The sequence below is a fragment of the Pseudomonas sp. Eth.TT006 genome, assembly GCF_054456575.1.
The window spans coordinates 284,642-337,931 of record NZ_JBTJEN010000006.1 but is presented as its reverse complement, the minus strand read 5'-3'; the positions used below and the strand labels follow the sequence as shown (position 1 = coordinate 337,931).

Here is a 53,290-nt window from a genome sequence, read left to right as displayed (position 1 = left end):
CCACATTTGGTTTTGGGTTTATCCCAATAACAGGGTGCCGCTGGCGACCAGCGTCGCATTCCCGCCAATCTTCACCCGCTCCCCTTCCAGCCGACAAAACAGCTCCCCACCCCGCGCCGAACGCTGGCAGGCGGTCAGGCTCGATTTGCCCAGACGTTTGGACCAATACGGAATCAGGCTGCAATGGGTCGAACCGGTCACCGGGTCTTCATTGATGCCAATCGCCGGGGCAAAGTAGCGCGAGACAAAATCATGCTGATTGCCGCGTGCCGTGACGATCGCGCCGAGCCACGGCAGCTTGGCCAGCGCGACCATGTCCGGCTTGCAGTCAAGCACCGCCTGCTCCGACTCCAGCACCACGAACAATTCGTTGGAACCCAGCACATCCACCGCTTCAACGCCCAGCGCGCGCTCGACATCCAGCGTCACGCCGATCTCTGACGGGACGATCGACGGGAAGTCCAGCCACAGGCGATCGCCCTCGCGGCTGACGCTCAACGGTCCGGACTTGCAGATAAAGTCCAGACGCTCGGCATTCTCTTTATGGATTTCGAACAACACATAGGCGCTGGCCAGCGTCGCATGGCCGCACAGCGGTACTTCGGTGGTCGGGGTGAACCAGCGGATATGCCACACCGCACCTTCGCGCACCACGAAGGCGGTTTCCGCGAGATTGTGTTCGGCGGCGATCTTCTGCATCAGCTCGTCCGCGAGCCACGCATCCAGCCGATAGACCATCGCCGGATTACCACTGAACGGCCGATCACTGAACGCGTCGACTTGATAAAACTCCAGCTGCATAACCTTCTCCCTAAGACAGTCGGCAGAGCATGCAGCCACGCTGTAATCAGCGCCAGTGACAGAACCGGCGAATTTTCTTCATACAGCGGTGTGCGTCATGCGCGACCGATGTCGGCGAATCTGGCCTGAGTGTGTTCGGCCAGCACTGCCGGCGCCAGTTCGACTTCCAGCCCGCGCCGGCCGGCACTGACATAAATAGTGGAAAAGCCCTGGGCGGAATTATCGATGAAGGTGCGCAGGCGCTTCTTCTGCCCGAGCGGGCTGATGCCGCCCAACAGATAACCAGTGGAGCGCTGCGCAGCTGCCGGGTCGGCCATCTCGACCTTCTTCACCCCTGCTGCGTGCGCCAGCCCCTTGAGATCGAGGCTTCCGACGACCGGCACCACGGCCACCAGCAATTCGCCTTTTTCACTGGCGGCGAGCAGCGTCTTGAACACCTGCGCCGGCTCCAGCGCCAGTTTTTCCGCCGCCTCCAGCCCGTAGGACGCGGCCTTGGGGTCATGTTCGTAACTGTGCACGCGATGTTCGGCACGAACTTTTTTCAACAAGTCCAACGCAGGGGTCATGGCAGCTCCAGGCTCGGCATCGACAGAAAATTCCTGCGCCGGATTCTAGGTCATCACAGCGTAAAAGGCTCTAGCGCAAGCCCCGTTTTCCGCGCTCTGCCGGCGAACCGCCGAGCCATCACCGCAGTCCTGCGCAGGATCATTCAGCCGGTTGATAGTTTAATTGTGACCAATGGTTCACTTTCGACCTTTGACAGGTTTGTTTCTTGTCTATATTTTTTCGAATCTGAATAATGCAAGAATCACCGTCACCGCAGCACCCTGCAGCAGACCGGGAACAGGATGGGGATCCTGCCTCGGGGAAAATCGCGCTTTGCCCTGTCGGCAAACGCGCCAGACAACAACAAAAATCGAGGTTTTCATGACAACTGCTTTACAGCAACCATCGCTCTCGAGCCAATGCATGGCCGAGTTTCTGGGGACTGCGTTACTGATCTTTTTCGGCACCGGTTGTGTCGCCGCGCTCAAAGTCGCGGGCGCCAGCTTCGGCCTGTGGGAAATCAGCATCATCTGGGGCGTCGGCGTGAGCATGGCGATCTACTTGACCGCCGGAGTGTCGGGCGCGCATCTGAACCCCGCCGTGAGCATCGCCCTGAGCATTTTCGCTGACTTCGAAAAGCGCAAACTGCCCTTCTACATTCTGTCGCAGATCGCCGGCGCATTCTGCGGCGCGCTGTTGGTTTACACGCTGTACAGCAACCTGTTCTTCGATTACGAACAAACCCACCACATGGTGCGCGGCACGGCGGCGAGCCTTGAGCTGGCGTCGGTGTTCTCGACCTTCCCTAACCCGGTGCTGTCCACCGCCCAGGCGTTTTTGGTCGAGGTGATCATCACTGCGATTCTGATGGGCGTGATCATGTCCCTGACCGATGACAACAACGGTCTGCCAAAAGGCCCACTGGCGCCGCTGCTGATCGGTCTGCTGATCGCGGTGATCGGCAGTTCGATGGGCCCGCTGACCGGATTTGCGATGAACCCGGCCCGTGACTTCGGTCCGAAACTGATGACTTTCTTCGCTGGCTGGGGTGAAATTTCCTTCACTGGCGGCCGCGATATTCCGTACTTCCTGATTCCGATTTTTGCACCGATTGTCGGTGCCTGCCTCGGCGCTGCCGGGTATCGCGGGCTCATTGCCCGTCACCTGACCGGCGCCACACCTGCTACAAAGGATGCAGAACCGGCCATTGACGGCAAACCAAGAACTTCTTGAAACAGTCGGCGCGGGTTCCTGCCCTTTTCGAACCCGCGCCACGGCCCACTCTCCCTTATTTCGTCCAAGGCAATCGACATGACCGACATTCAGAACAAGAACTACATCATTGCCCTCGATCAGGGTACGACCAGCTCCCGCGCGATCATTTTCGATCGCGACGCGAACGTGGTCTGCACCGCCCAGCGCGAATTTGCCCAGCATTACCCGCAAGCCGGTTGGGTCGAACACGACCCGATGGAAATCTTCGCCACCCAGAGCGCGGTGATGGTCGAAGCACTGGCCCAGGCTGGCCTGCACCACGACCAGGTCGCCGCGATCGGCATCACCAACCAGCGTGAAACCACCGTGGTCTGGGACAAGACCACTGGCCGTCCGGTGTACAACGCCATCGTCTGGCAGTGCCGCCGCAGCACCGAAATCTGCCAGCAGCTCAAGCGCGATGGCCACGAAGACTACATCCGCGACAACACTGGTCTGGTCACCGACCCGTACTTCTCCGGCACCAAACTGAAGTGGATCCTCGATAACGTCGAAGGCAGCCGCGAGCGTGCACGCAACGGCGAACTGCTGTTCGGCACCGTCGATAGCTGGCTGATCTGGAAATTCACCGGCGGCAAGGTGCACGTCACCGACTACACCAACGCCTCGCGCACCATGCTCTTCAACATCCACTCGCTGGAGTGGGATTCGAAGATGCTGGAAATCCTCGACATCCCGCGCGAGATGCTGCCGCAAGTCAAAGCCTCTTCGGAAATCTACGGCCGCACCAAGAGCGGCATCGCCATCGGCGGTATCGCCGGTGACCAGCAAGCGGCGCTGTTCGGCCAGATGTGCGTCGAGCCGGGTCAGGCGAAAAACACCTACGGCACCGGTTGCTTCCTGCTGATGAACACCGGCGACAAAGCAGTGAAATCGCAACACGGCATGCTCACCACCATCGCTTGCGGCCCGCGCGGCGAAGTGGCTTACGCGCTGGAAGGCGCGGTGTTCAACGGCGGTTCGACCGTGCAATGGCTGCGTGACGAACTGAAGATCGTCAACGACGCCCACGACACCGAATACTTTGCCAATAAAGTGAAGGACAGCAACGGCGTGTACCTGGTACCAGCCTTCACCGGTCTGGGCGCTCCATACTGGGACCCGTATGCCCGTGGCGCATTGTTCGGCCTGACCCGCGGTGTACGCGTGGATCACATCATCCGTGCCGCACTGGAATCCATCGCCTACCAGACCCGCGACGTCCTCGACGCCATGCAACAGGACTCCGGCGAACGCCTCAAAGCCCTGCGCGTAGACGGTGGCGCGGTGGCGAACAACTTCCTCATGCAATTCCAGGCCGACATCCTCGGCACTCAGGTCGAGCGCCCGCAGATGCGCGAAACCACGGCACTCGGCGCGGCGTATCTGGCCGGCCTGGCCTGCGGTTTCTGGGGCAGCCTGGACGAGTTGCGCGGCAAAGCGGTGATCGAGCGCGAGTTCGAGCCAAGCCTGGACGAAGCGGCAAAAGAGAAGCTGTATAAAGGCTGGAAAAAAGCCGTCAGCCGTACCCGTGACTGGGAACGTGAGGACGCTGAATAAGCCAGTCTGAGGACTGGTAACGGCATGTAACTGGTCGGGAGGAGATTCCTGCGGCATCATGGGCAAATTTTGCACGGCAGCCCAAAGGAAGCCCCATGAATCTGCCTCCCCGTCAGCAGCAAATCCTCGAGCTGGTCCGCGAACGCGGTTATGTCAGCATCGAGGAAATGGCCACGCTGTTCGTTGTTACCCCGCAAACCATCCGCCGCGACATCAATCAGCTCGCGGAAGCCAATCTGTTGCGTCGCTACCATGGCGGCGCAGCTTACGATTCCAGCGTCGAAAACACCGCTTATGCGATGCGCGCCGACCAGATGCGCGATGAAAAACAACGCATCGGTGAAGCCATCGCCGCGCAGATCCCCGATCATGCCTCGCTGTTCATCAACATCGGCACCACTACCGAATCGATCGCCCGCGCCCTGCTCAACCACAATCACCTGAAGATCATCACCAACAACCTGCACGTCGCCTCGATGCTCAGTGCCAAGGATGATTTCGATGTGCTGCTGACCGGTGGCAATGTGCGCCGTGACGGCGGTGTGGTCGGTCAGGCGAGTGTGGACTTCATCAATCAGTTCAAGGTCGACTTTGCCCTGGTGGGCATCAGTGGCATCGACGAAGACGGCAGCCTGCTCGACTTCGACTATCAGGAAGTACGCGTCTCCCAGGCGATCATTGCCAACGCACGGCAGGTGATCCTGGCGGCGGACTCCAGCAAGTTCGGGCGCAATGCGATGATTCGTCTGGGTCCGATCAGTCTGATCGATTGCCTGGTCACGGATCAGCAACCGGTGCCGGCGCTGGCGCAGCTGCTGAGTCAGCACAAGATTCGTCTGGAAGTCGTTTAACCCCCTCAAGATCAAAAGATCGCAGCCTTCGGCAGCTCCTACAGGAAACACATTCCACTGTCGGAGCTGCCGAAGGCTGCGATCTTTTGCTTTTAATGTTCGGATATTTTCCTTTCCCCGCCCTTCGATGAGTTTTTTCAATCGAACGCGACTGGCTGTGCGCGTCTTTATCGGCTACCATTTTCGCAAATGAACATTTATGTTCGATTTCCAAGACAGAAAATCAAAAGAGCCCGAGGCCAGCCGATGTCCACCTCTACCTTGCGTACGCCCCCTGTTGCCGAGATCTACGATGTTGCCGTGATTGGTGGCGGGATCAATGGCGTGGGGATTGCAGCGGATGCCGCCGGTCGCGGTCTCTCGGTGTTCCTTTGCGAAAAGGATGACCTGGCCAGCCACACCTCGTCGGCCAGCAGCAAGCTGATCCACGGTGGCCTGCGCTACCTCGAACATTACGAATTCCGTCTGGTGCGTGAAGCGCTGGCCGAGCGTGAAGTGCTGCTGGCCAAGGCACCGCACATCGTCAAGCCGATGCGTTTCGTGCTGCCGCACCGCCCGCACTTGCGTCCGGCGTGGATGATCCGCGCGGGTCTGTTCCTGTACGACAACCTCGGCAAACGCGAAAAACTGCCGGGTTCGAAAAGCCTGAAGTTCGGCGCTGACAGCGCGCTGAAAAGCGAAATCACCAAGGGCTTCGAATACTCCGATTGCTGGGTCGACGATGCCCGCCTGGTGGTGCTGAACGCCATGGCCGCGCGGGAAAAAGGTGCCCACGTGCACACCCAGACCCGTTGCGTCAGCGCTCGTCGCAGCAAAGGTCTGTGGCACCTGAACCTGGAGCGTGCCGACGGCAGCCTGTTTTCGATCACCGCCAAAGCGCTGGTGAACGCCGCTGGCCCGTGGGTCGCCAAGTTCATCCGCGACGACCTGAAGATGGAATCGCCGTACGGCATCCGCCTGATTCAGGGCAGCCACATCATCGTGCCCAAACTGTACGAAGGTGAGCACGCACACATTCTGCAAAACGAAGATCAGCGCATCGTCTTCACCATTCCGTACCTGAACCAATTCACCCTGATCGGCACCACCGACCGCGAGTACACCGGTGACCCGGCGAAAGTGGCGATCACCGACGGCGAAACCGATTACCTGTTGAAAGTGGTCAATGCTCACTTCAAAAAGCAGCTCAGCCGCGACGACATCCAGCACAGCTACTCGGGCGTGCGTCCGCTGTGCAATGACGAATCCGACAACCCGTCCGCGGTGACCCGCGATTACACCCTGGCGTTGTCCGGTGGCGGCGAAGAAGCACCGCTGTTGTCGGTGTTCGGCGGCAAGCTGACCACCTACCGCAAACTCGCCGAGTCGGCGATGGCGCAACTGCTGCCGTTCTTCACCCAGATGCGCCCGAGCTGGACGGCCACGGCCACCCTGCCGGGCGGCGAAGACATGACCACGCCGCAGGCCTTGAGTGCGCAGATTCGCGACAAGTTCGACTTCGTACCAAGCGAGATCGCCCGTCGTTGGTCCACCACCTACGGCAGCCGCACCTGGCGCATGCTTGAAGGGGTGGAAACCCTGGCGGACATGGGCGAACACCTCGGCGGCGGGCTTTATACCCGTGAAGTCGACTATCTGTGCAGCGAGGAATGGGCCACCACCGCCCACGACATCCTGTGGCGTCGCAGCAAACTGGGCCTGTTCACCACCCCGGCCGAACAGGAAAAACTGGCGGCGTACCTGGGCACGGTCGAGCAGAATCGCAAGATTGAAGCGGCCTGATCTGAACTTTGTTTAAACGAGAAGCCCCTGAATTGAGCGATTCAGGGGCTTTTTGTTATGTGGATTTTGTTGAACCTGATTGGGGCAGTTAAATCTTTTCCCCCTCACCCCAGCCCTCTCCCCCAACGGGGAGAGGGGGAAGGGAGCCGATCTTCGTGAGTTTCAAAGCTTGAGTTCGACTCGATATCTCACGTCGGCGTAACTCGACCATCCACCACAGTCAGTCCCCTCTCCCTAGGGGCGGTCCGACGTTTCGGGAGGGTTAGGGTGAGGGGCTTTTGATCGTTCGGATTTCCGAACGCGACTTCACGGTCAATTCGGTAAACCGGATCAGAACCGCCAAAAAACACCGTCACAATAGTTTAATAACGTTATAAAACAGCCAGTTAACCTTCCATGACTGGTCTGGCACGACTCATGCTCTACACTCTCTCGACGAATGCCTGCCGTGCCAACACTTCAGGAGCCGTCAGGCATTCGAAGCACAAAAGGGCCGACAAACTGGCTCCATAAAAAAAACAATTCGAGGAAAATTTGATGCGCATCGTTCCCCATATCCTGGGCGCAGCCATTGCGGCCGCTCTGATCAGCACGCCAGTTTTCGCCGCCGAACTCACCGGCACCCTGAAGAAAATCAACGATTCCGGCAGCATCACGCTCGCGCACCGCGACAGCTCCATCCCGTTTTCCTACATCGCGGATGCTTCCGGCAAACCCGTGGGCTACTCCCACGACATTCAGCTGGCCATCGTTGAAGCCCTGAAAAAAGACCTGAACAAGCCAGACCTGCAGGTCAAGTACAACCTGGTGACCTCGCAAACCCGTATCCCGCTGATCCAGAACGGCACCGCGGATATCGAGTGCGGCTCGACCACCAACAACGCCGAGCGCGCCCAGCAAGTCGCCTTCACCACCAACATCTTCGAAATCGGCACCCGTCTGCTGGTCAAGAAAGACAAGGATGGCAACCCGTCCTACAAGGACTTCGCCGACCTCAAAGGCAAAAACGTCGTGACCACCGCCGGCACCACGTCCGAGCGCATCATCAAAGCGATGAACGCCGACAAGCAGATGGGCATGAACATCATCTCCGCCAAGGACCACGGCGAATCCTTCAACATGCTGGAAAGCGGCCGCGCCGTTGCCTTCATGATGGACGACGCCCTGCTGGCCGGCGAAGAAGCCAAGGCCAAGAAGCCGGACGACTGGGTCATTACCGGCACTCCGCAGTCCTTCGAAGCCTACGCCTGCATGGTTCGTAAAGACGATCCGGCGTTCAAGAAGGCAGTCGATGACGCCATCGTCGGCCTGTTCAAGTCCGGCGAGATCAACAAGATCTACGACAAGTGGTTCACCCAGCCGATCCCGCCTAAAAACCTCAACCTGAATTTCAAGATGAGCGAGCAGGTCAAGAAGCTGATCGAGAACCCGAGCGACAAGCCGGCGCCTGAAGTCAAAAGCTGATTGCTGACTAATCTTGTCACCTGAGGGAGCCACCCTCCCTCTGGTGTCTGTTACTACCTGCTGGCTGTACTGTGGAACACTCGACCTGGCTTTCCGAGCCGATCGCGTGTGCCCGGCGTTCAACGTCGGAAGGGAAAGGATTTTCCCCAAGCGGGTGCTTGTACATCGATCGATTTCGGGGGAGACCCTAATGAATTACAACTGGGACTGGGGCGTGTTCTTCAAGTCCACCGGCGTGGGCAGCGAGACCTATCTCGACTGGTTCATTTCCGGTCTGGGCTGGACCATTGCCATCGCCGTCGTCGCGTGGATCATCGCCTTGCTGCTGGGCTCGATTCTGGGGGTCATGCGCACCGTGCCGAGCCGCCTCGTATCGGGCATCGCCACCTGCTACGTGGAGCTGTTCCGCAACGTGCCGCTGCTGGTTCAGCTGTTCATCTGGTACTTCCTGGTGCCCGACCTGCTGCCGCAGAACCTGCAGGACTGGTACAAGCAGGATCTGAACCCGACCACCTCGGCTTACCTGAGCGTCGTCGTGTGCCTGGGCCTGTTCACCGCCGCCCGTGTCTGTGAACAAGTGCGCACCGGCATCCAGGCGCTGCCACGTGGCCAGGAATCCGCCGCGCGCGCCATGGGCTTCAAGCTGCCGCAGATCTACTGGAACGTGCTGCTGCCCCAGGCCTACCGGATCATCATTCCGCCGCTGACCTCGGAATTCCTCAACGTCTTCAAGAACTCCTCCGTGGCGTCCCTGATCGGCCTGATGGAACTGCTGGCGCAAACCAAACAGACCGCCGAATTTTCGGCCAACCTGTTTGAAGCGTTCACCCTGGCCACGCTGATCTACTTCACCCTGAACATGAGCCTGATGCTGCTGATGCGCCTGGTCGAGAAGAAAGTCGCAGTGCCCGGCCTGATCTCCGTGGGGGGTAAATAATGGAATTCGATTTCAGCGGCATCATCCCCGCCATTCCGGGTCTGTGGAACGGCATGGTCATGACCCTGCAGTTGATGGTCATGGGCGTGATCGGCGGCATTGTGCTCGGCACGATCCTCGCGCTGATGCGCCTGTCGTCCAGCAAACTGCTGTCGCGCGTGGCCGGCGCCTATGTGAACTACTTCCGCTCGATCCCGCTGCTGCTGGTGATCACCTGGTTCTACCTGGCGGTACCGTTCGTGCTGCGCTGGATCACCGGCGAAGACACCCCGATCGGTGCGTTCACCTCCTGCGTCGTGGCCTTCATGATGTTCGAAGCCGCGTACTTCTGTGAGATCGTCCGGGCCGGCGTGCAGTCGATCCCCAAAGGCCAGATGGCCGCCGCGCAGGCGATGGGCATGACCTATGGCCAGACCATGCGTCTGATCATCCTGCCCCAGGCGTTCCGCAAGATGACCCCGTTGCTGCTGCAACAGTCGATCATCCTGTTCCAGGACACCTCGCTGGTCTACACCGTGGGCCTGGTGGACTTCCTCAACTCCGCGCGCTCCAGCGGCGACATCATCGGTCGGTCCAACGAGTTCCTGATCTTCGCCGGTGTCGTCTACTTCATCATCAGCTTTTCCGCCTCGCTGCTGGTCAAGCGTCTGCAAAAAAGGTTCGCCGTATGATCTCTATCAAGAACATCAACAAGTGGTATGGGGACTTCCAGGTGCTGACTGATTGCAGCACCGAGGTCAAGAAAGGCGAAGTGATCGTGGTCTGCGGCCCGTCGGGTTCGGGCAAGTCGACCCTGATCAAGTGCGTCAACGCGCTGGAGCCGTTCCAGAAAGGCGACATCGTCGTCGACGGCACCTCGATCGCCGACTCGAAAACCAACCTGCCGAAACTGCGCTCGCGCGTCGGCATGGTGTTCCAGCATTTCGAGTTGTTCCCGCACCTGACCATCACCGAGAACCTGACCATCGCGCAGATCAAGGTGCTCGGTCGCAGCAAGGAAGAAGCGACCAAAAAAGGTCTGCAACTGCTGGAGCGCGTCGGTCTGTCGGCGCACGCCCACAAGCATCCGGGACAACTGTCCGGCGGTCAGCAACAGCGTGTGGCGATTGCCCGTGCGCTGGCGATGGACCCGATTGTCATGCTGTTCGACGAACCGACCTCGGCGCTCGACCCGGAAATGGTCAACGAAGTGCTCGACGTGATGGTGCAACTGGCGCAGGAAGGCATGACCATGATGTGCGTGACCCACGAAATGGGCTTCGCCCGCAAAGTGGCCGACCGTGTGATTTTCATGGACGCCGGCAAGATCATCGAAGACTGCCCGAAAGAGGAGTTCTTCGGCGACATCAGCGCCCGCTCCGAACGCGCGCAGCACTTCCTCGAGAAAATCCTGCAGCACTAAAAGCAATGCACTGAACTCTGTGACGGGGGCGCTTTGTGGCGAGGGGATTTATCCCCGATGGGCTGCGAAGCGGCCCCTGCATTCCAAAGTCAAACCGCATGCAATGGTTTGACGACTGCTACGCAGCCGATCGGGGATAAATCCCCTCGCCACAGAGTCCACCTCCAAACCAGCGGGAATCCACCAACAAGTGTTGTGGTTGACCCAAGGCAACTGTGATGAAATGCGACCCCAATCTCTATCGCGCAGCGCCGCCATCACTTGCCGTGAAGCCTCGTCTGATTCGCCATCTGTTCCTGCCGCCGCTGATCATCGTGCTGATGATCGGTCTGGGTTACGCCGGCTTCTGGACCAGTGAACACTTCGGCATCCGCAGCCTCAGTGAAAGCGGCCAGCGCCAGCTGGAACTGCATGCGCGCACGGTCGAAAGCGAGCTCAGCAAGTACACCTACCTGCCCAGCCTGCTGGAACTGGAAACCAGTGTCCCGCAACTGCTGGCCGACCCGACCCCGGAGCACCGGCAAACGGTCAACGCTTACCTTGAAGGCCTGAACCGGCGCAGCCGCAGCCGGGCCATTTACGTGATGGACACCACCGGCCGTGTAATGGCCACCAGCAACTGGCGCGACGTCGACAGCTACCTCGGTGAAGACCTGTCCTTTCGCGCCTATTTCCAGAACGCAGTGCGCGGCGAGCCCGGGCGTTTCTACGGCATCGGCAGCACCAGCGGCGAACCCGGATACTACCTCGCGCATGGTCTGGAAGAGCACGGCAAGATCATCGGCGTCGCCGTGGTCAAGGCGCGGCTCGAAGCGCTGGAAGAGCGCTGGCAACGGGCACGTCTGGAGGCCTTCGTCAGCGACGAAAACGGCATCATCATCCTCTCCAGCGATCCGGCGCGACGCCTGAAATCGGTGGTACCGCTGAGTGACGAAACCAAAGAAAAACTCGCGCGCAGCCTGCAGTATTACTGGTTCCCGCTCAACGAGCTGCAGCCGCTGGCCCGCGAAACCCTGGCCGAGGGTGTGGAGAAACTGACCTTCCCCGCCAACAGCGAATTGAGCGCCGCCGACGACGACAGCATCAGCTACCTGGCGCAGACCCGACCGCTGAACGACACCCCATGGAACTTCACCCTGCTTACACCGTTGCAGGACTTGCGGCGAGAGGCGATCAACCAAGGGATTCTGGTCTCGGTGGCCTTCGGCCTGGTGGCGTTTCTGCTGATCGCCTGGAATGAGCGGCGCAAGGTCATCGCCACCCGCCTCGCCGCCCGCGAAGCCTTGCAGGAAGCCAACAATCAGCTGGAACGGCGGATTACCGAACGCACCAGCGACCTGCGCGCCAGCAACGAACGCCTCAAAAGCCAGATCCGCGAACGGCGCCAGGCCGAAGAGACCCTGCGCCGCGCTCAGGACGAACTGGTGCAGGCCGGCAAACTCGCAGCCATCGGCCAGATGTCCACCAGCATCGCCCACGAGTTGAACCAGCCACTGGCGGCGATGCGCACGTTGTCCGGCAACACCATTCGTTTCCTTGAACGCGGTCAGCTGGATGTGGCCAGCACCAACCTCAAGACCATCAACGAGCTGATCGACCGCATGGGCCGGATCACCGCCAGCCTGCGCTCGTTCGCCCGCCGTGGTGACGACAAGGGTCAGGCCAGTCTCGGCAAAGCGGTCGACGCGGCGCTGCAGGTGCTCGGTGCGCGGCTGGACAGCATCGCGCTGCAGCTGCATCGGCAGTTCATCGACGTGCAGGTGCAGATCGACCAGACCCGCCTCGAACAGATTCTGGTCAACCTGATCGGCAACGCCCTCGACGCCATGCAGGCGCAACCGCAGCCGGAACTGTGGCTGGAGGGCGAAGAGTACAACGGCAAATATCGCCTGCGGGTGCGCGACAACGGCCACGGTGTCGACGCCGAGACACGCAAGCATCTGTTCGAGCCGTTCTTCACCACCAAACCCGGCGAACAGGGCCTGGGCCTCGGCCTGACCCTGTCCGCCAGCCTCGCGGCCGCCACCGGCGGGCACCTGGGTGTCGAACACCCGGCCAGCGGTGGCACCACCTTCGTCCTCAGTTTACCGTTGGTAAGCCCTACTCCTGCCGAGCCAATATGAACCACGACCTTAGTGTGCTGATCGTCGAAGACGACCCCCATGTGCTGCTCGGTTGCCAGCAGGCGCTGACGCTGGAAGACATTCCGTGCATCGGCGTCGGCAGTGCCGAAGAAGCGCTGGAGCAGGTCGGCGACGACTTCGCCGGGATCGTCATCAGTGACATTCGTCTGCCGGGCATCGATGGTCTGGAACTGCTGACCCGCCTCAAGCAGCGCGACCGCAGTCTGCCGGTGGTGCTGATCACCGGCCACGGCGACATCTCCATGGCCGTCGGTGCCATGCAGAAAGGCGCCTACGACTTCATGGAGAAACCGTTCTCGCCGGAGCGTCTGGTGGACGTCGCGCGGCGTGCGCTGGAGCAACGCAGCCTTGCCCGCGAAGTATCGTCGTTGCGTCGGCAACTGGCCGAGCGCGATTCACTCGAAGGGCGGATCATTGGTCGTTCGCCCGCGATGCAGAACCTGCGTGAGCTGATCGCCAACGTCGCCGATACTTCCGCCAACGTGCTGATCGAAGGCGAAACCGGCACCGGCAAGGAACTGGTTGCGCGCTGCCTGCATGACTTCAGCCGTCGCCACAGCAAACAGTTTGTCGCGTTGAACTGCGGCGGCCTGCCGGAAAATCTGTTCGAAAGCGAAATCTTCGGCCACGAGGCCAACGCCTTCACCGGCGCCGGCAAACGCCGTATCGGCAAGATTGAACACGCCGACGGCGGCACGCTGTTCCTCGACGAAGTGGAAAGCATGCCGCTGCCGATGCAGATCAAACTGCTGCGGGTGTTGCAGGAACGCACCCTCGAACGCCTCGGCTCGAACCAGAGCGTGGCGGTGGATTGCCGGGTGATCGCGGCGACCAAGTCCGACCTCGACGAAGCGAGCAAGGCCGGCGAATTCCGCAGCGATTTGTACTACCGCCTCAACGTGGTGACCCTGGAATTGCCGCCCCTGCGCGAGCGGCGCGAAGACATCCTGCAACTGTTCGAACACTTCACCCAGCAATCGGCGCTGCGCTTTGATCGGGTGCTGCCGGAGCTGGACAACCAGACCCTGTCGAACCTGATGAGCCACGACTGGCCGGGCAACGTGCGCGAACTGCGCAACGTCGCCGAACGCTTCGCCCTCGGCCTGCCGGCGTTCAAGAAATCCGGCGCCGGCAGCGCGGGCCAGGGTCTGGCCTTCGCCGAAGCAGTGGAAGCGTTCGAGCGCAACCTGCTCAACGACGCCCTGCAGCGCAGCGGCGGCAACCTGACCCAGGCCAGCCTGGAACTGGGCATGGCCAAGACCACGCTGTTCGACAAAGTGAAAAAGTACGGGCTGAGCCACTGATGGATCTGCTTCTCAAAGCGGCACTCGGTGCGGCAGTGGTGCTGATCCTCGCCGCGCTGTCGAAAACCCGCAACTATTACATCGCCGGGCTGGTGCCGCTGTTTCCGACCTTCGCCCTGATCGCTCACTACATCGTCGGCAAGGGCCGCTCGCTCGATGATCTGAAGGCGACCATCGTCTTTGGCATGTGGTCGATCATTCCGTACTTCATCTATCTGGCCACGCTGTACGTGATGCTCGACCGCATGCGTCTGGAGGCTTCGCTCGCCGTGGCGGTGGTCGCGTGGCTGATCGCCGCGACCGTGCTTGTCACGCTCTGGGTGCGCCTGCACGCCTGAGCCAGTCGCTGGCCCGCCCCTTGCATTTACCCCGCAAAGCCCCGCCCGGCTGGCCTTCATGAATGATGAGGCCGGTGTCTGGCAGGGTCTGCCAAGGGTGAATAGCGACCTTGAACATTCTCGATCTCGACCACAGCCTGACTGCCCAGGCACCGATTGCGCACCTGCTCGACACTGGCCGCGCCAGACGCCTCGACCTGCTCGACCTCGGCCCGAAACTGCGGCTCTGGTCCAGTGAGCGCACCTGGCGGCGTTTCGCCGAACGCTTGCAGCAACGGCCCCGCCACAGCGGTTCGGCGCCGGAAATCTTCTTCGTCGGCTCCGGCGATTATCACCACCTGACCCCGGCGTTTCTCAGCGACCTGCCTGAGCCGGTCAGCCTGATCCACTTCGACAACCATCCTGACTGGGTGCGCTTCGCGCCGCGTCGGCATTGCGGTTCGTGGGTCAATCAGGCACTGAAGCTGCCGAATATCCGCCGCATCGTGACCCTCGGGCCGTGCAGCGATGACCTGCAGAATCCGCAGCTCAAGGGCGGCAACCTCGCGGCCCTGCGGCGTGGGGTGCTGCAGCTGTTTCCGTGGCAGCACCCGCCCTCCAGAGTCTGGGGCCGGGTCGGGGATGGCGCCGGGCATGCGCAGCAGGAAAACATGCTGCACTGGCGCAACTTGTCCGAACTGGACTGGGCACTGTTCCTCGACAATATGATCGCCAGCCTGCCGACCGAGGCGGTGTGGATCACCATCGACAAAGACGTGCTCGCCAGTGAAGACGCCGCGACCAACTGGGATCAGGGCGGCATGCGCCTGAGCCATATGCTCCAGGCGCTGCGGGCCCTGGCGGCGAGCAAACGCATCATCGGCATCGACATCTGCGGCGAATACGCGCGCCCGGCCTTCAGCAACGTGTTCAAACGCTGGGAAGCGAAAACCGACCAGCCACCGGCCGAGCGCTGGAACGACGCCGATATCTTGCGCAATGCGGCGACCAATCAAGCCTTGATCGAGCTGTTCGAGGAGCTGTTTCCATGACCTTCACCGTGATTGTGCTGGTGGCCCTGTCGATTGTTCTCGATGTGATCGGCCAGCTGTGTTTCAAACTCGGCCTGGACCGTTTGCCGGAACTGGAGGGTGGTTTTCGCCTGCAGCTGTTCTGGGGTCAGGTGTTCAACGCGCCGCTGTTGTGGGCCGGGATTGGCGCCTATGCAGTCGAGTTTTTCGTCTGGCTCGGCGCCCTGTCGCGGGCGCCGCTGAGCCTGCTGTTTCCCGCGGCAGCGCTGGCCTACTGCGGGGTAGTACTGGCGGGCAAACTGGTGCTCGGTGAAACTGTCAGCCGACGGCGCTGGCTGGGCACCCTGGTGATCACGGCGGGCGTGATGCTCGTGTGTGTCGGCCATGCGTGAAGCGCCATTGGTTCTACCGAGGAACGAAGCCATGCACTGGCTGCACGGCCGTCTGGGCACCGTGGTGCTGTGGGCGTTGTTGATCATCCTGGAAAGTGGCGGGCAGATCGCGAGCAAGGTCGGCGGCGATCAACTGGGGCAGATGAACTTCACCTCGCAATGGCTGCAGGACATCGTCATGACCCCCGGCGTGTGGGTGGCGATTGCCTGCTACATCGGCGCGTTTTTTGTCTGGATGCTGATCCTGCGCCGCAGCAGCCTGTCACTGGCGTTCCCACTGAGCTCGCTGGTGTTTGTCGGCGTGCTGCTGGGCTCGTGGCTGGGCCTGGGCGAGCAGATCAGCCTGCTGCACTGGGTTGGCGTCGCAATCATCATGGCCGGGATCGCCCTCCTCGCCGAAGGCGAAGAACACTGAAATCCCCATGTAGGAGCTGCCGCAGGCTGCGATCTTTTGATCTTGAAAGCAAAGATCGCAGCCTGCGGCAGCTCCTACACAAGCGAACACCGAAAATCCCTGTAGGAGCTGCCGAAGGCTGCGATCTCTTGATCTTGAAAAGCAAAGATCGCAGCCTGCGGCAGCTCCTACACAAGCAAACACTGAAAATCCCTGTAGGAGCTGCCGAAGGCTGCGATCTTTTGATCTTGAAAAGCAAAAGATCGCAGCCTGCGGCAGCTCCTGCACAAAGCAGTCAGGCGTCGGGCTTTTGGTGGTTCAGCAGAAAGCCCAGACCATGCGCCAGCGGAATATCCTTCACCCCCGCCTCCTGCTGCTGCCGGGCGATCTGCCGGTGAAAGGCCTTGACCTGCGTCCAGTGCATTTTCGGTCGGTAGTGATGCTCGGCGTGGTAGCCATTGTTCATCCACAACAGGTTATACAGCGGGCTGTAGGCACTCACGCCCCAGGCAATCGGCAGGTCCGGGTTGCCGCCAAAATGTTCGTAGTAACCGTTGAGCGATGACAACGCTTGCCCCAGATACCAGAACGGCAGCAACACCAGCACCGCTTGCCAGTCGTACACCGCCAGCAGCAGATAAAACGCCACTGTCAGATAGATTTCCACCTGCACCCAACGCGCATCCTGCGGCCGTTTACGGCGCATTTCCACGTAGATCGGCTTGGGATCGTCGCGAAAAAAACTCAGGAAGGTGTAGGTCCAGGGGTTCTCCGGCCGACCGTTTTCCCCACGCAGGTAAATCGACAGCGGATCAATCGTCTTGCCATCCGCCCCCGGCCGGTCCGAGTTGCCACGGTGATGCCAGTTGTGGATATCGCGATAGAGGGTTTGCGAAAAACCGATGGTCAGCGACAACAGCAGATCGAACGCCCGATTCAGCCACGCCGGGGTGAAATAGGCGTTGTGGATCTGGTTGTGGGAAATGCTGTTGATGCTCCACGACAGGCTGATCGCATAGCCCAGCGCCAGCGGCACAAAGGCCCACCACGACAGCTGATGAAAGGCGGACACCAGCCACAGGACAAAGGCGAAATGCGCGACGCCCAAAGCGATGGGGATCAGGTCCCATAACGAATGGGCCAACAAACGGTAAGCGGGGCGAGCCATGAAGAACATCCTGCAGGAAGGGATTCGACATGGCTGTCTGCAAAGCGCAGACCAATTCGCCCGGACGCGGAATCAGTCGAACTTGTAGGCGATGGCCGCCTGCACTTCGCCCTGATTGCTGTCGCCCACCGCTTTGACGATGCTGCTGTCGGCCGCCGAGCGGGTCAGGTGAATCCAGCTCGCGCTGGTGAGCAGCGACCAATGCGGGGCCAACGGGAATTCGAAGCTCTGGGTCAGCGTCAGGTTCTGCAGACCACCGCCGGCGTTATACGCGCGAAAACCCGAGGCTTGGGCTTCCTTGTCGCTGACGCCAAAGAAGGTCTGCGTGCCCTGGGCATCGGCGAAATGCGCGGTCAGGTTGCTGCTGCCGATCACTCCGCCGCCCAGTGGATAGCCGATCTCGCCGCCGACCCGACCGAACACCCCACCCTGGCCACTGCCACCGCCGACAGCCTGACCCACCGAGGCAAATATCCGCCAGAAATCGGCCGGCGCGTACTGCACGAAACCGCCGGCCTCGGCCATGTCCGGCACATCGCGCAGGCCGCGCAATTCGCCGTTGGCGGTGCGCCCCGAGAGGTAATTCAGATACGGCCCGGCGCTGAAACCGTTGCTTTTCAACGCGCTCCAGGTCAGGCCGTCGTCGGTACTGAGGCTGACATCACCCCAGTCCAGATCGAGGTACGGGATCGGCCGGGGTTCATAGCGGCTGCCGGTCGGATCATGGGGCTGATACCCCAGCCCCAGGCCCGCTTCGCCCGTAATGCCATCGGCCACGGCGGCCCCGGAAAAGCAGGCCAGTGCGCTCAATAACGCCAGTGTCTTCCTCTGCATGAGGCGATTCCTTTTGCTGAACTTGCGCGCATCTATCGCCGGATTTCGTCCCTGGCACAAGCACTCATGTTGTTTGTAGCAAGCTACAAAAATTGTAGCTTCACTCTGCGAAAACCCCGTGTCGCCCCCGCCATTACGGGGCTTGGGCCATTTGGCACAGTCCCTGCTCCCACCCTTGCCAGGCGCAGACCGCGCACCCTGACAACGGCCTCGACCCAACAGGTACCGCAGATGATTGACTGGCATATCGTGTGTGATTTCGACGGGACGATCACCCGTACCGACGTCATCGACAGCATCCTTGAACGCTTCGCCGACCCGAGCTGGGAAGCCATCGAAAACGAATGGCTGCAGGGCAGGATCGGTTCCCGCGAATGCCTCAGCCGCCAGCTGGCGCTGATCCAGGCCACACCGTCGCAATTGCTCGAATTCTTCGACAGCATCGAGATCGATCCCGACTTCCCCGACTTCGTCGACCACGTGATCGGCCTCGGCGCTTCGCTGGAAGTGGTCAGCGACGGCATCGAGCAAGGCATCGCGCGGATCCTGGCGCGCAACTACGTGACGCTGCTGCCGATCCTCGCCAACCGCCTGCGGCAGATCGACCACGACAAGTGGCGCATCGATTTCCCCTACGCCAGCGACGCCTGCCGCGCCGCGTCCGGCAACTGCAAATGCAAGTCCACGCCGAGCAGCAAACGCGTGCTGGTGATCGGTGACGGCCAGTCCGACATGTGCGTGGCGGCCACCGCCGACTTCGTCTTCGCCAAGGATCGCTTGGCCGAGCATTGCGAACGCAACGGCATCGCCTACGCGCGTTTCGACAGTTTCGCCGAACTGCCGCAATTGCTGGCGCGCCTGCCGCAGGCCGCGGCCGCCAACGCCGTGAATTTCAGCACCGACTCCCCTTCTGAAGCACAGGAAACCCTGCACCATGTCTGATATCCGCATTGCGACCGCCGAAGACCAGATCCTTCTGGAAAAAGAAGCCAAGTACTGTTCCTACGGCGACACTGTTCACTACATCGAACCGCCGCGCATCTTCAGTCGCTGCGAAGGCTCCTACGTCTGGGACACCGAAGACCAGGCCTACCTCGACCTGCAGATGTGGTACTCGGCGGTCAACTTCGGTTACGCCAACCCGCGCCTGAACAACGCGCTGAAACAACAGATCGACACCCTGCCGCAGATCGCCAGCCAGTACCTGCACAAGGGCAAAATCGAGCTCTCGGAAATGATCGCGGTCGATGCCAAGAACAAGTTCGGCCTCGACGGCCGCGTGCACTTCAACGTCGGCGGTTCGCAGTCGATCGAGGACTCGCTGAAAGTGGTGCGCAACGCCACCCATGGCAAAAGCCTGATGTTCGCCTTCGAGGGCGGTTACCACGGGCGCACCCTCGGCGCCTCGTCGATCACTTCCAGCTACCGCTACCGCCGCCGCTACGGGCACTTCGGCGAGCGTGCGCAATTTATCCCGTTCCCGTATCACTTCCGTGGCCCGAAAGGCATGACCAAAGAAGAGTACGGCAGCCACTGCGTGCAGCAATTCGCGCGGTTGTTCGAGACCGAATACAACGGCGTCTGGGACCCGAAGGTCGGCCAGAGCGAATACGCCGCGTTCTACGTCGAGCCGATCCAGGGCACCGGCGGCTACGTGATTCCGCCGATGAACTTCTACAGCGAACTCAAGCATGTGCTGGATCAGCACGGGATCCTGATGGTGGTCGACGAAATCCAGATGGGCTTCTACCGCACCGGCAAGCTGTGGTCGATCGAACACTTCGACGTCAAACCCGACGTGATCGTCTTCGGCAAGGCGCTGACCAACGGCCTCAATCCGCTGGGCGGCATCTGGGCCCGTGAAGAGCTGATCAACCCGAAAGTCTTCCCGCCGGGCTCGACCCACTCGACCTTCGCCTCCAACCCGCTGGGCACTGCGGTAGGTCTGGAAATGTTCAAGATGACCAACGAAATCGACTACGGCGCGATGGTCATGGCCAAGGGCAAATACTTCCTCGAAGGCCTGCAAGACCTGAAAAAACGCTACCCGATCATCGGCGATGTCGACGGTCTGGGCCTGGCACTGCGCTGCGAGATCTGCACCGAGGACGGCTTCACCCCGGACAAGGCCACCCTCGACTTCATGGTCGAAGAAGGCATGAAGGGCGACATCGAAATTGACGGTCGCCGTCTCGGTCTGATCCTCGATGTCGGCGGCTACTACAAGAACGTCATTACCCTCGCGCCGTCGCTGGAAATCAGCTATCCGGAAATCGACCTCGGCCTGGCCCTGCTCGACCGCTTGCTGCACCGGGCGATGAAACGATGATCGACATAGAGATCGACATGGGCGAAGGCAACGCCGGTTTCGTTCTCGGCAACGGCGAGGTCGCGGTGTTGTTGATCCACGGCCTCACCGGCACCCCGACGGAATTGCGTCGGGTGGCCGTGGGCCTGGCGAAAGCCGGGCACACCGTCTACGTGCCGACCCTGGCCGGGCACTGCGGCGGCAATGCCGACCTGCAGGCCACCGGCTGGCGCGACTGGTATGAAAGCGCACGCAACACCTTCGTCGGCGTGCGCCGCAAACATCGCACGGTCTACGTCGGTGGCTTGTCCATGGGTGCGGTGCTGTCGATGTACCTGGCCGCCGAGCATCCGGGGCAGATCGAAGGCTTGCTGCTGTACTCGACCACCCTGCGTTACGACGGCTGGAGCATCAACAAACTGGCGTTCCTCACCCCGCTGCTGATGAAAATCCCGTTCGGCGTGCACCTGTGCAGTTTCGAAGAGAAGCCGCCCTACGGCATCAAGAACGAGCGCCTGCGGGCCATCGTCGAACGCCAGATGAAAGAAGGCCAGAGCAGTCAGGCCGGGCTGTTGACCATGGAAGGCGTCACCGTGCGCGAACTGCACCGACTCAATGCCGTGGTGAAGAAAAGCATGCCGTCGATCACCACACCGGCACTGGTGTTGCACTCCATCGAGGACGACATCACCAGCCGCTGGAACGCCGATTACGTCGAACGCAATCTCGGCGGGCCAGTGACCAAAGTGCTGCTCGACGACTGCTATCACATGATCACCGTGGACTTGCAGTACCGCCGTGTCGTCGAGCTGAGTGCCGACTTCATCCAGCGCGGCGTCCTGCCCGCGCTCGCCGAACCGACAATCGTGCCACTGCAAGCCCGACAACTGGCCTGAGCCGTTGCGGTCCGACTCGCCGACACAAGGAACCGACGTGATCACCGCTCAAGCCTTTGCAAGCATCGAAGCGATCGACCGCTGCGCCTGGAATGACTGCTTCGCCGATGAGCTGGAAGACTGGGACTATTACCGCGCCGTGGAACGCGCGGGAATTGACGGTTTTCACTGGCGTTATCTGACCCTGCAGGAAGACGGTCGAGTGCTCGCCGCGGCCGTGGCGTTCACCACCGCCTACTCGCTGGACACCACGTTGCAGGGCGCGGGCAAACGCGTCAGCCAATGGCTGCGTCGGCGCCGGCCGGGGCTGTTCGACATTCACCTGTACGCCCTCGGCTCACCGGTGGCCGAGAAATGCCATGTCGGCACTGCCTCGCACGTCGAGCTGGCGCAGCGTCCGGCGTTGCTCGCGCAACTGCTGACGCTGGCGCAACAGGACGCCGAGCAGCTCGATATCGGCCTGTTCGCCATCAAGGACGCCTCGCATCGCGATCAACAATGGCTGGATGTCTGCAACCAGGCCGGTTTGCAAAGCATGCCCGGCCTGCCCGGCGCCGAACTGCCGATCACCTTCGCCTCGGTGGATGCGTACCTCGGCAGCCTCGGCAAATCCACGCGCAAGGACCTGCGCCGCACCTTGCGCAGCCAGGGTCCGCGCACCGAGTGGCGACGCTCGGTGCACGACTTGCTGCCACGCATGATGGAACTGTACGAAGCCACCCTCGCCCGCAGCGATCTGGCCTTCGAATGCCTGCCCGCCGCGTACTTTCGCGAAGTGCTGGCCCACCTCGACGAGCGCGCGGCATGCGTGCTCTATTGGCTCGACGACGAACTGGTGGCGTTCAATCTGCTGCTGCTCGACGGGCAGCGGATGGTCGACAAGTTTTTCGCCCACGATCTGGCGCGCACCCGCGAATACAATCTTTACACCCGTAGCTGGCTGTTCAATGTCGACTACTGTATTGAACACCGACTGGCGATCTACGCGTGCGGGCAGGCCGGTTATGCCAGTAAGCTGCGCCTGGGTTGCGCGTTTGTCGGCAACACGCTGTTTTTCCGCCATCGCAACCCGCTGTTCGACCACCTGTTGCGTCTGGTGAAACGCTTCGTTCGCCCGGATCGCTCCGACCCGGCCATGGCTGCTGCAATAAGCGAAATCCAATGATCAAAGACCGCCGCACCCCGCCTCGATCTTTCGCCCTGTCCGGCTGGAGCCTGCAACGCAAACTGGTGCTGGCGTTCTGGCTGGTCAGCGTGATCCCGACCATGATCGCCGCTGAACTGGCGGCCACCACGCTGTCGCAGATTTTCGACAGCAACGTGCGCATCTGGCTGCAGGAATCCTCGAAGATCGTCGAGGACGAGATCAGTGAAATCCTCCGTGACAACGCCCGGGCCGCGCAGTTGTTCATGCGCCACACGCGCGCGCCGCTCGACCGCCATTCCGCCCGACAAGACAGACTGACCGCCGACATCGCCGACTCGATGGGCATCGATGTCGTGGCGCTGATCCGCAACAGCGACAACAAAATGGTATTCAGCACCGCCGCCGACGATATCGTCAGCCAGATCAGCACGGCACCCAAGGCGGTGCTGCAAACCCTGCAAGTCGGCGGCGTGGCTACCGGTACGGTGATCTCGACGTTCGAAACCGATCAGGACGGCGTCGACTACAAAATGATCGTCGGCACGTATCTGGACAACAGTTTCCTGACCAGCGTCGCCGATGTGCATTCGCTGGACCTGCGCCTGTACCTGGCCAAGGGCGATGATTTCTCCGAGATTTTCTCCACCCAGCGCTTCCAGGATCATCCCCTGCAACTGCCGGAAGACATCGAGCAGATCCTGCGTAAAACCAAAGGCCCGTACGAACAGTTCACCAATAACTACAGCGGAATCTACCGGCCGATCTTCAACGAAAACGGCCAGTTGCAGGGGGTGATCTTCAGCGGTCTGCTGCGCCATACCAGCCTCGTCGGCCTGGTCAACCAGAGCAATCTGTTCATCCTGATTTTCCTCCTCAGCTCGGCAGCCTCGCTGGCGGTCGGCTGGCTGGTGTCGCAGCGCCTGACCAAGCCGTTGCGCGGTCTGTCCCGAGGCGTGCAGGCGGTGATCGCTGGCGATTATCACCAGCGCCTGAACGTGAATGGCGGCGACGAACTGGCGGAACTGAGCAGCACCTTCAACCACATGAGCCAGCGGCTGGAGGAGTTGCAGCATCTCGAGTCGCAACTGCGCCGCCGTGACCGCTTGCACGCGCTGGGCGAAGTGGCCATGGGCCTGGCCCATGAAATCCGTAACCCGCTGGGTATCATCAAGACCGCTACGCAACTGCTGCACCGCCGCGCGGATCTGCCGGAAACCGACAAGCGACATCTGGAATACGTGGTCAAGGAAGTCAGCCGGATCAACGACCTGATCACTGAATTCCTCGACTTCGCCAAACCCAGCGCACCGATCCGTGCCACCCAGTCAGCACGGGCGCTGGTGGATGAACTGGCCGGGTTCTGCGAGCCGGAACTGGGCAGCCATAACATCGATCTGCACATTGAAGATCAGGCGCCGGGGGCAACGATCTATGCCGATGCCAAACAGCTGAAACAGGCTGGCCTGAACCTGATCGTCAACGCCATTGATGCCATGCCCGACGGTGGTCGCCTGACTCTGAGCATCGCCAGCGCCGGAACATTCACCCTTATCAGCATCGCGGATACCGGTCAGGGGATTGAGGCGGACATGCTCGAACGCATCTTCACCCCGTTCGTCACCACCAAGGCCTCGGGCACCGGCCTGGGTCTGGCGAAGGTGTTTTCGGTCATGGAAAACCACAACGGCCGGGTCGAATGCGTCAGCGAAAAAGATGCCGGCGCCACCTTCAGCCTGTACATTCCGGCCAATGGCGAGGACTTCGACGAGAGCGACGATGACGCATAACATTCTGGTGGTGGACGACGAACCGAAACTCTGCGACCTGCTGGCCTCGGCCCTCGGGCAGAACGGCATCAGCGTGTTCACCGCCGGCAATGGCCTGCACGCGCTCAAGCTGCTGGAGAGCGAAGACATCGACCTGCTGATCAGTGACTGGCGCATGCCCGGCATGGGCGGCGCGCAGTTATTGGCGGAAGTCAAAACCCGCTATCCGCAGATGCCGGTGATCGTCATGACTGCCTACAGCACGGTGAAAAACGCCGTGGAATCGATGCGCAATGGCGCGTTCGATTACATCGCCAAGCCGTTCGACATCGACGAACTGGACATCACCGTCAGCAAGGCCCTGCAGTTTCGCGACATCCTCAAAGACAACCAGCGCATGCGCGCCGAACTCGACGAGCATCGGCAGATCGACAGCCTGATCGGCGACAGCCCAAGCTTTCGCAGCGTGCTGCAAGCGGTGGATTCGGTACGCGAAAGCAGCGCCACCGTGCTGCTCAGCGGCGAGAGCGGCACCGGCAAGGAAATGGTCGCCCGGGCCATCCACAAACACGGCAATCGCGCCGACAAGCCATTCGTGGCAGTGAACTGCGCGGCGATTCCCGAAGGGTTGCTGGAAAGCGAGATGTTCGGCCACCGCAAAGGCGCGTTCACCGGTGCTGTGGCCGATCGTATCGGACGCTTTCAGCAGGCCGACAAAGGCACCCTGTTTCTCGATGAAATCGGCGAAATGCCGCTGGCATTGCAGGCGAAGATTTTGCGTGCCCTGCAGGAACGAGTGATCGAACCGGTGGGCGATACCAAGGAGCGCAAAGTCGACGTGCGGGTGATCGCCGCCACCAATAAAAACCTGCTGCAAGCGGTGGCCGACAAGGAGTTTCGCGAGGACCTCTACTACCGCCTCAACGTGTTCCCGATTCCGCTGCCGGCGCTGCGCGAACGGGTCGAGGACATCGCGCCGCTGGCCCGGCATTTCGCCCACACCCTGGGCGCCGCTGCCGGCAAACGCATCAGCCGTTTCAGCGCGCAGGCCTTGCAGGCGATGACTCGCTATTCCTGGCCGGGCAATATTCGTGAACTGCAGAACTGCGTAGAGCGCGCGACCATCGTCGCCTCCGCCAACATCATCGAAGAGCAGGATCTGCCAGCCTACTTGTTCGCCGCCCAAGCCTCCGACAACAGTGGCTCGCTGACCGAGATCAACGGCGTGCCGGCGGATCTGGAGGCGGCGCTGGCGGAAGTCGAGAAAGCCTACATTCTTGCCGCCCTGCAGCAGAGCAACGGCGTCCAGGCAGCCGCGGCGCAGTTGATCGGGATCTCCGAGCGCAGCTTCTGGTATCGGCTGAAGAAGCTCGGGATCCACGTCGACAAGATCGTTCGTTGAGGCCGGGCGTCAGCTGACAGTGCCGCCCTTGGCTTCACTGATGATCTGCCGGATCGCGCCGACAAACGTCTCCACCGGCTGCCCGCCCGTGACCGCGTACTGACCGTTGAACACCACGGTCGGCACCGAGCTCACGCCACGTTGCAGCCAGACTTGCTCTTCTTCACGCACCTCATTGGCGAACTCGTCAGAGGCCAGAATCGCCGCCGCGCGCTGGCGATTCAGACCGACGCTTTCAGCAATCTGGATCAATTGAGCATGATCGGACGGGTTGCCGCCGTCGGTGAAATACGCCTTCAATAGCGCCTCTTTCAACGGCAACTGCAACCCCTCAAGCCCGGCCCAGTGCAGCAAGCGGTGGGCATCGAAGGTGTTGTAGATGCGGCTGTTGCCATCGGTGGGAAAGGCAAACCCGACCTCGGCGCCACGGGCGCGAATCGCTTCGCGGTTCTTCTGCGACTGCTCGGGGGTTGAGCCATATTTCTGCTGGATGTGCTCGCTGATGTTCTGTCCTTGCGCGCCCATTTTCGGGTTCAGTTCGAATGGCTGGAACTGGATCTCGGCCTGTACTTCGTTGCGAAGGACCTCCAGCGCCTGCAGCAGGCCATACAGACCGACGGCGCACCACGGGCAGGACACGTCGCTGACAAAATCGATTTTCAAAGCGGAACTCATCACACACCTCGCGAGCGGGAATCGTGCGGAAAAGTTTTCACCATACACCGTCAGGTGCCGAAGGTGTCGGTCCGTCTGTTGGCGAGGAACAGCCCCTACCGCTCGTCCAAAACAGTCGTCTACCTGTTAGTTCTGACAGTGGCGTCCCTTGTCTTTTTGCCGCTCAATGGATTCACACGCGCGCCGTCCACGGCGGGTTACGCGCCTCATTCGGTCGGAGATCGCCATGACTGCCCCGTTCATCTACACCCGTGAACAACTGGCTGCGATTCAAGCAGAAAGCCCCCAGCAACGAGTCGATCCGTTTGCCGAGATCAAATCAGCCGGTTTAATTACGGTAAAGGGGATACTCAAACTGTTTGCCGTCCTGATACCGGGCTGGCACCCGGTTGATTTTCCTCAGGCCCTGTTTGGCGTCAGCGCTGAAGAAACGGCAGGCACCGGGCAGGGCTGGAGGGTGCTGATTCCCTCCTACCTGATGATGGAAAGGGGCGATACCGTAAGCGTGTACATGGGCAAACGCCTTGAGCCGGGCGAGGCACCCGATCCAACCGAGCGTGGCACATTGATCACGACGATAATCGTCTCTGCCGACCATGATAATCAGAACATCCTCGGCATACTGCCCAGAACAGTTATCGACAGACCCGGTGTCCATTCGATGTGGTACACCATCGAGCGGGTCAGCGGCACGATATCCGAGCTGTCAGACAAAATTATCGTGTGGTTCAAACCGACCTTTCCTGACAGCCTTGATCCCACCGGCAAACTCCCCGACCGCGTGCCCCTGGAAGCACCGGATTTTCCAGCGTTGATCGACAAGAATATGATCGAATCCGACGTTGACTTCACCATTACGGCCTGGCCGAACATGAGTCGGGGAGACGAAATCGAGCTGACCGTTGGTAATCAGGTCGTCTATTACGTCATCACTCCCGAGCAGATCGGCAAAGACATTCTGATGACAGTAAGTTCCGCCGTTCTCAAGCTCATCGGGCACGCCGATCCATTGCTGGTGAGTTACAGGATCATTGACCAGGTGCATAACGTCAGTCTGACCTCGAAGGTCGGCGTGGGCATCCTGGACCCTGATAAAACTTATCTGGAAGCCCTGACTGTCCGATTGACTGTGGACGATGTGCTTGCTTTGGACGACCTTGGGGGCGCCCCCATGAAGGCTGACATACCGGTGCCGCGCTCACAGGCCATCGTCGGCGACAAGGTAAAGCTCTACCTTGAGGATGGGGCCAGCGGGTATCGCGAAGTCTTTGGTCCCCTCGATTACAAGGCAGGCGTGGTGACGTTCGACGTGCCCTTCGCAACAGTGAAAAAACTGGCGCCGACGGTTCTCACCTTGAAATATGAGCGCATCCGGACCACCTCTGGCAGCGTGGTTCGCACGCCGTCCTATCCCTATTCACCAAGATTGATCGGCGAACGATATCGCGCCCCTGCGCCCATTGCGCCACAAGCCCGTGGTGCGGTATTTCCCGCAGAGCTCGAAAGCGCGGAGATCTATGCCGGCCCCGGTATCGACGGCATAGTCATCGGTAATCGGGTGACGCTCACCTGCCTGAGCACCAGCGCTGGCGGCACAACTCGTTTGCAGACCTATGAGCGTTTCGTCACGCGTTCGATGGATATCCCCGGGACGGGCATCGTGGTGCCGTTCGTTATTGAAACGCGGCATTTCAGCACGTACCCCAATGGCTCCATCATTATCTACTACGAGGTCACCGGTGATGGGCACGATCAGCCTTTGCTTTCCTTTACCAGCTACTTTCGTATCGGTCGCGCTTCGGACACGCTGGTGGTGGTCGAAGTCGGCAAATCCTCTTCTGGCATACTTGACCCCAAGGACATCCCTTTCGGTACGCCCGCCATTTGTCGCGCCGCCGCTCACACACAGATTGGCGATACCGTGCACCTGGAAGTCTGGTCTCTGGGTACCGATCTGGATCCGCAGGATCGCCCGGTGTTTTTCGATTCATTGCCGGTCGGCGCAAGCAATGTCGGCAAGGACATCGAATTTCGCCTGACATTGGAGCTCGTCCAGTCGCTGCTCAATCGCATTATCGTCGTCGACTGGTACATCGAACGTCCACGCGAGCTACCCCTTACCGCACCGGAACTGATTTTACGCATCGGCGCCAAGGCACTTCTGTTACCTGCACCCAAGCTGGTAGAGGCATCGGTGGACAACAAGATCGATCCGATCAAGACCAAAAATGGCGCCACCGTGAAAGTCAGTTACCTCGGCATGGATCCCTCGCATCGAGTGACTCTGAACGTAAAGGGCCGTGAGGGTTTTGGTAGTCCGGTCCTGGAGTCGCGGCCGGGCAGCGCCAGCGGTACCTTACTGTTTACGCTGCCGCCGACGGCTGTGCCTGCCAACATCAACGGTTTCATCTCCTTACACTATGTAGTGACGCAGGAAGGTATCCAGGATCAAAGCTCCGATGTTGCCCGGTATGACGTAACGTCCATTGCCAACCCGGAAATCAACTACCCGCGCATGAGCATTGCCGAAGCACCGGATCACAAAGTGCTCAACCTCAACCATTTCGCAGGGAACGCTCGCTGGACACTGATCCCTTGGCTGTTCATCGCCGCAGGTACCCGCATGCGGGTGGCCCTGAGTGGGCAGAAACAAGACGGCAGCGAATTCGTGATCATGCTGTTTGACGGGGTAATCACTGCCAATCACGTCAGTAGCGGATTGAGCGGCGTGATCGATCGCGCTCAACTCAAGCTATTCAAGGACGGTACGCAGATATTCGGCTTGTCGGTGGCCAGGTTCAGCGATAAAGGCGGCGCTGACACCTTTTTCCCGATGCTGGAACTCACCATCAAGACCGAAATGCTCGCTCGCCCGGCAATCACCCAGTTGATCGACAATCAGGGCAACATCACCGGCCAGGTCAGAAACGGCGGAACCTGTGACGATCCCACTCCGCAACTGGTCGGCACAGCGTCCCCGGGCAGCAAGGTGCTCCTGTTCAATGGGCAGACGCCGCTGGGTTCGGCCACGACAGATCAGAACGGCATCTGGAGCCTGGTGGTCAATGTCGGGCACGGTTGGAGTAACCTGATCGCAAAAACCGCAGACGGGCAGCAGTCGTCTTCGTCCTGGACGGTGAGGGTTCAGCCAGACCTGTACTCCCTTACCAGCTTCAACGTCGGCAACTTCAATGGTTGGATCCCAGGCGCAGGCGCACAAAGCGGACGCTGGCTGGGGACGGCCCCTCACTGCCTTTTCTATATCGATACTCCGGCAAAAATAGATAACAGCGGGTACCTCTTCGTCCGACGCTTCAACCTGATCATCGGCGCTCAGTACGAGTTTACCTGCGCGATTTACAATACGGCGGTGAATGGCTACGACGTGGACCCGAAAATCGCTTTGGTGGTCGATCACATGCTGCACACGTCACACATCACCGTTTACAAATTCACTGGCTGGAATACCCTGGGAGGCAGGTTTACCGCTACGGCAGAGTCCGCCAATTTCTACATCCACAACGCTGAGCCCGGCGACATAGGTAATGACTTCTTCATCGAGAACCTGTTTGTTCAGCAAGTGACCAACTGAAGCCCCGGCCCTCATGCCGGTAGAAAAAATCCCGCCGGGCTGAACACCACGGCGGGATTTTTTTCATGTGACTGCGCACACCTTCAGAGCAGATTTCCCGCCGCCCCCGGCTCGATCTGCGCCCAGTGCGAAGTGTCTTCACGGTGCTGCTGCAGGTACGGCAGCACCGCCGCCAGCAACGGCGCCTTGAACGCCTCCTGAAAACGATGGGCCAGCCCCGGAATCAGTTTCAACTGACTGCCGCGAATGTGCGCGGCCAGGTGCACACCGTGCATCACTGGCAACAGCGGATCGGCGGTGCCATGCACCACCAGCGTCGGCACGCGCAATTGATTGAGCAAGGCCACCCGGCTCGGCTCGGCAAGGATCGCCATGATCTGGCGTTTTACGCCTTCAGGGTTGAACGCGCGGTCGTAGGCAATCGCCGCTTGATGCAGCAACGCCTCGCGGTCATCGGTGACCGACGGGCTGCCCAGTGCCGCCAACAGGTCTGCCTGTTGCTCCAGCGTCACCTCGCGATTCGGCGCACCGCGGCGCGCCAGCAGTTGCACCAGCGCCGCGCTCGGCGCCGGCAAGCCCTCGGCACCGGAGCTGGTCATGATCAGCGTCAGGCTCTCGACCCGTTGTGGCGCCATCGCCGCCAGATGCTGGGCAATCATCCCGCCCATGCTCGCGCCGAGAACGTGAAACTGGTCGATGTGCAACGCATCCATCAGGCCCAGTGCATCGTCGGCCATGTCGGTCAGCGAATACGGCGCCGACACCGGCAAACCCAGCTTGTAGCGCAGCACTTCAAACGTCAGGTTGGCCTCGGCCGGTGCCTGGCGCCAGGTCGACAGGCCGACATCGCGATTGTCATAGCGAATCACCCGAAAGCCTTGCTGACACAGCGCAACCACCACTTCGTCCGGCCAGTGGATCAACTGCCCGCCCAGGCCCATGACCAGCAACAGCGCCGGATCCGACGGCCGCCCGATGCTTTGGTAGGCGATGCTCACTTGTTGCAGATCGACATGCTCGGTCGGCACGTTCACATCACACCGCGCAGCGGCGAACACTGGCACAGCGAATAAAAACGCGACCAGAACGGCCGCGCGCGAAAAAAATCCCTTGCTCATGAAAAACACCGAAACGCAGAACCCCAGTAGAGCGCGAGTCTGATGAAGTTTGTGCAAGCGCGCTGCCACAGTTCGATGACAGTTTGATGAAGAGTGCCGAGCGGTCATCGGCAGCCCACTTCAGAGCAATATCCCGCTACCACCTGGCCCTGCGATCTGCGTCTTCTAATGGCTTGAAACCGGCCTTTGCGGCCCTTTCAAGCTGTTCTGGAGACCCGTCGCCATGCTCGACATCCCGCCACCCGCCATCACCGACTTCGGCCCGTTTCACCCGCTGCCGTTAAACCTCAACGAGAACCTCTATCTGCAGGCGACGTCCCGTTGGCAGGAGTGTCGCCGTCAATGGCGTCAGCTCATGGCCAGCCACTCACCGTCGATATCCGTCGAATGGTGGGACGCGCGCGCGCCCTACTCTGCGTTATCGCGTCGGGAACTGGCACTGGCACTGTATCGACAGCACTTCGAAGCCGCGTGCCAGATCGCCTGCGCCGAAGCCACGATCACGGTTGAACAACTGCGCACGCTCTCGGCGATCAGCGACCCGCCGGACGATGTATCGTCGGGACTGCACGTCACCCGGCCCTCGTTCAGTGACGGACGCCAGCCCTGGCCGGGAACATTGAAAATCCGGCTGACGGTCGATCAGACGGCCCGTCACGTGTTGTACGTGCCGGGTCGCCCACAGGCATTGATGCTGTTCAATAGCCTCGCCGAGCTTGGCAAATGGCTGTTCGACCAGCGCCAGTCTGCGTCCGCACCGCCCGCTAGCGCGATCGTTCTCGACTACATCCCGTTGAGTGGCGACCCATTGCGGCAGAACTGGCTGGCGTTGCTCAATCAGACCTTGAGCGCGGGTGACCATCCGCCTGAATTTGCGCTCGCAACGTTATTCGCCGAAACGCCGACACGGCCGGCGGAAGAAGCGCAGACCGAGGCTGATCCTGCACCATTCGCTTTACTGGACCCCGATATTCCTCGGCCGCTGCGCTCGGCAGCGCTTGCCCGTGAGCATGCTGCGCTCGACGCTCTGCTGGGCAAAGAAGTCAGCGTGGCAAAGGATCATCCGCTGCGGTTGACCCTGAAACGGCAGTTCGAGGCACTGAGTCTTGCCGAACAGGCCAGTCAGACTGCGGCGCAAGCGCTGTTTGAGTCGGCGCGGCCACAGCAGATGCTCGAGTTGCTCCACAGCAGCAACATGCATTACCACACACTGCACCAGGCCCGCCGCGATGGCCTGCGCGCCGAAGCCGACCTGCAACGCACGCTCAATCAGCTCGGCGCAAGCGATCACCGCCGGCTGATGACCGTACTCGACGCTACGGATCAGAAAGCCCGAGCCTCGGAGGTGATGGTTGCGCGGGTCACCCTGTCGGTTACCGAAGGGGGAAACAGCTACAGCGAAGAGCTGGCCGGCGTGCTGGTGATCGCACCCCCTGGCGACGAAAACGCTGCAATGGACGAGGGTCTGTTGCTCTATTGGCCTGGCCAGTCTGGCGGGCTGCAGCATTTCACTTCGCGCCGGGCGCTGGAGGCCTCGTTGTTCAAGCGCACAGCCGGTGACCGGCATGCCGCCATTCACCTCACGCCACTGAGCGGTGATCCGTTGACCTGGGCTCTGCAACAGCAGCTCTACTCCTGTGCACAGCAGGCCGTGCAGATTATCCGTGAGCACCTTGACCCCGGCGAGCGCGATGCCGCACTGCAGAGGTTGCAGGCACTGAGCATTACGCTATTGACGGTGCCCGTGGTGGCCGCCCGCGAACTGGCTTATGCCCAACGTCAGGAACAGGAACGAGCCGCTGAACTGGCCAGCGCGCTGCCGGCATGGTTGCGTCAACTGGACGTCAGTCAACGGCCGCGTTTGCAGGCACTGATCGAGCAATACCTCGACGCCACCCAGCGTGCCCACAATCTGTTGCAGCGCGATCTGCCGTCCCGCGAAGCCTTTGCCCGCCAACGCATCGACGAACGCTTGCGCCTCGACTTCTCGCTGCACGAAAACACCCGCGTCGAACTGGAATTGCCCGACTCCACGTCCTGGAAAAAAGTCGTGATGGAGGGAGCCGCGCCCGGCACGCCGCAACGCAATGTGCTGATTCCCGGACCGGTCCGCCGCACGATGACCTTGGTGGAACTGGCCCTGAGCAACATCGACCAGGCCCTGTGGTGGCGTCTCTCCTTTCTGCGCCTCAACATCAGCTCCGACGTCGAGGCTGATCGTCAGGCGCTGAGCAGCGGCCTGACTATGGCCTACCTGCGGCGCCTGGTCACTGAGCTGGATGTGGCCGGACGTTATGAACAACGATTGCGCGAAACTTTTCTCGGGTCACCCTCAGCGTCGGCCTTTGCCACGGCATGGCGCCGTGAATGCCTGACCGAGCCGTGGCGACTGATGCTCAAGCTGCAAGGCGAGTTTGCACTGCTGCAAGGCCAGATCGACGCTCAGGGCAAACAGGTGCTGGACTTCGTCACGGATGCCTCGACCGCAGCAGCCTACGCACAGGATGGAAAAAATATCGTGCTGCTGCCGGCCCACCTCACGGTCGGTGGAGAAGACACAGCCGGGCAAGGCCCCAGCACGTTGGCCGGGGTGACATTGATCGTCGAACAGACCCAGGGGCTGACACTGCTCTATCTGCCGGATAACCCGGAGGGCGATGGCCTGCGCCAGTTCGATTCGCTGGAGCAGGCGCGGCGTAACCTGTTCAATCGCTGCATCAAAAACAGCATGGTCGACTATCTGGCCGGGCGCACCGTGAGCGGCGGTTTCGCCAGTCACGTCAGTCGGATCAACGAAGCTCAGCGGCGCAACTTCGACGCGCTGATCGGGATCGGAATGAAATGGCCGGCGACCACCTCACTGTCCGCGCATTTGCTCAATGTGCATATGGGGCGTCTGCTCGAGGCGCATCGTGACAGCTCACGTTCCAACGATGCGCTGTTTCTGGAGCAGCAGGCATTGCAGTCCGGTGCGGTATTCAATTACATCAAGATGGCCCTCGGCTTATTGCCGTTTGTGGGCACGGCACTTGGCGTTTATGACGCGTGGAGCAGTGCCAACCGCGCCGTTGCCGCATTCTTGCGCGGTGAAGTCGGTCAGGGGCTGGCCGAAGTCGAGGCCGTGTTGCTGGCGTTGATCGATGCGGCCATGGACGTGCTGCCAGTGGTCGCAACAGGCCCCGACAGCCTGCGCACCCTGGCTCGCGCAGTTACCCGTCGTCGCCATCTTGTCGCCGCAGCCAGTACATCGGGCGCACTGCGCCCGCTGCCACGGCGACAGGCGCGCCGGGCCGCCGAGCAGTTCAAGGGTTACGAATATGAACACCAGATCTCTCTGGCAGACGTGCAACCGGGTACCCAAGGGGTTTATCGACAGGTGTACCGGCATGCCGATGGTGATTTCATCCTCAGTCAGGGCCGTGTCTATCGCGTTCAATTGAGCGACACGCACCGCGGCTGGCGCCTTGCCGGCACGCGCGCGCGGTTACAAGATGCCGATCGCCCTCGATGAGTCCGGCCAATGGAATACCCATTACGCCGTCCATGGAACACTGATGGACGGCGGAGGGGCCGGCGGAGGGGCGGCGCTCGGACATCTGGCCAATGGCATGGACCCGCTCTGGCCCGAAGCCATTCGCCGCTGGCTGCCACGCTGGTGGACCGACCGGCACCTGCGCCGCCAACTGACGCTCAGTCACACCGTCGACCACGACATGGCCCGCCTGCAGACGCAAACGACGGCCACCAATGCCAGCCTGGAACGCTACAACGCGACCACTCTCCAACAGCGTCAGCCGTTGCGTGATGCGCTGGATCGAGCGTGCCTGGCGGACATCGAACTGGCCGAAAACAGCTATCAAAACCTCGAGCAATTGCTGCCATTGAGTCACGGTCAGAAGCGACGGCAAATCAAATACATGCAGAGCCAGAGCGCCAGCGTGGTGACCGACCGCGCTCTGTACCGGGTTCATTTCACCAAGGATCGCTTGCTCGAATACCTCCACCGCATCGACCAATTGCTCAAGCTCTCCGACGCCACCCCCGCCACCGATACCCGCCGCCATCTGGATTTGATGAGGCAGCGCAAAACCCTGCGCAGCACGTTCCTCACCGAGTTCGCGCGGGCGTACTCACAGCTCGAACAGGTCAACCTCTGGCATCCGCGCATGACCGATCAAACCCACAGAGCGCGAATCGCCGCGGATGTCGCCTCGGTGAACAGCACCTTCAGTCCGGCCAACCAGCGTTATCTCAATGCCGCGCACCGGCTGGAACTGATCACCCATCCCGACGCGATAGACGACGCCACCTGGGGCTACTTCCACGTACAAATGAAAAAGGCCCGCACGGAAATCGGCCGGGCGATGTTCACCCAACACAACCTGACGAGCGTTAAAGCCAACCCGACTCAGCGGGTCCGGGTGCTGGAGGACTGCCTGACGATCTACACGCAATTCCGTCGCGGCCTCAACGCCTGGACGCTGGGCTATCCGCAACATCTGGACTTCGAGCACGTCGCTCCGTTTCTCGACCATCTGGCCAGGCTCGAAGAACACGCCCGTTACGCCTTGCGCAATCGGACCGTGTCCCCGGCAGGCCAACCGGCCAGCGATAAACGGCTTTTCGAAACGGATGACAACCGCCTGTTGGTCGGGGTCGAGCAAACGGACCCGGTCACTCGCCAGAAGCGCTTTACCATCGAAGGCGCTGACGGCCACACCGAGACCTGGCTACCGCGCAGCAGTGGCAAATACCACTTGGCTGAACCTGCGGCACCGCTGCAAACCGCGACGACAACGCCCTTGCCGCCGCTGCTGGCGGAGGCGCGCAAACGTCTGGACGCGGGACCCGCCTATCAGAACAAGATCGAGGGCTATGCGCGTCAGGACATGCTTCCCGTCGACCTGGAACACATGATGCTCAGCGAGGCGAGCGAACTGTCAGTGCGGGCGACCACACTCGAAGGACTCTCCCCGCGCGAGCCATTGATCCGCCAGTTGCACGATCAGGCCAGTGAGCTGAAACGACTCGGGCGCCGCTTGCGCATCGAACAAACCTTGAACAGCCAGACACCGAGCGAAGGCTATCTGGACTATCTGCTGGCGCAAGAAGTGGTGGAGATCCGCAAGGAGACCGGGCTGCGCGATCTCGGCAAGCGCGCGGATGGCACCAGGGATCTTCTCCAGGAATATGAAGTGCGCGACCTGACCCGACAGCCGCCACAAACACTGTGGTACGCGCATTTCCATTACCGTTCGGCGAAAGCGCCATTCACCGACTTCGTCAAAGCCCACCTGAAACTGCCGGCGCAGCGCAATCTCGGTCTGCAATGGCAACAGACCCAGGCCCGCAGTGGCATTGAAGTCGAATCGATCTGGCGCGGAGACATTGGCCGGCCCATGGCGCTCAAGCACTTTTCCACAGCAGGATGACAACCTGCCAAACATGAGACAGACTCAACACCGTTGTCCTGATCACAAATTTTGTTCATGGAGCCAGCGGTGCTTGAGATCCGTCACCTGAAAACCCTGCATGCCCTGCGCGAAGCCGACAGCCTGGTGGATGCGGCCGACCGCCTGCACCTGACCCAGTCGGCCCTGTCCCACCAGTTCAAGGAACTGGAAGAGCGTCTGGGCATGCCGCTGTTTGTGCGCAAGACCAAACCGGTGCGCTTCACCAGCGCCGGTTTGCGCCTGCTGCAATTGGCGGATGCGACCCTGCCGCTGCTGCGTGCCGCCGAACGTGACATCAGCCGTCTGGCCGGTGGCACTGCCGGGCGCCTGCACATGGCCATCGAGTGCCACAGTTGTTTTCAGTGGCTGATGCCGACCATCGACCAGTTCCGCGACGCCTGGCCGGAAGTCGAACTCGACCTCGCCTCGGGCTTCGCCTTCGCCCCGCTACCAGCGTTGGCCCGGGGTGACCTGGACCTGGTGGTGACGTCCGATCCACTGGACATCGCCGGCATCACCTATGTGCCGCTGTTCACCTACGAGGCGATGCTGGCGGTGGCCAACCAGCATCCGCTGGCGAGCAAAGCGTACATCGTTCCCGAAGACCTGCTCAGCGAAACCCTGATCACCTACCCGGTGGAACGCGACCGGCTGGACATCTTCACCCGCTTCCTCGAACCGGCCGACATCGAACCGGCGCAGGTGCGCACCTCGGAGCTGTCGGTGATGATGATGCAACTGGTCGCCAGCGGCCGTGGCGTGTGCGGCATGCCGCACTGGGCGTTGCATGAGTACAGCTCACGCGGCTATGTGAAGGCCAAGCGCCTGGGTGAGAAAGGCCTGTTTGCCACGCTGTACGCGGCGATCCGCGCGGACATGCTGGATGCGCCGTACATGCGCGACTTCCTGCTGACGGCCAAGGACACGTCGTTCTCGACGCTGGATGGGGTCAGTGCGGTGCGCTAAAGCGCAGAGTTTCGCTTGCCCACAACGTGACCACCCGTCTGCTCGGCACGCCCACCTGTCAGATCTGACAGGTGACATAGTTTTTCTTCAGCGTTCTGATGGTGCCTGCGCAAGTCGATCAGGCAACCACCGCCGAGGAAAAGAAGATGGACAACTCCAGCAACTCGCCCCAAGACAATACAGTCCTTAAGCTGTACCCCATGACCATCCCGGGCTTGATAACTGAGGTATTGCCTGCTGGTAAATATCACGGCGGTATTTCGCGGACCCTCTATTCGGAGACTACCCCGCTAGCCATGGTGATTGATCCGTACCTCGTTAGAAATGCTCTGGCCGTAGGTGATTCGGTCGTGCTTTGGGTCAACGACGAAGAGACGTCCGCGATCAAGATCATCAAAAGTGGTGAAGAAAACCAGCCCATAGATATGAAGCTGCCATGGGGCTGGATGATAGATGGCCTGAACACCTTGTTTTACCGAGTGAAGCGAGTCAGCGGGAACTACGAGGACTCAACACCCGTGCTGAACCTTTTGTTCCATACCCCAGTCACCGGGATCACGGTCAGTCATCCGGGCAGCATCGATGCAACACAATCCGCCACGTTTACCATCACCCGCAGCTACCCGCGTGAATATGACAATATGACCCTGACGATCGGTCGCTGGCGCAAGACCATCGCGGATATCCATCAAACCAACCCGATCACTTACACCCTGACTCCCGCCGAACGTCAGGAGATTGGCGAAGGCTCGCATACGGTGAGTGCCACAATTGTCGATCAACTGAAAAACATCAGTGTTTCGCCGACCAGTTCCATTGTCCTCAAGAAGGAATGGGAAGATCACTACACCTCACTGGCCGTAGAAGAAGAGTTTAACGGCTGGATTCGCTACACAGGGGCGCGCTCCGGCAGAATCCGCCCGCACTTCATGAACAATCAATGGGTCACCGCATTTTTTAACTTCACCGATCAGGGCCCCGCAACAGGCTTCGCCGGAGCGGTGCTGTATCGGGACTTTGTCTGCATACCCGGGCAATACCGGTTCACCTTCGAGGGCACGCATATTGCCGACAGTCCCGGACCAGGGTTGGTCAACCCGATCCTGTGCGCAGATACAGGCATGGCACAGTGGCCGGGTGATCGCCGTATAGTGCCAAAAAACGGAATCTGGTACCTGTTTCTGAACGCCTTCACCCTCACTCAAAAGCAGACCGTGCGTCTGTACGTCAGCAATTTCCAGGACGGTAGCAACGGCAACGATTTCGGCATACGAAACATCCGCGTTGAGCGGGTGAGTACTGACGGCGGCATCATGAGCGCGTCCGCATCCGAGTCGGAGTCGGAATTGCAGATATATGAAGGGCCTGTGCCTAAGTTCGATTACCCTGATTGATCAGTCGGACAGGGGCGGCTCGACATTCTCGCCGCTGTCCCGTTACTCCGTGAGATCCCGCCACATATGAATCTTGTCGAAGTAGTCCTCGCCGACCCGCACCGCCAGCGGCTCCAGGCCAAACTGGCTAAAACCACAACGCTGGTAGAGGTTGAACGCCGCGTCATTGCCAGCGGTGACAGTCAGTTGCATGACTTTCAGCGCCGGGCGGGTTTGCGCTTCGGCGATAGCGGCCTGGACCAATTGCTGGCCCAGGCCGTGCTGGCGAAAACCGGCTGACACGTACATGCCAAACAGGGTCGACTTGTGCCGGGCCTTTTCTCGCGGCTCCAATGCCAAGCCGACGATGCCGGCCAATGTGCCGGCCTCGAATGCACCGAGCACCACGTCGAGCTGGCTGGTCAGCCGCCCTTCCCACCAGCTCAACGGCAGCACCGCGCGCTCGCGCACGCTGGAGGTGAACGCCTGCGGATGGCGGTCGTAGGCCTCCAGCATCAGTTCGCGATAGGCCAGCGCATGACTGGCGTCCAGCCGTTCGATCCACATGTTCAGGCCGCCCGCCGTTGTTCAAGCATCAGCCGCACCGCCAGACCGCCGAGCACCAGGCCCATGACATAGCGCTGGATGGCCAGCCAGGTCGGGTTGCGCACGAACCACGAAGCAATACCCGCCGCGAACAGCGCGATCAACAGATTGACGCTGAAACTGACGCTGATCTGGGTCAGGCCGAGGATGATGCTCTGGGCGAACACCGAGCCGTGCTCGGGGGTGATGAATTGCGGGAACACCGAGAGGTAGAACACCGCGATTTTCGGGTTCAGCGCACTGGTGAGAAAACCCATGCTGATCAGTTTGCGGGTTGAATCCGGGGGCAATTGCTGCGCCTCGAACGGCGAACGCGCACCGGGTCTGACCGCTTGCCAGGCCAGCCACAGCAAATACAGGGCGCCGGCCCATTTCAGCACTTCATAGGCCAGCGGCACCGCCAGAAACACCGCGGTCAAACCGGCCGCCGCGGCGAACATATGCACAAAGAATCCGCCCACCACGCCCAGCAACGAGGTGACCCCGGCCTTGCGGCCCTGACAGATCGAGCGCGAGATCAGATAAATCATGTTCGGCCCCGGCGTCAGCACCATCAACAGCGCGGCAGCAGCAAAGATCAGCAGGTCTTGAAGCGGGATCATGGCAAAGTCCCTTGCGTGGATGATCAGGCGAGCGCGGTCAGCGAGTTGCGATAAAACGGCAGGATCAGGTCGCGTGTCAATGGCGCCAGAACCACAGCAGGATCAGTGGCCGGATCGACCCAGATCACCTCCTCGATTTCGGCCGCCGGCGTGACCTCGGCATCGATGGTCACTTGAAAGATCTCGGCCTGCACGATGCACCCCGGCTCATTGGCCGCCGGTGCCGAAAACTGCCCGAGAAAAGCCGCCTGCGCAGGATCGATCAGCAGCCCGAGTTCTTCTTCCAGCTCGCGGGACAGCGCGTGCAGCGGCAACTCGTGCGCTTCGATCTTGCCACCCGGCTGCATGAACGCCGCCGTGCCGCGCTTGCGTACCAGCAGGGTCTGGCCTTTGGCGTTGAGCAACAGCGCGGCGGCGATGCGGATGAGCGGCGATGAAACAGCAGATGCAGACGACATGAATAACCCACAGGCCCGAAGAAAGGCGCAAGGATCCCATGCGCGCACTGCCAACGTCACCTTTGGCCAGCATCAGCCCTCGGCAGCCAGCGCTCCCGCCCCCTCCTCCGGCACTTTGACGAACACCTTGTACTTCGCGCCTTCCATGGCCTCGAAGGCAATCAGTTTCTCCACCAACGGCGCGCTCAACACCTTGCCGGCATTGAGCAGCAGCATGCCGTTGTCGGCATTGAGGTTGCGCGCCAGGACCATGCCGGCAGCCAGTTCGCGGGTGCTCAGCACCTTGACCGTCGGATCGGCCAGCGCGATATCACTGAGTACCGTCGCACACACCTTGATGAAGTCCTCGACCAGCTCCGGATCGTAGAGTTTACCGGCGTATTGGCGCAGATAGAGCAGCGCTTCATCACCGTTGAATTTGCGCTCCAGGATCAACCCGCACTGCAACTCGACGAAGTCCACCGCCAGTTTGAGCAAGCGTGAGCCGAACGGAATCGCCTCGCCCTTGAGGTGATCCGGAAACCCGCCGCCATCCCAGCGTTCCTGGTGATGCAGAATCAGCTGCGCGGCATCCTTCATCGGGTCGAGGGTCATCAACAGCGATTCGCTTTGCTTCGGATAAGCCCGATAAAGATCGCGCTCGGTGTGCTGCAAGCGATCCGCCGGGGCGACGATCATGTTGTCGGTCCAGCTCAACTTGCCGATGTTGTACAGCGCGGCCGCCATCGTCAGGTCACGACTGCTGGCCTCGTCGACGTTTCGTGCCTTGCAGTAGCCGCGCACCAGTTCAATGATCTGCCGGTTGGTCTGCTTGGCCGGCGGCAGACGCAGGTTGGCCAGCAAGGAAAACACCTCGGTGCCGGTGACATAGCTGTGCTTGAGTTCCTCGTAGGCCAGATCGAGCATGTCGGCGGTCTGCTGCAGCTCGGCGGTGCGCGCAGCCACGTGTTTTTCCAGGGTGCTGTTGAGCAGCTTGAGCTGATCGTTCTGCGCCCGGTTCAGACGCTCCAGGCGTTCTCGCTCACGTTGCAGATGCTGGTGTTCCAGAGCCTGACGCAAGGTCAGCAGCAACTCTTCGTCATTCCACGGTTTGCTGATGTAGCGGTCGATCTGCCCGTCGTTGACAGCCTTGATGATCGCCTCCGGGTCGGCATAACCGGTGAGCATGATGCGTTTGGTGTGCGGATAAAGCTCGCGGACCCGGGCCAGCAACGTCGCGCCGTCCATGCCCGGCATGCGCGCGTCGCTCATCACCAGATCAACCGGGCGTTGCTCCAGTATTTCCAGCGCCTGGGCGCCGCTGGTGGCCAGCAAGACTTCGTAGGGCTGAGCACGCAACAGGCGCCGCAGACTGTTGAGAATCGACTCTTCATCGTCGACCAGCAACACCGCTGGCCGCGGGGCCGCAGGGGATGTGGATTGCTCTTCCATGGCGTGACCTCAAGCGAATCGGAAAAGATGAACGTACCGCGGATCTTCGACCTCGCCCGCGTGCCAGATAAATGCTAGATGATTTTTTCCGGTCGTCACGCCAGCAGCGACTTATCCACAGGCAGGCAAAGTTGCAATCGTCGATCTATGCTCAATCCACAGGTAGCCCAGAGCAGCCTGCATGCAGGCATTTGATGAGGGGATAAGGATGCTCCCGTTAACCCAAGTGGTTGGTTTTGCAGGTCATGCGGCATGAGTGCGCAATCGTTGCGGGTCAATCGCCGCGTGCTCATCGTCGACGACACCGCGTCGATCCACGATGATTTCAAGAAAATCCTCTGCCCGGCCGCCGCCTCGGACGGCGGCCTGGATGAAACCGAAAACCTGCTGTTCGGTACATCGGTTGCGGCGCCTGCCCTACACTTCGAACTCGACTCGGCCTATCAGGGCCAGGAAGCGCTGCACAAACTCGAAGCGGCGCTCGCTGCAGAGTCCCCATACGCCATGGCCTTCATCGACATGCGCATGCCGCCGGGCTGGGATGGCCTGGAAACCATCGAGCGCCTGTGGCAGCTCGACCCCAAGCTGCAAGTCGCGCTGTGCACGGCCTACTCCGATTATTCATGGGAGGACATCGATGGGCGACTGGCGCTGAACGATCGCCTGCTGATCCTGAAGAAGCCCTTCGACGCCATCGAGATCCGGCAGATGGCCAGCGCACTGACGGTCAAATGGCAGATGACCGAAGACGCCGCGCTGAAAATGGAACAACTCGAAAAAGCCGTGGAACAACGCACCCGCGAGCTGTCCGACGCCAACATCATCGTGCAGAACAGCCCGACCATTCTCTATCGGCTGCGCGGCGAGCCGTCGTTCCCGTTGATGTACATCTCCCACAACATCACCCGTTACGGGCACACCGCTGCCCAATTGGTGGGGTCGCCCAATTGGGCGCAGACACTGATTCATCCCGACGACCAGGCCAGCGTCGACATGGCCATGGGCCGGGTGCTGGACCGGCACGCGCAAGGGGCCACCCTCGAGTTTCGCCTGCGCACCGGTGACGGCCAGTGGCGCTGGGTGGAAAACCGCTACATCCCGGTACGCGATGATGAAGGACGCCTGCTGGAAGTCGAAGGGATCATCATCGACATCACGGAACGGCGTCAGGCCGAGGAAAAAATGGCTCAGCTCGCACGCACTGACGGCCTGACCGGGCTGGCCAATCGCGCCACGCTGATCGAGCGCCTGCATCAGGCGTTTGCCGCCGCACGCCGGGGCGCGGCGCCGTTCGCCGTGCTGTATCTGGATCTGGATCATTTCAAGCGGATCAACGATACCCTCGGCCATCCGGTGGGCGACTTGCTGTTGCAGGAAGTCGCCCGACGGATCAAAGCCTGCGTGCGGGAAAACGATGTGGTCGCACGCCTGGGGGGTGACGAGTTTGCGCTGCTGCAACTGGATGTCAGCGATCCGACCCAAGCGGCCACCGTCGCCGCGAAAGTCCGCGATGCGCTGCTGGAGCCGTGTCATCTGGCCGGCAACGCGTTGCGCATATCGGTCAGCATCGGCATCTGCATGTACCGCGCCAACAGCCTGGACGCCGACAGCCTGCTGGCGGGCGCCGACATGGCGCTGTACCGCGCCAAGGAAACCGGACGCAACCAGTATCAGTTCTACTCCGAGGAGCTCACCCGAGAAGTGGCCGAACGTATGGTGCTCGTCGATGAGTTGACGACGGCGATCCAGCAAGGCGGGCTGAAGCTGCAATACACCCCGGAAGTGGACATGAACAGCGGCAAGATCCTCGGCATGGCCGCGCAACCGGTCTGGGATCATCCGCGCCTCGGCCTGCTGCCCGCCTCGGCGTTCGTGCCCGCGGCGGAAAAGACCGGAACGATCATTGCGCTGGGCCGTTGGGTGCTGGATCAGGCCTGCTGGCAAATGGGCGCCTGGCGCGACGCCGGGGTGGCACCGCCGGTGATGGCGATCAAGGTGTCCCTGGCCCAACTCAAAAGTGGTCCGGAGCTGATCTACGACGTGCTGCGCACCACCGCACGCTGGTCCCTGGCGCCGTGGGATCTGCGTTTCGACGTCACCGAGGCGACACTGGCGCAGACCAAATGGACCCACAATGATCTGCTGCCGCGCCTGCGTGAACTGGGGGTGACCATCGCCATCGATGATTTCGGCACCGAGTACTCGTCCTTCGACTGGCTGAAGACCTATCGGGTCAATCACCTGAAACTGGCGCAGAACCTGATCGCCAGCGCCGCGCAGGATGAAGCCGGCGCCAACACGCTGCGCGCCATCGTCAATTTTGCCCGGGATCTGGACATCGGCATCATCGCCGAAGGGCTGTTGCCGCAGGAACGCAGTCCTTCGTCGACGCCACCACTCGGTAGCGCGACCGGGCTCAGTTACGGTGCAGCGGTCAGCCCGGAACAGGCCTCCCGCTTGCTCCGGGACAGCCACGCCGTGACGCCGCCAACGGGGCAGGATGACGGATGAAAACGCCCTTCGCCCAGACCAACCGGCGCATTCTGATCGTCGACGATACGCCGGCGATCCACGCCGACTTTCGCAAGATCCTCAGCCCGAATACTGGCGGCGAGGCCGAACTCGACAGTCTCGAGCAAACCCTGTTCGGGACGTACCAGGCCCCGCATCTGACCTTTGAGCTGGACTCCGCCTATCAAGGCCAGGAGGCATTGAACCTGGTCAGACAAGCCGTGGCCGATGGCCGCCCTTACGCCCTGGCATTCACCGACATGCGCATGCCGCCCGGCTGGGACGGGCTGGAAACCATCGAGCAGTTGTGGGGCGTCGACCCCCACCTGCAGATCGCCTTGTGCACGGCCTACAGCGACTACAGCTGGGAGGCGATGGCGGAAAGGCTGGAGTTCGGCGACCAGTTACTGATTCTGAAAAAACCGTTCGACTCGCTGGAAATCCGCCAGATGGCCAATGCGCTGACCTGGAAATGGCAGCTGGCGCAGGACGCCGCGCTGAAGATGCTCAGTCTGGAGCGCACCGTCGAAGCCCGGGTCAACGAACTGCTGAAAGTCTCCCATCTCCTGCAATACGACGCCCTCACCGGCCTGCCCAACAGCACTCTGCTCGGTGATCGCCTGTCGCAGTTGCTGGCCGCCTGCCGCCGGCATGACAAACAACTGGTGGTGATGTTTCTCGGTCTCGACCGCTTCAAACGCATCAACGTTGCCCTCGGGCACCCGGCCGGCGATGAAGTGCTCAAACGGGTCGCTCGATTATTGCAGGGCAGTGTGCGTGAATCGGATTCGGTGTTCCGCTACGGCTCGGACGAATTCGTGGTGATCCTCAGTGACATCCGCCACCCGCAGCAGACGCGCGGCATCGCCGAAAAACTGCTGGCGACCGTGAAAACTTCGCAGACCATTGCCGGGCATGACGTCAGCATCACCGCAAGCCTGGGCATCAGCCTCTATCCCGATGACGGGCTGGAGGCGATCGACCTGATCAAACGCGCCGAAACCGCGATGCACAACGCCAAGGAAATCGGCCCCGACACCCTCGGTTTTTTCATGGAGGCCATGAACCAGCGGGCGCGTGAGCGACACAGCCTGGAATCAGGCATTCGCCAGGCCCTGCAACGCAATGAATTCGTCCTGCATTATCAGCCGAAAATCGCTCTGGACAGCGGCCGTGTGGTGGGAGCCGAAGCGTTGATTCGCTGGCAAAAGCCCGATGGCGAGTGGGTCTATCCGGCGGACTTCATCCCGGTGGCCGAGGACAGCGGTCTCATCGTGCCCCTGAGCAAATGGGTGTTGGCCCAGGCCTGCCGGCAGACCCGCGACTGGCAGGAGGCTGGGCTGCCGCCACTGGTGATGTCGGTGAACACCTCGGCCATCGACTTCCGTCAGCGCCATTTCGTCGACGGCATCGAGGAGGTGCTGCAGCAGACCGGACTCGATCCGCACCTGCTGGAACTGGAAATAACCGAAGGCGTGCTGATGCAAAACGTCGACGCCACGGTCACCGCGCTGAACCGCCTGAAAGCGCACGGCATCCGCCTGGCCATCGACGATTTCGGCACCGGTTATTCGAGCCTGAGTTATCTGCGGCGTTTCCCCATCGACGTACTGAAAATCGACCAGTCGTTCATCCGCAACCTGAGTGGTGACGGCAGTGATGCGGCACTGGTCGGGGCCATTATCAGTCTGGGCAAGAGCCTGAACCTGAAGGTGATTGCCGAAGGCGTGGAAACCGCTGAACAACTGGCCTTTCTCAAATCCCGCCACTGCGAGGAAGGCCAGGGCTATTACTTCAGCAAAGCCCTGCCGCCGGAAGTCTTCGCCCGATGGTTGGCGACGGGCGTACCAGCCCCTTGGCAGTCTTTGTGATTGACCCGAACAATAATCCAGCCCTGAGTCAGGGAGACGCTTGCCGATGAATGCTGCCTGTTGTGCACTGTTGCTTTTGCTCTGCGGACTCGGCACCAGTGCCCTCGCCGCCCCACTGGATGAACCGCTCAAACCGCTGCCGGACTTCGCCAAAGAAGATCCTGCACGGGTCAAACTGGGTCGCCAGTTGTTCAATGATCCACGGTTATCGACCAACAACACCTTGTCCTGCGCCAGTTGCCATCAACTGGACAAGGGCGGTGCTGATACCCGCGCCTTTTCTCTCGGGTTCGATGGTCAGCCGCTGCCGGTCAACACGCCCAGCGTGTTCAACGCGCGCCTCAATTTCCGCCAGTTCTGGGACGGCCGGGTTGAAACGCTGGAGGAGCAGAGCGAGAAAGTCATTACCAGCCCCCACGAAATGGGCAGCGACTGGAAAACCGTCCTGCAGCGGCTTTCCGACGATCCGGGTTATCGCCAAAGCTTCAGCGCCGCCTACCCGGACGCCGTGACCCAGGCCAATATCCAGAACGCGCTGGCCAGCTACGAGCGCACGCTGCTCACCCCGAACTCGCGGTTTGATCAGTATCTGAAGGGCAACACAGACATCCTGACCCTCGATGAAAAATACGGTTATCAGCGCTTCAAGGATTACGGCTGCATTGCCTGCCACCAGGGCGTGAACATCGGCGGCAACATGTTTCAGAAGTTCGGGGTGTTCGGCGATTACATCGCTGATCGCGGCAATCCGACTGTGGCCGACCAGGGTCGTTTCAACGTGACCGGTGACGAGGCTGAGCGTGCGGTGTTCAAGGTGCCGAGCCTGCGCAACGTCGCCCTGACCGCGCCGTACTTTCACGACGGCTCGGCGCCCACACTGGAACGTGCAGTGGACGTTATGTTCCAGTACCAGTTGGGGCGCCCGCCCAATGCAGAAGACAAACGGTTGATCATTCTGTTTCTCAAGACTCTGACGGGCCGCCTAGAGGACACGCCATGATGAACGTTTCGCGCCGCGCCAGCCTGATGCTGGTCGCGGGTATCACCGTGGTCATGGCCTCGATACTGGTCTTTCTGTACCTCAAGTCCAGCTCGGAACAGACCACGACCTACACCGAATCCCGCGACCTCATCCGGCAGATCAAGCAGCAGGACTCCGTGTGGGAAAACGAAATTCTCAAGGCCCGTGTGGCGATTGCGCACAACTACGATCCGCTGGTTTCGCCAATGAACGAAATCAATCGACTGTGGCAGCGCTTCGAAGCGACGGAATCAAATCACGGACGCAACGACGCCGGGCATTGGGAAGACGCCCACTCAGGGTTTCTCAAAGCCTTGCAGGACAAGACCCGACTGGTGGAGCGTTTCAAATCGCACAACGCCCTGTTACGCAATTCCCTGGCGTTCCTGCCGACCGCGGAAGACGACATCCAGGAGCAACTGGCGGCGCTGCCGGACCTCGACAAACTGCAACTGCAGAACATCGCCACCGACACCTATGACCTGCTGCTCAGCACGCTGGAGTTCGCCCAGGTCACCTCTGACGACAAGGCCGCCGACATCGAAGTAGGCTTGAGCAAACTGGCGGTCAACGCCCAACGCCTGCCCGACAGTTTTCAGATGCCGATCAAACTGCTCAGCAATCACATCGGCCTGATCCTGCGCGAGCAACCGATCGTCAACGATCTGCTGGAACAGATCGAAGCGGTACCCTCGGCCGAGCGCCTCGACAACATCACCGCCCTGCTTGATCGGGACCAGCAACGGGTGGAGCAAAGCAATCGGCAGTACCACTTTTACCTGCTGCTGTTTTCCGTGCTGCTGATGCTGTCGTTGTTGTGGCTGGCGATCAGTCTGATCCGCAGTTTTGCCGAGATCCATCGGATCAACAACGCGTTGCAAACCGCCAACGAGGATCTGGAGCTGCGGGTCGAGGAGCGCACCCGGGAACTCAAGAACGCGCAGAGTGAGCTGCTCGATACCGCCCGCCAGGCGGGGATGGCCGAGATCGCGACCAACGTGCTGCACAACGTCGGCAACGTGCTCAACAGCGTGAACATCTCCTCCGACCTGATCGCCCGCAAACTGCGCGCGAGCAAGACCCAGGGGCTGGGCAAGGCGATGCAGATGATCAACGAACATGCGGACGATCTCGGCGACTTCCTGAGCCAGGACCCCAAGGGCAAACTGCTGCCCGGCTATCTCAATCAACTGGTCGGCGCCATTGCGGCGGAGCAGCAGGAAATGGTCGACGAACTCAGTCAGATGAACAAAAGCGTCGACCACATCAAGGACATCGTCGCCACCCAGCAATCCTATGCCGGGGCCAACAGCATGACCGAACCGCTGTTCATCAGCGAGCTGCTCGAAGATGCCCTGCGCATGAACGCCGGCGCGCTGACCCGCCACCATGTCACGGTGGTCAAGGAGTACGCCGAGGTGCCGCAGGTGATGGGCGATAAACACCGGCTGTTGCTGATTCTGATCAACCTGATCAGCAACGCCAAATACGCCATGACCGACCTTGCCAACCGACCGCGCACCATCACCCTGGGCGTGCGGATCGTCGATGAGCATTTTCTGGAAATCAGCGTGAAGGACGACGGCGAAGGGATTGCCCCGGAGAACATGACCCGGATCTTTGCCCACGGCTTCACCACCCGCAAAGAGGGCCACGGCTTTGGTCTGCACAGCTGCGCCCTGGCGGCCATCGAGATGAATGGCCACCTTGTCGCCCACAGTGACGGGCCTGGCCAGGGCGCGTTGTTCACCCTGCAGATTCCGCTGATTCCGGTGACGGAGAACGCATGAAACAACTGTCGAACCGCCGCATTCTGTTGATCGACGACACGCCGTCGATTCACGACGACTTTCGCAAGATTCTCACGCCCGCCGCTGCTGGCTCTGCCGAGCTGGATGCCATGGAAGCGTCACTGTTTGGCGCACCGGCCAAAGCTGAACAACCGGTATTCGAACTGGATTCGGCCTACAGCGGCGAGGAAGGGCTGGCCAAACTGGTTCAGGCGCTGGACGCGCAGCAACCGTATGCGCTGGCCTTCGTCGACATGCGCATGCCCGGGGGCTGGGACGGCGCCGTCACCATCGAGCATTTGTGGGAGAAAAATCCGCAATTGCAGATCGTCGTGTGCACGGCGTACTCGGATTATTCCTGGGACGAACTGCTGGAGCGGCTGAACGCCCATGACCGTTTGCTGATTCTGAAAAAGCCCTTCGACAACATCGAAGTCCAGCAAATGGCGAGCACCTTGCTGACCAAGTGGGAGATGACCGAACGGGCCTCCATGCAAATGCATGAGCTGGAACGCCAGGTGGATCAGCGCACTGCGCAGTTCAAGCAGGCGAGCGAAGCGTTGCAGCGCGAGATCGACGAGCGCAAACAGCTTGAGGGGCAATTGGTGCAATCGGAAAAACTCGCCTCGCTGGGGCAACTGGCTGCAGGCGTCGCCCACGAAATCAACAACCCCATCGGCTTTGTCGCGTCCAACCTGCGCACGCTGGATGGCTACTTTCAGCAGTTGCTGGAAATGCTCGACGTCTACCACACCGCCAGCCAGACGATGGCGCCGGACACCCAGGCGCAGTTACAGCAACTGCGCGAAAAAACCGAAGTGGATTATCTGCGCGAAGACGTGCCGGCGCTGATCAGGGAGTCCCAGGACGGCATCGGCCGGGTCGGGCAAATCGTCAAGGACCTGAAAGACTTTTCCCGGGTCGACAACCAGCAGCAGTGGCAATTTGCGGACCTGCAACACGGTATCGACTCGACCCTGAACATCGTCGCCAGCGAACTCAAATACAAAGCCGATGTGGTCAAGGAGTATCAGCCAATGCCGCAGGTGGAATGCCTGCCTTCGCAAATCAACCAGGTGGTCATGAACCTGGTGGTCAATGCGGCACAGGCCATGGGGCCGGAGCGCGGCACCATCACCCTGCGCACCGGACAGCAGGATGAAATGGCGTGGATCGAAGTCGCCGACAACGGCTGTGGGATTGCCCAGGAAACCCTGCAGAAAATCTTCGATCCGTTTTTCACCACCAAACCGGTCGGGCAAGGTACAGGCCTGGGACTGTCGCTGTCTTACGGCATCGTGAAAAAACACGGAGGGCAGATTACGGTCAACAGCGCACCCGGCGCCGGCACGACCTTTCGCGTCGAACTGCCGCTGCGCCAGACCCGACCGGCCGCGTGAAAACCAGGGGGGATTTGCGCGCCGGGCGATGAAAGATTGCCCGGTGACTGTCGGTAGGCCAGTATGCGCAGAGTCCGAATCCAGGGAAACCGTATGAGCCTGTCACTCCTGAGCCGCTACGCCTTCTTTGCCGTCTGCGTGATTTTCACCCTCGCCAGCCTGCCTTTCCTCGAACACGACTGGCTGTGGCCGATCACCGCCGTCACTGGGGTGTTGAGCCTGATCGGTCTGTTCGATCTGCTGCAAAGCCCGCACGCGGTGCGCCGCAACTACCCGATCCTCGGCAATATCCGCTATCTGGTCGAAGGCATCCGCCCGGAGATCCGCCAGTACCTGCTCGAGTCCGACAGCGATGCCCTGCCCTTCTCCCGCGCCCAGCGCTCGCTGGTCTATTCGCGGGCGAAAAATGAAACTGCCGACAAACCGTTCGGCACGCTGATCGATGTGTACCAGTCCGGCTTCGAATTCATCGGCCATTCGATGCGCCCGGCGCCGCTGAGCGACCCGAGCAGTTTCCGCGTCACCGTCGGCGGCCCGCAGTGCACGCAGCCGTATTCAGCGTCGGTGTTCAACATCTCGGCGATGAGTTTCGGTTCGCTCAGTGCCAACGCCATCCGCGCGCTGAACCAGGGCGCCAAACTCGGCAACTTCGCGCATGACACCGGCGAAGGCAGCATCAGCCCGTATCACCGCGAACACGGCGGCGATCTGACCTGGGAGCTGGGCAGCGGCTACTTCGGCTGCCGCACCAGCGACGGCCGGTTCGACCCGGAGCGCTTCGCGGTCCAGGCGCAGAACCCGCAAGTGCGGATGATCGAGATCAAGATGAGCCAAGGCGCCAAACCCGGCCACGGCGGGATCCTGCCCAAGCACAAGGTGACCCGGGAAATCGCTGACACCCGCGGCATCATGATGGGTGAAGACTGCGTCTCGCCATCGCGCCACAGCGCGTTTTCCACGCCGATCGAAATGATGCAGTTCATCCAGCAACTGCGTGAGCTGTCCGGCGGCAAACCGGTGGGCTTCAAGTTCTGCCTCGGTCATCCGTGGGAGTTCATGGGCATCGCCAAGGCCATGCTGGAAACCGGCATCCTCCCAGACTTCATCGTCGTCGATGGCAAGGAAGGCGGCACCGGCGCCGCTCCGGTGGAATTCACCGATCATATCGGCGTGCCGATGCGCGAAGGCCTGCTGTTCGTGCACAACACCCTGGTCGGGCTGAACCTGCGCGACAAGATCAAACTTGGCGCCAGCGGCAAGATCGTCAGCGCCTTCGACATCGCCAGCGTGCTGGCCATCGGCGCCGACTGGGCCAACTCGGCACGCGGCTTCATGTTCGCCATCGTTATAGCCCCTATACTAGACAAACTAGTAAGTCGATCCCTCATGACTCGGTAGAGTTTTCTCACAGATAATGTGCTTTTTTACCTTTCATCGCCCGCGATTTGACACACCTCGGAACCTCTCCTAAGCCTTACATACCCCCAACTAGTATACTGACAGCGCCATGGCGAGACGGTCGATGCACACCATCATCGAGGTGAACACTGTCGAAGGAACAGTGGGCAGTTCCATTCCAGTCCTTATCCTCGAGAACGGCGATATCAGCCTCTTGGCGCTTGCTTGGGTCAGAGAGCAGAAGCTTCTTAGAGATCTGGGCCCGATCTCATTAATGAAGTCAACTGAAGCAGTTGGCCGACTTTATGATTACTACACCATTGTTGAGAAAGGCCGGTCATTTACCGCTGATCAACTTGAGCGAATGTTACTCCGATTCGTTGAGGCTAGAGAATTTGGTAACAAGGAGCTGGGTTGGACTTCCGGCTCTGGAAATGTTGCTTATGAAGATTACAGACTCGTAATGTCGTTCATCGATTTCTGTACAGGAAATTTTTCACACATCCCGATCAACCCCAAGGAACTCAAACTAGTAGTTGACATTGGAATAAAGGAACAGCAGGCCATTTATTCTAAGATACCCATAAAAAAACTTGGGATAAACTTTATCACCTGACGCCAACCACTCTCGAAGGACAGGGAAAAGTCTTAGTCAGGAGAAGAGCAATTCGTCGTAAAAAACAAAGAAGAACAACACACCCAAAATATTTCCCTCCACAAAAAATTTTATCATTAATAAAATCTGTCACTTCAATCCGAGACAAACTATTCTTACTCCTAATCTTCTTCGGGGGACTAAGAAAATCAGAGCCATTCCACCTATTTGCCACAGACATTAGAATTAAAAAAAACTCCGCCATTGTGACACTTGCTGACCCTGTGACCGGAAAGTATGAGTGGAGCGACGCTTTCTTAGGTAACCAAAGCGGAGATAGGCAGGAGTTTCTCGCGCAACGCTACGGACTTGGACCAAGAAACAAACTCGGACTAAAGCATCCGCTACATGCTGGCTGGAAGTATATAACATATGAGAGCGATCGAAATGAAGCAACATTACAATGGCTTTTACCAGAAATAGGAATGTACTTCGCCGCTCTTCACAAAAAATACATGAAAAATGTCAGAAACCACATTAGCGATGACCACCCTTACTACTTTGTGAACACTAGAGAAGGCCCTGACTTTGGCCAGCCTATGACCATGTCAAACATGGACAAAATCTTCACTCGCGCCGTGAGAAAAATCGGACTTTCAACAAGCGACGCCGGAGTCAATCCGCACGGAGCACGTCACTTTTTCGGATATTTCTGCGCATCATACCTGCG

The 53,290-nt window shown here is 60.5% G+C and carries 42 protein-coding genes and 1 pseudogene (1 of these 43 only partly in view); 33 read left to right on the top strand and 10 right to left on the bottom strand.

Features of this window, described 5'->3' with window-relative positions; genetic code table 11:
- Window positions 1-18 precede the first annotated feature (18 nt).
- Together ACXR0M_RS12740 and ybaK are read right to left on the bottom strand one after the other, a co-directional pair.
- Window positions 19-801: a PhzF family phenazine biosynthesis protein gene (locus ACXR0M_RS12740; RefSeq protein ID WP_458832202.1), complete on the bottom strand. Its 783-nt coding sequence runs from the start codon at window positions 799-801 to the stop codon at window positions 19-21.
- A 95-nt stretch (window positions 802-896) separates the two neighbouring features.
- Entirely contained in the window at window positions 897-1,367 is a 471-nt protein-coding gene (gene ybaK / locus ACXR0M_RS12735; RefSeq protein WP_458832201.1) for a Cys-tRNA(Pro) deacylase, read from the bottom strand.
- A gap of 361 nt (window positions 1,368-1,728) precedes the next feature.
- On the opposite strand from ybaK, the gene ACXR0M_RS12730 reads away from it, so the two are divergent.
- The 14 genes from ACXR0M_RS12730 (at window position 1,729) to ACXR0M_RS12665 (ending at window position 16,200) form a co-directional block, all read left to right on the top strand.
- A complete protein-coding gene (locus ACXR0M_RS12730) occupies window positions 1,729-2,580 on the top strand; it encodes an MIP/aquaporin family protein (RefSeq protein ID WP_169842333.1) in 852 nt (283 codons plus the stop codon).
- Between the two features lie 78 nt (window positions 2,581-2,658).
- Window positions 2,659-4,161: a glycerol kinase GlpK gene (glpK, locus tag ACXR0M_RS12725; protein WP_458832200.1), complete on the top strand. Its 1,503-nt coding sequence runs from the start codon at window positions 2,659-2,661 to the stop codon at window positions 4,159-4,161.
- A gap of 95 nt (window positions 4,162-4,256) precedes the next feature.
- Complete coding sequence (locus ACXR0M_RS12720; protein WP_007916700.1) at window positions 4,257-5,012, top strand: DeoR/GlpR family transcriptional regulator; 756 nt, start codon at window positions 4,257-4,259, stop codon at window positions 5,010-5,012.
- Window positions 5,013-5,258: 246 nt separating this feature from the next.
- Entirely contained in the window at window positions 5,259-6,794 is a 1,536-nt protein-coding gene (glpD, locus tag ACXR0M_RS12715) for a glycerol-3-phosphate dehydrogenase (protein WP_458832199.1), read from the top strand.
- Window positions 6,795-7,331: 537 nt separating this feature from the next.
- The gene (locus ACXR0M_RS12710; RefSeq protein ID WP_458832198.1) at window positions 7,332-8,258 is read left to right on the top strand and encodes a glutamate/aspartate ABC transporter substrate-binding protein; all 927 of its coding nucleotides are present in this window, start codon (window positions 7,332-7,334) and stop codon (window positions 8,256-8,258) included.
- Window positions 8,259-8,448: 190 nt separating this feature from the next.
- A complete protein-coding gene (locus ACXR0M_RS12705; RefSeq protein WP_064589006.1) occupies window positions 8,449-9,195 on the top strand; it encodes an amino acid ABC transporter permease in 747 nt (248 codons plus the stop codon).
- Entirely contained in the window at window positions 9,195-9,866 is a 672-nt protein-coding gene (locus ACXR0M_RS12700) for an amino acid ABC transporter permease (protein ID WP_458832197.1), read from the top strand. The genes ACXR0M_RS12705 and ACXR0M_RS12700 overlap by 1 nt, the downstream gene beginning before the upstream one ends.
- Entirely contained in the window at window positions 9,863-10,597 is a 735-nt protein-coding gene (locus tag ACXR0M_RS12695; protein ID WP_095136942.1) for an amino acid ABC transporter ATP-binding protein, read from the top strand. Before ACXR0M_RS12700 ends, ACXR0M_RS12695 begins: the two co-directional genes overlap by 4 nt.
- A 218-nt stretch (window positions 10,598-10,815) precedes the next feature.
- On the top strand, window positions 10,816-12,720 hold the full coding sequence (gene aauS, locus ACXR0M_RS12690) for a two-component sensor histidine kinase AauS (RefSeq protein ID WP_458832196.1): 1,905 nt from the start codon (window positions 10,816-10,818) through the stop codon (window positions 12,718-12,720).
- Window positions 12,717-14,045, top strand: a complete 1,329-nt coding sequence (gene aauR / locus ACXR0M_RS12685; RefSeq protein WP_458832195.1) for a two-component response regulator AauR — start codon at window positions 12,717-12,719, stop codon at window positions 14,043-14,045. The genes aauS and aauR overlap by 4 nt, the downstream gene beginning before the upstream one ends.
- Window positions 14,045-14,383: a GlpM family protein gene (locus ACXR0M_RS12680; RefSeq protein ID WP_458832194.1), complete on the top strand. Its 339-nt coding sequence runs from the start codon at window positions 14,045-14,047 to the stop codon at window positions 14,381-14,383. The genes aauR and ACXR0M_RS12680 overlap by 1 nt, the downstream gene beginning before the upstream one ends.
- A 110-nt stretch (window positions 14,384-14,493) precedes the next feature.
- Entirely contained in the window at window positions 14,494-15,414 is a 921-nt protein-coding gene (locus ACXR0M_RS12675; protein WP_458832193.1) for an arginase family protein, read from the top strand.
- Entirely contained in the window at window positions 15,411-15,785 is a 375-nt protein-coding gene (locus tag ACXR0M_RS12670) for a DMT family transporter (protein ID WP_458832192.1), read from the top strand. The genes ACXR0M_RS12675 and ACXR0M_RS12670 overlap by 4 nt, the downstream gene beginning before the upstream one ends.
- A 31-nt stretch (window positions 15,786-15,816) precedes the next feature.
- Window positions 15,817-16,200: a DMT family transporter gene (locus tag ACXR0M_RS12665; protein ID WP_458832191.1), complete on the top strand. Its 384-nt coding sequence runs from the start codon at window positions 15,817-15,819 to the stop codon at window positions 16,198-16,200.
- A gap of 274 nt (window positions 16,201-16,474) precedes the next feature.
- On the opposite strand, the gene ACXR0M_RS12660 is transcribed toward ACXR0M_RS12665, so the two are convergent.
- Both ACXR0M_RS12660 and ACXR0M_RS12655 read right to left on the bottom strand, forming a co-directional pair.
- On the bottom strand, window positions 16,475-17,347 hold the full coding sequence (locus ACXR0M_RS12660; RefSeq protein WP_458832190.1) for a fatty acid desaturase family protein: 873 nt from the start codon (window positions 17,345-17,347) through the stop codon (window positions 16,475-16,477).
- Window positions 17,348-17,419: 72 nt separating this feature from the next.
- Window positions 17,420-18,181, bottom strand: coding sequence for a MipA/OmpV family protein (locus ACXR0M_RS12655; RefSeq protein ID WP_458832189.1), 762 nt, complete (start codon window positions 18,179-18,181; stop codon window positions 17,420-17,422).
- A 231-nt stretch (window positions 18,182-18,412) separates the two neighbouring features.
- On the opposite strand from ACXR0M_RS12655, the gene ACXR0M_RS12650 reads away from it, so the two are divergent.
- The 6 genes from ACXR0M_RS12650 to ACXR0M_RS12625 are packed head-to-tail and all read left to right on the top strand — an operon-like array spanning window position 18,413 to window position 25,700.
- Window positions 18,413-19,123 (top strand): HAD-IB family phosphatase, encoded by a 711-nt coding sequence (locus ACXR0M_RS12650; protein ID WP_458832188.1) that lies wholly within the window; start codon window positions 18,413-18,415, stop codon window positions 19,121-19,123.
- The gene (locus ACXR0M_RS12645; RefSeq protein WP_458832187.1) at window positions 19,116-20,510 is read left to right on the top strand and encodes an aspartate aminotransferase family protein; all 1,395 of its coding nucleotides are present in this window, start codon (window positions 19,116-19,118) and stop codon (window positions 20,508-20,510) included. Before ACXR0M_RS12650 ends, ACXR0M_RS12645 begins: the two co-directional genes overlap by 8 nt.
- Complete coding sequence (locus tag ACXR0M_RS12640) at window positions 20,507-21,385, top strand: alpha/beta hydrolase (protein WP_458832186.1); 879 nt, start codon at window positions 20,507-20,509, stop codon at window positions 21,383-21,385. The genes ACXR0M_RS12645 and ACXR0M_RS12640 overlap by 4 nt, the downstream gene beginning before the upstream one ends.
- A 37-nt stretch (window positions 21,386-21,422) precedes the next feature.
- Window positions 21,423-22,550 (top strand): GNAT family N-acetyltransferase, encoded by a 1,128-nt coding sequence (locus ACXR0M_RS12635; protein ID WP_458832185.1) that lies wholly within the window; start codon window positions 21,423-21,425, stop codon window positions 22,548-22,550.
- Complete coding sequence (locus tag ACXR0M_RS12630; RefSeq protein ID WP_458832184.1) at window positions 22,547-24,319, top strand: sensor histidine kinase; 1,773 nt, start codon at window positions 22,547-22,549, stop codon at window positions 24,317-24,319. Before ACXR0M_RS12635 ends, ACXR0M_RS12630 begins: the two co-directional genes overlap by 4 nt.
- Window positions 24,309-25,700: a sigma-54-dependent transcriptional regulator gene (locus ACXR0M_RS12625; RefSeq protein WP_458832183.1), complete on the top strand. Its 1,392-nt coding sequence runs from the start codon at window positions 24,309-24,311 to the stop codon at window positions 25,698-25,700. The genes ACXR0M_RS12630 and ACXR0M_RS12625 overlap by 11 nt, the downstream gene beginning before the upstream one ends.
- Window positions 25,701-25,709: 9 nt before the next feature.
- On the opposite strand, the gene ACXR0M_RS12620 is transcribed toward ACXR0M_RS12625, so the two are convergent.
- A complete protein-coding gene (locus tag ACXR0M_RS12620) occupies window positions 25,710-26,375 on the bottom strand; it encodes a DsbA family oxidoreductase (RefSeq protein WP_458832182.1) in 666 nt (221 codons plus the stop codon).
- 226 nt (window positions 26,376-26,601) lie between these two features.
- Here ACXR0M_RS12620 and ACXR0M_RS12615 point away from each other — a divergent pair, with 226 nt between their 5' ends.
- On the top strand, window positions 26,602-29,967 hold the full coding sequence (locus ACXR0M_RS12615; RefSeq protein ID WP_458832181.1) for a hypothetical protein: 3,366 nt from the start codon (window positions 26,602-26,604) through the stop codon (window positions 29,965-29,967).
- An 83-nt stretch (window positions 29,968-30,050) separates the two neighbouring features.
- Here the strand turns inward: ACXR0M_RS12615 and ACXR0M_RS12610 are convergent, their stop codons facing one another.
- The gene (locus ACXR0M_RS12610) at window positions 30,051-31,085 is read right to left on the bottom strand and encodes an alpha/beta fold hydrolase (RefSeq protein ID WP_458832180.1); all 1,035 of its coding nucleotides are present in this window, start codon (window positions 31,083-31,085) and stop codon (window positions 30,051-30,053) included.
- 223 nt (window positions 31,086-31,308) lie between these two features.
- Here ACXR0M_RS12610 and ACXR0M_RS12605 point away from each other — a divergent pair, with 223 nt between their 5' ends.
- The 4 genes from ACXR0M_RS12605 to ACXR0M_RS12590 all read left to right on the top strand — a co-directional run bounded on the left by ACXR0M_RS12605 (window position 31,309) and on the right by ACXR0M_RS12590 (window position 38,898).
- Window positions 31,309-34,596 carry a dermonecrotic toxin domain-containing protein gene (locus ACXR0M_RS12605; protein WP_458832179.1) on the top strand — a complete coding sequence of 1,096 codons (3,288 nt, stop codon included), beginning with the start codon at window positions 31,309-31,311 and terminating at the stop codon, window positions 34,594-34,596.
- Window positions 34,577-36,517 carry a hypothetical protein gene (locus ACXR0M_RS12600; RefSeq protein ID WP_458832178.1) on the top strand — a complete coding sequence of 647 codons (1,941 nt, stop codon included), beginning with the start codon at window positions 34,577-34,579 and terminating at the stop codon, window positions 36,515-36,517. Before ACXR0M_RS12605 ends, ACXR0M_RS12600 begins: the two co-directional genes overlap by 20 nt.
- Window positions 36,518-36,586: 69 nt before the next feature.
- A complete protein-coding gene (gene metR, locus ACXR0M_RS12595) occupies window positions 36,587-37,504 on the top strand; it encodes a transcriptional regulator MetR (RefSeq protein ID WP_458832177.1) in 918 nt (305 codons plus the stop codon).
- 146 nt (window positions 37,505-37,650) lie between these two features.
- Window positions 37,651-38,898 (top strand): hypothetical protein, encoded by a 1,248-nt coding sequence (locus ACXR0M_RS12590; RefSeq protein ID WP_458832176.1) that lies wholly within the window; start codon window positions 37,651-37,653, stop codon window positions 38,896-38,898.
- A 42-nt stretch (window positions 38,899-38,940) separates the two neighbouring features.
- Here ACXR0M_RS12590 and ACXR0M_RS12585 read toward each other — a convergent pair whose 3' ends face one another.
- The 4 genes from ACXR0M_RS12585 to ACXR0M_RS12570 all read right to left on the bottom strand — a co-directional run bounded on the left by ACXR0M_RS12585 (window position 38,941) and on the right by ACXR0M_RS12570 (window position 41,974).
- Window positions 38,941-39,444: an N-acetyltransferase family protein gene (locus ACXR0M_RS12585; RefSeq protein ID WP_458832175.1), complete on the bottom strand. Its 504-nt coding sequence runs from the start codon at window positions 39,442-39,444 to the stop codon at window positions 38,941-38,943.
- 2 nt (window positions 39,445-39,446) lie between these two features.
- A complete protein-coding gene (locus tag ACXR0M_RS12580; RefSeq protein ID WP_458832174.1) occupies window positions 39,447-40,085 on the bottom strand; it encodes a LysE family translocator in 639 nt (212 codons plus the stop codon).
- A 23-nt stretch (window positions 40,086-40,108) separates the two neighbouring features.
- Complete coding sequence (locus tag ACXR0M_RS12575; protein WP_458832173.1) at window positions 40,109-40,543, bottom strand: NUDIX hydrolase; 435 nt, start codon at window positions 40,541-40,543, stop codon at window positions 40,109-40,111.
- Window positions 40,544-40,615: 72 nt separating this feature from the next.
- Window positions 40,616-41,974, bottom strand: a complete 1,359-nt coding sequence (locus tag ACXR0M_RS12570; protein ID WP_458832172.1) for an HD domain-containing phosphohydrolase — start codon at window positions 41,972-41,974, stop codon at window positions 40,616-40,618.
- A gap of 252 nt (window positions 41,975-42,226) precedes the next feature.
- On the opposite strand from ACXR0M_RS12570, the gene ACXR0M_RS12565 reads away from it, so the two are divergent.
- The 8 genes and pseudogenes from ACXR0M_RS12565 to ACXR0M_RS12530 all read left to right on the top strand — a co-directional run.
- Window positions 42,227-44,485, top strand: coding sequence for a GGDEF/EAL domain-containing response regulator (locus ACXR0M_RS12565; protein ID WP_458832171.1), 2,259 nt, complete (start codon window positions 42,227-42,229; stop codon window positions 44,483-44,485).
- Window positions 44,482-46,356 carry a putative bifunctional diguanylate cyclase/phosphodiesterase gene (locus ACXR0M_RS12560; RefSeq protein WP_458832170.1) on the top strand — a complete coding sequence of 625 codons (1,875 nt, stop codon included), beginning with the start codon at window positions 44,482-44,484 and terminating at the stop codon, window positions 46,354-46,356. Before ACXR0M_RS12565 ends, ACXR0M_RS12560 begins: the two co-directional genes overlap by 4 nt.
- A gap of 46 nt (window positions 46,357-46,402) precedes the next feature.
- Window positions 46,403-47,356 carry a cytochrome-c peroxidase gene (locus ACXR0M_RS12555; protein WP_458832169.1) on the top strand — a complete coding sequence of 318 codons (954 nt, stop codon included), beginning with the start codon at window positions 46,403-46,405 and terminating at the stop codon, window positions 47,354-47,356.
- Window positions 47,353-49,167 (top strand): DAHL domain-containing protein, encoded by a 1,815-nt coding sequence (locus ACXR0M_RS12550; RefSeq protein ID WP_458832168.1) that lies wholly within the window; start codon window positions 47,353-47,355, stop codon window positions 49,165-49,167. Before ACXR0M_RS12555 ends, ACXR0M_RS12550 begins: the two co-directional genes overlap by 4 nt.
- Window positions 49,164-50,567: an ATP-binding protein gene (locus ACXR0M_RS12545; protein ID WP_458832167.1), complete on the top strand. Its 1,404-nt coding sequence runs from the start codon at window positions 49,164-49,166 to the stop codon at window positions 50,565-50,567. The genes ACXR0M_RS12550 and ACXR0M_RS12545 overlap by 4 nt, the downstream gene beginning before the upstream one ends.
- A 93-nt stretch (window positions 50,568-50,660) precedes the next feature.
- A pseudogene (locus ACXR0M_RS12540) lies at window positions 50,661-51,911 on the top strand (FMN-binding glutamate synthase family protein); the annotation flags it as partial.
- A gap of 178 nt (window positions 51,912-52,089) precedes the next feature.
- Window positions 52,090-52,581: a hypothetical protein gene (locus tag ACXR0M_RS12535; RefSeq protein WP_458832166.1), complete on the top strand. Its 492-nt coding sequence runs from the start codon at window positions 52,090-52,092 to the stop codon at window positions 52,579-52,581.
- Between the two features lie 245 nt (window positions 52,582-52,826).
- Window positions 52,827-53,290, top strand: partial view of a tyrosine-type recombinase/integrase gene (locus ACXR0M_RS12530; protein ID WP_458832165.1) — the 5' portion only. It continues 190 nt past the right edge of the window; only the first 464 of its 654 coding nucleotides appear in the window; the start codon lies at window positions 52,827-52,829; its stop codon lies off the right edge, out of view.

Bases quoted from the DNA above. Each gene is read 5' to 3' on its own strand.
- ACXR0M_RS12545 (WP_458832167.1), top strand. From the start codon at position 49,164: ATGAAACAACTGTCGAACCGCCGCATTCTGTTGATCGACGACACGCCG.
- ACXR0M_RS12585 (WP_458832175.1), bottom strand. From the start codon at position 39,444: ATGTGGATCGAACGGCTGGACGCCAGTCATGCGCTGGCCTATCGCGAA.
- ACXR0M_RS12730 (WP_169842333.1), top strand. From the start codon at position 1,729: ATGACAACTGCTTTACAGCAACCATCGCTCTCGAGCCAATGCATGGCC.
- ACXR0M_RS12620 (WP_458832182.1), bottom strand. From the start codon at position 26,375: ATGAGTTCCGCTTTGAAAATCGATTTTGTCAGCGACGTGTCCTGCCCG.
- ACXR0M_RS12710 (WP_458832198.1), top strand. From the start codon at position 7,332: ATGCGCATCGTTCCCCATATCCTGGGCGCAGCCATTGCGGCCGCTCTG.
- ACXR0M_RS12720 (WP_007916700.1), top strand. From the start codon at position 4,257: ATGAATCTGCCTCCCCGTCAGCAGCAAATCCTCGAGCTGGTCCGCGAA.
- ACXR0M_RS12570 (WP_458832172.1), bottom strand. From the start codon at position 41,974: ATGGAAGAGCAATCCACATCCCCTGCGGCCCCGCGGCCAGCGGTGTTG.
- ACXR0M_RS12560 (WP_458832170.1), top strand. From the start codon at position 44,482: ATGAAAACGCCCTTCGCCCAGACCAACCGGCGCATTCTGATCGTCGAC.
- ACXR0M_RS12555 (WP_458832169.1), top strand. From the start codon at position 46,403: ATGAATGCTGCCTGTTGTGCACTGTTGCTTTTGCTCTGCGGACTCGGC.
- ACXR0M_RS12625 (WP_458832183.1), top strand. From the start codon at position 24,309: ATGACGCATAACATTCTGGTGGTGGACGACGAACCGAAACTCTGCGAC.
- ACXR0M_RS12700 (WP_458832197.1), top strand. From the start codon at position 9,195: ATGGAATTCGATTTCAGCGGCATCATCCCCGCCATTCCGGGTCTGTGG.
- glpK (WP_458832200.1), top strand. From the start codon at position 2,659: ATGACCGACATTCAGAACAAGAACTACATCATTGCCCTCGATCAGGGT.
- ACXR0M_RS12660 (WP_458832190.1), bottom strand. From the start codon at position 17,347: ATGGCTCGCCCCGCTTACCGTTTGTTGGCCCATTCGTTATGGGACCTG.
- ACXR0M_RS12680 (WP_458832194.1), top strand. From the start codon at position 14,045: ATGGATCTGCTTCTCAAAGCGGCACTCGGTGCGGCAGTGGTGCTGATC.
- ACXR0M_RS12605 (WP_458832179.1), top strand. From the start codon at position 31,309: ATGCTCGACATCCCGCCACCCGCCATCACCGACTTCGGCCCGTTTCAC.
- ACXR0M_RS12610 (WP_458832180.1), bottom strand. From the start codon at position 31,085: ATGAGCAAGGGATTTTTTTCGCGCGCGGCCGTTCTGGTCGCGTTTTTA.
- ACXR0M_RS12665 (WP_458832191.1), top strand. From the start codon at position 15,817: ATGCACTGGCTGCACGGCCGTCTGGGCACCGTGGTGCTGTGGGCGTTG.
- ACXR0M_RS12705 (WP_064589006.1), top strand. From the start codon at position 8,449: ATGAATTACAACTGGGACTGGGGCGTGTTCTTCAAGTCCACCGGCGTG.
- ACXR0M_RS12670 (WP_458832192.1), top strand. From the start codon at position 15,411: ATGACCTTCACCGTGATTGTGCTGGTGGCCCTGTCGATTGTTCTCGAT.
- ACXR0M_RS12740 (WP_458832202.1), bottom strand. From the start codon at position 801: ATGCAGCTGGAGTTTTATCAAGTCGACGCGTTCAGTGATCGGCCGTTC.
- ybaK (WP_458832201.1), bottom strand. From the start codon at position 1,367: ATGACCCCTGCGTTGGACTTGTTGAAAAAAGTTCGTGCCGAACATCGC.
- ACXR0M_RS12600 (WP_458832178.1), top strand. From the start codon at position 34,577: ATGCCGATCGCCCTCGATGAGTCCGGCCAATGGAATACCCATTACGCC.
- aauR (WP_458832195.1), top strand. From the start codon at position 12,717: ATGAACCACGACCTTAGTGTGCTGATCGTCGAAGACGACCCCCATGTG.
- ACXR0M_RS12565 (WP_458832171.1), top strand. From the start codon at position 42,227: ATGAGTGCGCAATCGTTGCGGGTCAATCGCCGCGTGCTCATCGTCGAC.
- ACXR0M_RS12630 (WP_458832184.1), top strand. From the start codon at position 22,547: ATGATCAAAGACCGCCGCACCCCGCCTCGATCTTTCGCCCTGTCCGGC.
- ACXR0M_RS12645 (WP_458832187.1), top strand. From the start codon at position 19,116: ATGTCTGATATCCGCATTGCGACCGCCGAAGACCAGATCCTTCTGGAA.
- ACXR0M_RS12590 (WP_458832176.1), top strand. From the start codon at position 37,651: ATGGACAACTCCAGCAACTCGCCCCAAGACAATACAGTCCTTAAGCTG.
- ACXR0M_RS12550 (WP_458832168.1), top strand. From the start codon at position 47,353: ATGATGAACGTTTCGCGCCGCGCCAGCCTGATGCTGGTCGCGGGTATC.
- ACXR0M_RS12640 (WP_458832186.1), top strand. From the start codon at position 20,507: ATGATCGACATAGAGATCGACATGGGCGAAGGCAACGCCGGTTTCGTT.
- ACXR0M_RS12695 (WP_095136942.1), top strand. From the start codon at position 9,863: ATGATCTCTATCAAGAACATCAACAAGTGGTATGGGGACTTCCAGGTG.
- glpD (WP_458832199.1), top strand. From the start codon at position 5,259: ATGTCCACCTCTACCTTGCGTACGCCCCCTGTTGCCGAGATCTACGAT.
- ACXR0M_RS12615 (WP_458832181.1), top strand. From the start codon at position 26,602: ATGACTGCCCCGTTCATCTACACCCGTGAACAACTGGCTGCGATTCAA.
- ACXR0M_RS12580 (WP_458832174.1), bottom strand. From the start codon at position 40,085: ATGATCCCGCTTCAAGACCTGCTGATCTTTGCTGCTGCCGCGCTGTTG.
- ACXR0M_RS12650 (WP_458832188.1), top strand. From the start codon at position 18,413: ATGATTGACTGGCATATCGTGTGTGATTTCGACGGGACGATCACCCGT.
- aauS (WP_458832196.1), top strand. From the start codon at position 10,816: ATGAAATGCGACCCCAATCTCTATCGCGCAGCGCCGCCATCACTTGCC.
- ACXR0M_RS12535 (WP_458832166.1), top strand. From the start codon at position 52,090: ATGCACACCATCATCGAGGTGAACACTGTCGAAGGAACAGTGGGCAGT.
- ACXR0M_RS12655 (WP_458832189.1), bottom strand. From the start codon at position 18,181: ATGCAGAGGAAGACACTGGCGTTATTGAGCGCACTGGCCTGCTTTTCC.
- ACXR0M_RS12575 (WP_458832173.1), bottom strand. From the start codon at position 40,543: ATGTCGTCTGCATCTGCTGTTTCATCGCCGCTCATCCGCATCGCCGCC.